Annotated in this window: 51 protein-coding genes (1 of these 51 cut by a window edge); 18 read left to right on the top strand and 33 right to left on the bottom strand. The window is 70.6% G+C overall.

The window, feature by feature from the left end; translation table 11 throughout:
* Positions 1-1,186: the 5' portion of an acetolactate synthase large subunit gene (locus ACFYWJ_RS14035; RefSeq protein ID WP_355282744.1), read on the bottom strand. The gene continues 752 nt to the left of window position 1, outside the view; only the first 1,186 of its 1,938 coding nucleotides appear in the window; its start codon is at positions 1,184-1,186; its stop codon lies off the left edge, out of view.
* Between the two features lie 348 nt (positions 1,187-1,534).
* On the opposite strand from ACFYWJ_RS14035, the gene ACFYWJ_RS14030 reads away from it, so the two are divergent.
* Together ACFYWJ_RS14030 and ilvD are read left to right on the top strand one after the other, a co-directional pair.
* On the top strand, positions 1,535-2,260 hold the full coding sequence (locus ACFYWJ_RS14030; RefSeq protein ID WP_355282741.1) for a PH domain-containing protein: 726 nt from the start codon (positions 1,535-1,537) through the stop codon (positions 2,258-2,260).
* Between the two features lie 297 nt (positions 2,261-2,557).
* On the top strand, positions 2,558-4,399 hold the full coding sequence (ilvD, locus tag ACFYWJ_RS14025) for a dihydroxy-acid dehydratase (RefSeq protein WP_355282738.1): 1,842 nt from the start codon (positions 2,558-2,560) through the stop codon (positions 4,397-4,399).
* A gap of 134 nt (positions 4,400-4,533) precedes the next feature.
* Here the strand turns inward: ilvD and ACFYWJ_RS14020 are convergent, their stop codons facing one another.
* Complete coding sequence (locus ACFYWJ_RS14020; RefSeq protein ID WP_355282735.1) at positions 4,534-6,147, bottom strand: DHA2 family efflux MFS transporter permease subunit; 1,614 nt, start codon at positions 6,145-6,147, stop codon at positions 4,534-4,536.
* 85 nt (positions 6,148-6,232) lie between these two features.
* Between ACFYWJ_RS14020 and ACFYWJ_RS14015 the strand changes: the two genes are divergently transcribed.
* The gene (locus ACFYWJ_RS14015) at positions 6,233-6,730 is read left to right on the top strand and encodes a MarR family transcriptional regulator (protein WP_355282732.1); all 498 of its coding nucleotides are present in this window, start codon (positions 6,233-6,235) and stop codon (positions 6,728-6,730) included.
* On the opposite strand, the gene ACFYWJ_RS14010 is transcribed toward ACFYWJ_RS14015, so the two are convergent.
* Positions 6,723-7,574, bottom strand: a complete 852-nt coding sequence (locus ACFYWJ_RS14010) for a DoxX family protein (protein ID WP_355282729.1) — start codon at positions 7,572-7,574, stop codon at positions 6,723-6,725. The two genes, ACFYWJ_RS14015 and ACFYWJ_RS14010, sit on opposite strands and share 8 nt — an antisense overlap.
* A gap of 90 nt (positions 7,575-7,664) precedes the next feature.
* On the opposite strand from ACFYWJ_RS14010, the gene ACFYWJ_RS14005 reads away from it, so the two are divergent.
* Positions 7,665-8,789: a PQQ-dependent sugar dehydrogenase gene (locus ACFYWJ_RS14005; RefSeq protein ID WP_355282726.1), complete on the top strand. Its 1,125-nt coding sequence runs from the start codon at positions 7,665-7,667 to the stop codon at positions 8,787-8,789.
* A gap of 51 nt (positions 8,790-8,840) precedes the next feature.
* Here ACFYWJ_RS14005 and gatB read toward each other — a convergent pair whose 3' ends face one another.
* From gatB to ACFYWJ_RS13965, 8 genes are all read right to left on the bottom strand, one after another.
* Positions 8,841-10,346, bottom strand: coding sequence for an Asp-tRNA(Asn)/Glu-tRNA(Gln) amidotransferase subunit GatB (gene gatB / locus ACFYWJ_RS14000; RefSeq protein ID WP_355282723.1), 1,506 nt, complete (start codon positions 10,344-10,346; stop codon positions 8,841-8,843).
* Between the two features lie 21 nt (positions 10,347-10,367).
* A complete protein-coding gene (locus tag ACFYWJ_RS13995; protein ID WP_355282719.1) occupies positions 10,368-11,741 on the bottom strand; it encodes an alpha/beta fold hydrolase in 1,374 nt (457 codons plus the stop codon).
* Between the two features lie 47 nt (positions 11,742-11,788).
* The gene (locus ACFYWJ_RS13990; RefSeq protein WP_355282716.1) at positions 11,789-12,823 is read right to left on the bottom strand and encodes an ATP-dependent 6-phosphofructokinase; all 1,035 of its coding nucleotides are present in this window, start codon (positions 12,821-12,823) and stop codon (positions 11,789-11,791) included.
* A gap of 27 nt (positions 12,824-12,850) precedes the next feature.
* Positions 12,851-13,741, bottom strand: coding sequence for a hypothetical protein (locus ACFYWJ_RS13985; RefSeq protein ID WP_355282713.1), 891 nt, complete (start codon positions 13,739-13,741; stop codon positions 12,851-12,853).
* 110 nt (positions 13,742-13,851) lie between these two features.
* Positions 13,852-14,661, bottom strand: coding sequence for a formate dehydrogenase accessory sulfurtransferase FdhD (fdhD, locus tag ACFYWJ_RS13980; RefSeq protein WP_355282710.1), 810 nt, complete (start codon positions 14,659-14,661; stop codon positions 13,852-13,854).
* Between the two features lie 37 nt (positions 14,662-14,698).
* Positions 14,699-15,340: a DUF1345 domain-containing protein gene (locus ACFYWJ_RS13975; protein ID WP_355282707.1), complete on the bottom strand. Its 642-nt coding sequence runs from the start codon at positions 15,338-15,340 to the stop codon at positions 14,699-14,701.
* Between the two features lie 48 nt (positions 15,341-15,388).
* Positions 15,389-16,315 carry a LysR family transcriptional regulator gene (locus ACFYWJ_RS13970; RefSeq protein ID WP_355282868.1) on the bottom strand — a complete coding sequence of 309 codons (927 nt, stop codon included), beginning with the start codon at positions 16,313-16,315 and terminating at the stop codon, positions 15,389-15,391.
* A gap of 1 nt (position 16,316) precedes the next feature.
* Positions 16,317-17,558, bottom strand: coding sequence for an FUSC family protein (locus ACFYWJ_RS13965; protein ID WP_355282705.1), 1,242 nt, complete (start codon positions 17,556-17,558; stop codon positions 16,317-16,319).
* 327 nt (positions 17,559-17,885) lie between these two features.
* Here ACFYWJ_RS13965 and ACFYWJ_RS13960 point away from each other — a divergent pair, with 327 nt between their 5' ends.
* From ACFYWJ_RS13960 to ACFYWJ_RS13950, 3 genes are read left to right on the top strand one after another with little or no spacing between them, the layout of a single operon-like run.
* The gene (locus ACFYWJ_RS13960; RefSeq protein ID WP_355282702.1) at positions 17,886-20,207 is read left to right on the top strand and encodes an FdhF/YdeP family oxidoreductase; all 2,322 of its coding nucleotides are present in this window, start codon (positions 17,886-17,888) and stop codon (positions 20,205-20,207) included.
* Between the two features lie 18 nt (positions 20,208-20,225).
* Complete coding sequence (locus ACFYWJ_RS13955; protein ID WP_355282699.1) at positions 20,226-20,891, top strand: hypothetical protein; 666 nt, start codon at positions 20,226-20,228, stop codon at positions 20,889-20,891.
* A 12-nt stretch (positions 20,892-20,903) separates the two neighbouring features.
* A complete protein-coding gene (locus ACFYWJ_RS13950; RefSeq protein ID WP_355282697.1) occupies positions 20,904-21,413 on the top strand; it encodes an NAD(P)H-dependent oxidoreductase in 510 nt (169 codons plus the stop codon).
* Positions 21,414-21,423: 10 nt separating this feature from the next.
* Here ACFYWJ_RS13950 and ACFYWJ_RS13945 read toward each other — a convergent pair whose 3' ends face one another.
* Genes ACFYWJ_RS13945 through ACFYWJ_RS13935 form a run of 3 tightly spaced genes read right to left on the bottom strand, consistent with a single transcriptional unit; the run spans position 21,424 to position 27,225 of the window.
* Complete coding sequence (locus ACFYWJ_RS13945; protein WP_387163235.1) at positions 21,424-25,173, bottom strand: protein kinase; 3,750 nt, start codon at positions 25,171-25,173, stop codon at positions 21,424-21,426.
* A 43-nt stretch (positions 25,174-25,216) separates the two neighbouring features.
* Positions 25,217-25,906, bottom strand: a complete 690-nt coding sequence (locus ACFYWJ_RS13940; protein WP_355282694.1) for a response regulator transcription factor — start codon at positions 25,904-25,906, stop codon at positions 25,217-25,219.
* Positions 25,903-27,225 (bottom strand): histidine kinase, encoded by a 1,323-nt coding sequence (locus ACFYWJ_RS13935; RefSeq protein WP_355282691.1) that lies wholly within the window; start codon positions 27,223-27,225, stop codon positions 25,903-25,905. Before ACFYWJ_RS13935 ends, ACFYWJ_RS13940 begins: the two co-directional genes overlap by 4 nt.
* A gap of 156 nt (positions 27,226-27,381) precedes the next feature.
* Between ACFYWJ_RS13935 and ACFYWJ_RS13930 the strand changes: the two genes are divergently transcribed.
* From ACFYWJ_RS13930 to ACFYWJ_RS13920, 3 genes are read left to right on the top strand one after another with little or no spacing between them, the layout of a single operon-like run.
* Complete coding sequence (locus ACFYWJ_RS13930) at positions 27,382-27,705, top strand: hypothetical protein (RefSeq protein ID WP_355282688.1); 324 nt, start codon at positions 27,382-27,384, stop codon at positions 27,703-27,705.
* Between the two features lie 35 nt (positions 27,706-27,740).
* Positions 27,741-28,463 carry an ABC transporter ATP-binding protein gene (locus ACFYWJ_RS13925; protein ID WP_355282686.1) on the top strand — a complete coding sequence of 241 codons (723 nt, stop codon included), beginning with the start codon at positions 27,741-27,743 and terminating at the stop codon, positions 28,461-28,463.
* Entirely contained in the window at positions 28,460-30,952 is a 2,493-nt protein-coding gene (locus ACFYWJ_RS13920; protein WP_355282683.1) for an FtsX-like permease family protein, read from the top strand. The genes ACFYWJ_RS13925 and ACFYWJ_RS13920 overlap by 4 nt, the downstream gene beginning before the upstream one ends.
* Before the next feature lie 109 nt (positions 30,953-31,061).
* Here ACFYWJ_RS13920 and ACFYWJ_RS13915 read toward each other — a convergent pair whose 3' ends face one another.
* The gene (locus tag ACFYWJ_RS13915) at positions 31,062-34,409 is read right to left on the bottom strand and encodes a protein kinase (RefSeq protein ID WP_387163241.1); all 3,348 of its coding nucleotides are present in this window, start codon (positions 34,407-34,409) and stop codon (positions 31,062-31,064) included.
* Between the two features lie 196 nt (positions 34,410-34,605).
* Between ACFYWJ_RS13915 and ACFYWJ_RS13910 the strand changes: the two genes are divergently transcribed.
* The gene (locus ACFYWJ_RS13910; RefSeq protein ID WP_355284488.1) at positions 34,606-35,502 is read left to right on the top strand and encodes a hypothetical protein; all 897 of its coding nucleotides are present in this window, start codon (positions 34,606-34,608) and stop codon (positions 35,500-35,502) included.
* A gap of 10 nt (positions 35,503-35,512) precedes the next feature.
* On the opposite strand, the gene ACFYWJ_RS13905 is transcribed toward ACFYWJ_RS13910, so the two are convergent.
* Positions 35,513-36,178 carry a response regulator transcription factor gene (locus ACFYWJ_RS13905; protein WP_355284485.1) on the bottom strand — a complete coding sequence of 222 codons (666 nt, stop codon included), beginning with the start codon at positions 36,176-36,178 and terminating at the stop codon, positions 35,513-35,515.
* Between the two features lie 39 nt (positions 36,179-36,217).
* Positions 36,218-37,381 carry a histidine kinase gene (locus ACFYWJ_RS13900; RefSeq protein ID WP_355284482.1) on the bottom strand — a complete coding sequence of 388 codons (1,164 nt, stop codon included), beginning with the start codon at positions 37,379-37,381 and terminating at the stop codon, positions 36,218-36,220.
* A 165-nt stretch (positions 37,382-37,546) separates the two neighbouring features.
* Here ACFYWJ_RS13900 and ACFYWJ_RS13895 point away from each other — a divergent pair, with 165 nt between their 5' ends.
* On the top strand, positions 37,547-38,320 hold the full coding sequence (locus ACFYWJ_RS13895; protein ID WP_355284479.1) for a hypothetical protein: 774 nt from the start codon (positions 37,547-37,549) through the stop codon (positions 38,318-38,320).
* 40 nt (positions 38,321-38,360) lie between these two features.
* Entirely contained in the window at positions 38,361-38,795 is a 435-nt protein-coding gene (locus ACFYWJ_RS13890) for an SRPBCC domain-containing protein (RefSeq protein ID WP_355284477.1), read from the top strand.
* Positions 38,796-38,850: 55 nt separating this feature from the next.
* On the opposite strand, the gene gatA is transcribed toward ACFYWJ_RS13890, so the two are convergent.
* Positions 38,851-40,338 carry an Asp-tRNA(Asn)/Glu-tRNA(Gln) amidotransferase subunit GatA gene (gene gatA, locus ACFYWJ_RS13885; protein WP_355284475.1) on the bottom strand — a complete coding sequence of 496 codons (1,488 nt, stop codon included), beginning with the start codon at positions 40,336-40,338 and terminating at the stop codon, positions 38,851-38,853.
* Positions 40,335-40,631: an Asp-tRNA(Asn)/Glu-tRNA(Gln) amidotransferase subunit GatC gene (gene gatC / locus ACFYWJ_RS13880; RefSeq protein WP_067493225.1), complete on the bottom strand. Its 297-nt coding sequence runs from the start codon at positions 40,629-40,631 to the stop codon at positions 40,335-40,337. The genes gatA and gatC overlap by 4 nt, the downstream gene beginning before the upstream one ends.
* A gap of 215 nt (positions 40,632-40,846) precedes the next feature.
* Here gatC and ACFYWJ_RS13875 point away from each other — a divergent pair, with 215 nt between their 5' ends.
* Positions 40,847-41,497, top strand: a complete 651-nt coding sequence (locus ACFYWJ_RS13875) for an amino acid-binding protein (protein WP_355284472.1) — start codon at positions 40,847-40,849, stop codon at positions 41,495-41,497.
* Here the strand turns inward: ACFYWJ_RS13875 and ACFYWJ_RS13870 are convergent.
* The 5 genes from ACFYWJ_RS13870 to ACFYWJ_RS13850 form a co-directional block, all read right to left on the bottom strand.
* Positions 41,490-42,011, bottom strand: coding sequence for a GNAT family N-acetyltransferase (locus tag ACFYWJ_RS13870; protein ID WP_355284469.1), 522 nt, complete (start codon positions 42,009-42,011; stop codon positions 41,490-41,492). The two genes, ACFYWJ_RS13875 and ACFYWJ_RS13870, sit on opposite strands and share 8 nt — an antisense overlap.
* A 66-nt stretch (positions 42,012-42,077) precedes the next feature.
* Positions 42,078-42,425, bottom strand: a complete 348-nt coding sequence (locus ACFYWJ_RS13865) for a hypothetical protein (RefSeq protein ID WP_355284467.1) — start codon at positions 42,423-42,425, stop codon at positions 42,078-42,080.
* A 52-nt stretch (positions 42,426-42,477) separates the two neighbouring features.
* Positions 42,478-43,662, bottom strand: a complete 1,185-nt coding sequence (locus tag ACFYWJ_RS13860) for an ATP-binding protein (protein ID WP_355284464.1) — start codon at positions 43,660-43,662, stop codon at positions 42,478-42,480.
* 138 nt (positions 43,663-43,800) lie between these two features.
* Complete coding sequence (locus ACFYWJ_RS13855) at positions 43,801-44,607, bottom strand: ABC transporter permease (protein ID WP_355284462.1); 807 nt, start codon at positions 44,605-44,607, stop codon at positions 43,801-43,803.
* The gene (locus ACFYWJ_RS13850) at positions 44,604-45,542 is read right to left on the bottom strand and encodes an ATP-binding cassette domain-containing protein (protein ID WP_355284459.1); all 939 of its coding nucleotides are present in this window, start codon (positions 45,540-45,542) and stop codon (positions 44,604-44,606) included. Before ACFYWJ_RS13850 ends, ACFYWJ_RS13855 begins: the two co-directional genes overlap by 4 nt.
* Positions 45,543-45,662: 120 nt before the next feature.
* On the opposite strand from ACFYWJ_RS13850, the gene ACFYWJ_RS13845 reads away from it, so the two are divergent.
* Entirely contained in the window at positions 45,663-46,301 is a 639-nt protein-coding gene (locus ACFYWJ_RS13845) for a PadR family transcriptional regulator (protein WP_355284457.1), read from the top strand.
* A 125-nt stretch (positions 46,302-46,426) separates the two neighbouring features.
* Complete coding sequence (locus tag ACFYWJ_RS13840) at positions 46,427-46,777, top strand: hypothetical protein (RefSeq protein ID WP_218721917.1); 351 nt, start codon at positions 46,427-46,429, stop codon at positions 46,775-46,777.
* 45 nt (positions 46,778-46,822) lie between these two features.
* Here ACFYWJ_RS13840 and ligA read toward each other — a convergent pair whose 3' ends face one another.
* From ligA to ACFYWJ_RS13810, 6 genes are all read right to left on the bottom strand, one after another.
* Positions 46,823-48,919 carry an NAD-dependent DNA ligase LigA gene (gene ligA / locus ACFYWJ_RS13835; protein WP_355284494.1) on the bottom strand — a complete coding sequence of 699 codons (2,097 nt, stop codon included), beginning with the start codon at positions 48,917-48,919 and terminating at the stop codon, positions 46,823-46,825.
* Between the two features lie 107 nt (positions 48,920-49,026).
* Positions 49,027-50,103: a methionine synthase gene (locus ACFYWJ_RS13830; protein WP_355284454.1), complete on the bottom strand. Its 1,077-nt coding sequence runs from the start codon at positions 50,101-50,103 to the stop codon at positions 49,027-49,029.
* A gap of 121 nt (positions 50,104-50,224) precedes the next feature.
* Positions 50,225-51,340: a tRNA 2-thiouridine(34) synthase MnmA gene (gene mnmA / locus ACFYWJ_RS13825; RefSeq protein ID WP_355284451.1), complete on the bottom strand. Its 1,116-nt coding sequence runs from the start codon at positions 51,338-51,340 to the stop codon at positions 50,225-50,227.
* Positions 51,340-52,566, bottom strand: a complete 1,227-nt coding sequence (locus ACFYWJ_RS13820; protein ID WP_355284449.1) for a cysteine desulfurase family protein — start codon at positions 52,564-52,566, stop codon at positions 51,340-51,342. Before ACFYWJ_RS13820 ends, mnmA begins: the two co-directional genes overlap by 1 nt.
* Positions 52,567-52,848: 282 nt before the next feature.
* Complete coding sequence (locus tag ACFYWJ_RS13815) at positions 52,849-53,313, bottom strand: SUKH-3 domain-containing protein (RefSeq protein WP_355284447.1); 465 nt, start codon at positions 53,311-53,313, stop codon at positions 52,849-52,851.
* A 45-nt stretch (positions 53,314-53,358) separates the two neighbouring features.
* Positions 53,359-53,646: a hypothetical protein gene (locus ACFYWJ_RS13810; RefSeq protein WP_355284444.1), complete on the bottom strand. Its 288-nt coding sequence runs from the start codon at positions 53,644-53,646 to the stop codon at positions 53,359-53,361.
* A gap of 111 nt (positions 53,647-53,757) precedes the next feature.
* Here ACFYWJ_RS13810 and ACFYWJ_RS13805 point away from each other — a divergent pair, with 111 nt between their 5' ends.
* A complete protein-coding gene (locus ACFYWJ_RS13805; RefSeq protein WP_355284441.1) occupies positions 53,758-54,198 on the top strand; it encodes a hypothetical protein in 441 nt (146 codons plus the stop codon).
* Between the two features lie 107 nt (positions 54,199-54,305).
* Here ACFYWJ_RS13805 and ACFYWJ_RS13800 read toward each other — a convergent pair whose 3' ends face one another.
* Positions 54,306-54,833 (bottom strand): AAA family ATPase, encoded by a 528-nt coding sequence (locus tag ACFYWJ_RS13800; protein ID WP_355284438.1) that lies wholly within the window; start codon positions 54,831-54,833, stop codon positions 54,306-54,308.
* A gap of 45 nt (positions 54,834-54,878) precedes the next feature.
* On the opposite strand from ACFYWJ_RS13800, the gene ACFYWJ_RS13795 reads away from it, so the two are divergent.
* A complete protein-coding gene (locus tag ACFYWJ_RS13795; RefSeq protein ID WP_355284436.1) occupies positions 54,879-55,286 on the top strand; it encodes a PPOX class F420-dependent oxidoreductase in 408 nt (135 codons plus the stop codon).
* 46 nt (positions 55,287-55,332) lie between these two features.
* Here ACFYWJ_RS13795 and ACFYWJ_RS13790 read toward each other — a convergent pair whose 3' ends face one another.
* Both ACFYWJ_RS13790 and ACFYWJ_RS13785 read right to left on the bottom strand, forming a co-directional pair.
* The gene (locus ACFYWJ_RS13790; protein WP_355284433.1) at positions 55,333-55,767 is read right to left on the bottom strand and encodes an ester cyclase; all 435 of its coding nucleotides are present in this window, start codon (positions 55,765-55,767) and stop codon (positions 55,333-55,335) included.
* Positions 55,768-56,003: 236 nt separating this feature from the next.
* Entirely contained in the window at positions 56,004-56,927 is a 924-nt protein-coding gene (locus tag ACFYWJ_RS13785) for a LysR family transcriptional regulator (protein WP_387164782.1), read from the bottom strand.
* Positions 56,928-57,037 lie beyond the last annotated feature (110 nt).

Below are 57,037 nucleotides of genomic sequence, written 5' to 3'. Positions count from 1 at the left end.
CGCGGATGCCGCTGAGGTAGCCCCACCACTCGGTGAGGTCGAGCAGCGGCGCGGCGCCGGACTGCGGATCGGCCTTGAGGGTCTCGATCAGCTCGACGATCACCTCACGCGCGTCGCCGACGATCGGGACGTCGGCGTGGCGGTTCTTGCCGATCTCGGCCGGGTCGATGTCGGCGTGGATGACCCGCGCGTCGGGCGCGAAGGAGTCCAGCTGACCGGTGACGCGGTCGTCGAAGCGGGCGCCGAGGGTGATCAGCAGGTCCGAGCGCTGCAGCGCGGCCACGGCGCCGACGGTGCCGTGCATGCCGGGCATGCCCATGTTCAGGGTGTGACTGTCGGGGAACGCGCCCCGCGCCATCAGGGTGGTGACCACCGGGATGCCGGTCAGCTCGGCCAGCTCCAGCAGCTCGGCCGAGGCGTCGGACTTGATCACACCGCCGCCGACGTACAGCACCGGCGACTTGGACTCCAGGATCATCCTGGCGGCCTCACGCACCTGCTTGCCGTGCGGCTTGGTGACCGGACGGTAGCCGGGCAGCCGCATCTCCGGCGGCCACGAGAAGGTGGTCTGCGCCTGCAGGGCGTCCTTGGTGATGTCGACCAGGACGGCGCCCGGGCGGCCCGAGGCGGCGAGGTAGAACGCCTCGGCCAGGATGCGCGGGATGTCGATCGGGTCCTTGACCAGGAAGTTGTGCTTGGTGATCGGCATGGTGATGCCGGAGATGTCGGCTTCCTGGAACGCGTCGGTGCCGACCAGGCTCGACGGCACCTGACCGGTGATCGCCACGATCGGGACCGAGTCCATCTGGGCGTCGGCCAGCGGGGTCACCAGGTTGGTGGCGCCGGGGCCGGAGGTGGCCATACACACACCGACCTTGCCCGAGGACTGCGCGTAGCCGGTCGCCGCGTGACCGGCGCCCTGCTCGTGGCGCACCAGGACGTGACGGACCTTGGTGGAGTCGAAGAGCGGGTCGTAGACGGGAAGGACCGCGCCACCGGGAATGCCGAATACGGTGTCGACGTCGAGCTCTTCGAGGGACCGGACCACCGACTGGGCGCCGGTGACGCGCTCGGGCGCGACCTGGCGGCGGGTGGGGTTGGTCGCCGGGCTACCAGCGGCAGGCTGGTTCGCCGAAGGCGCTGACCTGCGGGCCGATGGCCCGGGTCGTGCGGTTGGTGCACTCACCGTCTACGTTCCTTACTTTGTCGTTCTGACCCCGGACAACACAGTTGTGCCTGACACGCGGTGTCTTGCGACCCGTCGCGCATCGGGTAATGCCCGAACACAAAAAAGCCCCCGACCAGCGCATGGCTGTTCGAGGGTGGCGCGTCGCAACGCGAGCTGACGTATTCGACTCAGGCAGTCAGGCTCAACGCTGGACGCGCCGGCCGAGTACGAGCAACTCGTTTCGATTCACGTGCACGACGTTAAGCGCGCGTGGACCGAAGAGTCAAACAGACTACTCTCGGCGTCCCATTATGTGGGACGTGAGTGGTTGCGTGGGTCCGTGTACCAGGATGCGAGGATAGGAGGGTGTCATCACCGCATCAGTCCGTGCCACCGGCTAAATCGTCCCACACCGCCGACGAGGGAACCGATACGGGTCGCCCCTCGCGACCCGGCGGTCTGCGCTCGGCGAGCCCGGGCAGGCTCGCGGCCATCGCCGCGGTGGTGCTCGCGTACCTGATCTTCGTCGTCGTCGGCACCGTGCAGGACTGGTCGCTCGGCCTGCGGATCGGCCTGATCGTGCCGACCGCGGTGATCATCTGGCTGCTGGTCCCGCGCAGGCCGAGCACGCCGACGCCGGGCGTGTACGTCATCGGGGTACCGCGGCTGGCCTACATCGGCGTGCTGGTGCTCGCGTTCTGCGTGTTCTTCCCGTTCGTCGGCTGGCCCGCCGGGCTGTGGTGGCTGCTGCTGCTCCCGCTCGTCGCGATCTGGTGGGTCGTCCGGACGCACACCACGGTCTCCGACACCGGGCTGGACCTGAGCTCCATGATCGGCAAGAAGCACCTCGACTGGGCGCAGGTCAAGGGCATCAGCATCCCCAAGCGCGGCGCGGTGAAGGCCCGGCTGGCCGACGACTCCGAGGTGCGGCTGCCCGCGGTGGGCTACGACCGGCTGCGTGAGCTGATCGACGCCTCCGGCGGCCGCCTGCCCGACGTGTTCGCCGCCGCCGAGCAGGCCGAGGCCGAGCGCGTCGCCGCCGAGCGGGCGGCCGAGAAGGCGAAGGCCGAGGAGGCCGACACCGAGGAGTGAGCGTTCGCTCGATCACTGTGGGAATCGGCACGGTGCGGCGCGCGGTTGCACCGGTAAGCTGACGGCACCGGGCACCCCGCGCCGACGGCACCACCGCGGCGACACCCTCCGGAGCGACACTCCCGCCTCGAGCCCGGTTCCATCACCTCCGCACGCACCACCGGCGCGACGCGACCAGCGCGCGCCGGAGTAACGTGCGGGGTTGCCGGACGCACCGCGCACTCGCTCTGTGCCGCGCAGGTCAGCCCCCCTGCGCGCACGCTTGGACGCCCCCAGCGACACTACGAGGACTCCCCCATGCCACCGCTCCGCTCACGCACCACCACCATCGGCCGCAACGCCGCGGGCGCTCGCTCGCTCTGGCGCGCCACCGGAATGACCGACTCCGACTTCGGTAAGCCGATCGTCGCGATCGCGAACTCCTACACGCAGTTCGTGCCCGGTCACGTGCACCTCAAGAACATGGGCGACATCGTCGCCGAGGCCGTCCGCGCCGCCGGTGGCGTGCCGCGTGAGTTCCACACCATCGCCGTCGACGACGGCATCGCCATGGGCCACGGCGGCATGCTGTACTCGCTGCCCTCGCGCGAGATCATCGCCGACTCGGTCGAATACATGGCCAACGCGCACACCGCCGACGCGCTGGTCTGTATCTCCAACTGCGACAAGATCACTCCCGGCATGCTGAACGCCGCGATGCGGCTCAACATCCCGGCGGTGTTCGTCTCGGGCGGCCCGATGGAGGCCGGTAAGGCCGTGGTCGTCGACGGTGTCGCGCACGCGCCGCTGGACCTGGTGCACGCGATCTCGGCGAGCGCGAACCAGGCCGTGTCCGAGGAGGGCCTCGACGAGGTCGAGCGCTCGGCCTGCCCCACCTGCGGTTCGTGTTCGGGCATGTTCACCGCCAACTCGATGAACTGCCTCACCGAGGCGCTGGGCCTGGCCCTGCCGGGCAACGGTTCCACGCTGGCCACGCACTCGGCGCGTCGCGCGCTGTTCGAGCGGGCGGGCACCGTCATCGTCGACATCGCCAACCGCTGGTACCGCGAGGACGACGCCTCGGTGCTGCCGCGGAACGTGGCCAACGTCAAGGCTTTCCGCAACGCGATGGCCCTGGACGTGGCCATGGGCGGTTCCACCAACACCGTGCTGCACACCCTCGCCGCCGCGCAGGAGGGCGAGATCGACTTCGATCTGAGCACCATCGACGAGATCTCGCGCAAGGTGCCCTGCCTGTCGAAGGTCTCGCCGAATTCCGACTACCACATGGAGGACGTGCACCGGGCCGGCGGCATCCCCGCCATCCTGGGTGAGCTGCGCCGCGGCGGCCTGCTCGAGACCGACGTGACCACCGTGCACACCGCCTCTTTCGAGGAGTACCTCGACACCTGGGACATCCGCTCCGGCAAGGCCTCCGACGAGGCGTTCGAGCTGTTCCACGCCGCGCCCGGCGGCGTGCGCACGGTCGAGCCGTTCTCCACCAGCAACCGCTGGTCCTCGCTGGACACCGACGCCGCGGGCGGCTGCATCCGCGACGTCGAGCACGCCTACACCGTCGAGGGCGGGCTGTGCGTGCTGCGCGGCAACATCTCCCCGGACGGCGCGATCCTCAAGACCGCGGGCATCGACGAGGACCTGTTCACCTTCGAGGGCCCGGCCGTGGTGGTCGAGTCCCAGGAGGAGGCGGTCTCGATGATCCTGGGCAAGAAGATCCAGGCCGGTGACGTGATCGTGGTCCGCTACGAGGGCCCCTCCGGCGGCCCCGGCATGCAGGAGATGCTGCACCCGACCGCGTTCCTGAAGGGCGCGGGCCTGGGCAAGGTGTGCGCGCTGATCACCGACGGCCGCTTCTCCGGCGGCACCTCGGGCCTGTCGATCGGCCACATCTCCCCCGAGGCCGCCCAGGGCGGTGTGATCGGCCTGATCGAGAACGGCGACCGCATCCGCATCGACGTGCAGACCCGCGCGCTCGAGGTCCTGGTCTCCGACGAGGTGCTGGCCGAGCGCCGCTCGAAGATGGAAGCCTCCGAGCGCCCATGGCAGCCGGTGGACCGCGTCCGCCCGGTGACCACGGCCCTGCGCGCCTACGCGGCCCTGGCCACCTCCGCCGACAAGGGCGCCGTCCGCAAGGTGCCCTGACCGCCTCCCCGCGATTCATGGCCAGACTCGAGCACGCCGCCGGTCGTCGATGCGACCGGCGGCGTGCTCGTTGGTTGGCTCAGCCGGTTCCCGGTGAGTTACCCATGTTCTCGCGAAATCGAGTGTTCCGGTGCTTACACGAGTGCGGGTTGGGTTGGCGGTGTGGCCGATTCCTCGTCCGTGCGCGACGGGATGAGGGCGGTGGCGATCAGGCCGAGCAGGACGAAGCCTGCGGCCAGGTAGCCGCCGAGGGTGATGCCGTCGGTCATTGCCGTGCGGCCGGCCTCGGCGACCTGCTGCGTCTCCGGGTGGGCGGCGAAGCCTTCGATCGCCGCGCCCGCGCTGCTGGTGACGGCGTGCGCGTACTGCTGTGCCTGAGCCTGGGGCAGGCCCGCGGCGGTGAGGTCGTCGTCGATCTGTGCGCTCAGCGTGGTGAAGAAGACGGTGGTGAGCACCGCGATGCCGAGCGCGGAACCCAGCTGCCGGAAGGCGCTCTGGATGCCGGAAGCCTGGCCGTTGTCGTTCTCGGGGATCTCGGCCAGCACCACATTGGTGACCTGGGCCGTGGCGAAGCCGACGCCGGCGCCGTACACGCACAGGATCAGCGAGATCGCCCACCAGGAACTGTCGGTGGCGGCGAAGAAAGCGAGCGCCGCCAGGCCGACGACCTCGAGCGCGAGGCCGAGCCGGACCATGTTCAGCGGTGACGCCTTGCCCGCCATGCCGAAGCTGGCGCCGCTGGCGATGAAACTGCCGATGGCGATCGGCACCAGCGCCAGCCCGGCCTGCACGGCGCTGTAGCCGAGGGTGAACTGCAGCCACAGCGGCAGGACCGCGACGATGCCGAACTCGCCGAGCCCGATGATCAGCGTGGCGATATTGCCGTTGCGGAACGAGGCCAACCGGAACAGGCTCAGGTCCATCAGCGCCTTGTCGGCGTCGGGACCGCGGCGCAGCAGCACCTGGCGCACCACGAAACCGGCCAGCGCGAGCACACTCAGCACCAGTGCGACCAGCACCGGCGACGGCCCACCACTCCAGGTGAAGCCGCCGATCCCCAGCGGATGCACCGTGCTGATCCAGCCGTAGGTACGGCCTTCGACCAAGCCGAACGCGAGCAGCCCGAGACCGAGTACCGACAGGATCGCGCCGAACACGTCGAGTCGCCCCGCGACCTTCGGGGAGGGCGCGATGCAGGCCAGCACACCGACCACGATCAGCACCGCCAGCGGCACATTGATCCCGAACGCCCAGCGCCACGACACGTGTTCGGCCAGCCAGCCGCCCAGCAGCGGACCGAGCGCGGCGGCGGCGCCGATCGTCGAACCCCACACCGCGAACGCCTGACCCCGCGCTTTGCCGGTGAAGGTGGCGTTGAGCAGGGCCAGTGAGGTCGGCAGGATCATCGCGGCGCCCGCGCCCTGCAGGAACCGGGCGACGATAAGCAGCCCGCCGCCGGGGGCCAGCCCGGCCAGGACGCTGGTCGCGCCGAACACGACCACACCGGCGACGAACACTCTGCGCGCCCCGACGATGTCGGCGATCCGCCCGACCACCAGCAGCAGGGCCGCGAACACGATCGCGTAGGACTCCTGAATCCATTGCGCCTCGGTCGAACCCGTCGCCAGATCTTCGATGATCGACGGGATGATCACGTTCACGATCGTGGTGTCGACCACGATCAGCGCGACACCGAGGGCGATGGCGATCAAGCCGAGCCATCGGCGGATGGACGACTCTTGACTCATCGCATCTCCTATTTCCATGGTGGAATATTTCCATGGTCAAAGTAGATTGCGGGCAATAGGATGTCAACCGATGCGAAAGGAACCCATGACTCCCTCGGACGCCGGTACGCGGTATCAACGGATCCACGAGGGCCTGCGCGCCTACGGCGCGAACTACCGGGAATTCACCCACCGATTCGCGGCATGGCTCGGGTTGCACTCCACCGATGCCGAGGCGCTGATCGAGATCCTCACCGCGGAGGAACGTGGCGGAACTCTCTCACCCGCGCGGCTGAGCGAGCGGATCGCGTTGTCCAACAGCGCGACCACCGCACTGCTGAACCGGCTCGAGAAGGCCGGTCACATCGTCCGCAGCCGCGAGCACGACGACCGGCGCATCGTCACCCTGCGCAGCACCCCCCGCATCCACGACCTGGCCGACGACTTCTTCGGACCGCTCGGAGTGAAGGTGGAGGAGACGGTGATGGGGAGATACTCCCCCGCCGAACTGCGGCGGTTCGAGGAATTCCTGGCCGATGTGCGGATCACCATGACCGCTCACCTGGCCGAACCCGCACCGCCGCAGCCGTCCGGACTCAGTTGAACGGGCCGATGCCCGTCAGCGGGTTGCCGCCGTGGAGGAACAGGTAGCTGGCGATCGCGGCGGCGATGGCGAGCAGGACGACGGTGAAGGAGCCGTAGGCGGGGCGGGTGGCCCAGCCGCGGGCGCGGTCGAAGGACCAGCGGCCGGGGCCGGTGAGGATGATCGCCAGGGCGGCGCCGGCCAGGACCGAGTCGAGCTCGACGCCGGTGGGTGTGCCCGCGTTGTACTGGAAGCCGGCGATCATGCCCTGCTTCCACATCCAGGCGGTGAGGATCGTCGCCAGCACGGCGCCCGCGGCGAGCGGGGTGGCCAGGCCGAGCACGAGCAGGATGCCGCCGCCGAGTTCGCCGGCGATCACCAGGGCGGTCGACAGCGACGGGTAGTCCCAGCCGCCGTTCTCCATCATCGCCTTGGTGCCGTCGAGGCCGGGGCCGTGGAACCAGCCGGTGAGCTTCTGCAGCCCGTGGTAGATGAAGGTGTAGCCGACCACCAGGCGCAGCACGAACAGCCCGAGGTCGAGGGTGCCGCGGCGGGGCTCGCGATTGCGGCGCTGCAGCCGGACCGTGCCCGCCGTGGCGGCGGCCGCGGGCGGGATCGACGCGTAGCCGTAGCCGTCGTCGCCACCGCCGGACGCCTGCGCGGCGCTTGCGCTCGGCACCTCGTCACCGGGGTCGAGGCCGAGGTCCTCGTCGGTGCGCGGAATGTCCTTGTGCAGATCCGGTTTCGGCATCTGCGTGGTGGGCGAATCGTACGGGCTGGTCACCGGGCGACCCGACGACGACGCCGGTGGCCCGGTCGGCGCCGGCCCGTCGGCGTGCGGTGTGTCATTCGACTTGTCGGTCACCGCCTCACCCTATGACGTGCCGACTCGGTGTGCCGGTCTTCCCCGGAACAGGCGTGTCAGCCGCACTCGGCTGCCGGTAACGTCTGTGCCATGAGTTCGGTATTCGCGGGCCGCGTGGCGATCGGGTTGGCACTGGGCACCGTCTTGGTCGCCGGGTGCGCCCGGTTCGACGAGTCGGCGTCGAGCCCGTTCACCACCGAGCCGTCGCTGGGTGGGTCCAATGTGGAGCCGAAGAAGCCGCAGGATTCGCCGTCGCAGGTACCGCGGCCGACCGGACCGTGCATCGATCCCGACCCGAATGTCATCGCCACCTGTATGGATTCGGCCGCCGGGCTGATCCCCGTCGGTGACGGCGCGCTGGTGGCGGAGCGGCGCACCGGCCGCATCCTGCGGGTGACCCCGGTGGACGCGAGCACCCCGCAGGAGCCGCCGGTGGAGGTCGCGAGCGTGCCGGTCGACGGTTCCGGCGACGGCGGCATCTCCGACATCGTGCTCTCGCCCACCTTCGGCGAGGACGGGCTGATGTACGCCTACATCACCACCGGCAGCGACAACCGGGTGGTCCGGCTGTCCAGCAACGGTGGCGCGCCCAAGGAGATCCTGACCGGAATCCCGAAGGGCGCCACCGGGAATCGCGGCGCCATCGAATGGGCGACGCCCACCCAGCTGCTCGTCCTCACCGGCGACGCGGGAAACCCCGGCGCGGCGGCCGATCCCGGCTCGCTCGGCGGCAAGGTGCTGCGCCTCGAGTCGCCGTCCTCGGGCGCCAACAGCCCGCAGGTGGTGGCCTCGGGCCTCGGCACGGCGGGCGACCTGTGCCGCGACGGCAAGAACGGCATGTGGGTCACCGATCGCACGGCCGCCGAGGACCGGCTGCAGCATCTGAGCACCGAGGGCACGCTGACCGTCTCGTGGACCTGGCCGGACCGGCCGGGCGTCGGCGGGTGCACGGCCACCGGTGACGGTGTCGCGGTGGCCCTGTCCGAGGGCAAGGCGCTGGCCGCGATCGCCGCCGACCCCAACACCTATGCCGTCACCACCGCGCCCACCTTGATCGCCCAGGACAAGTACGGCAAGCTGCTCGGCGCCACCGCCGCCTCCGACGGCAGCGTCTGGGTGACCACGATCAACAAGGCCGACGGCACGCCAGGCGAATTCGACGACCGCGTCGTGCGCATCCCACCGCCGCAGGGCGGAGCGGGCGGGCCCGACTAGTACGCCACCGCCCCCACCGGATTCCGGTGGGGGCGGTCGTATGTCACACCGCTACGCGCAGGCGGCCAGGACCAGTTCGCGGACCTTGGCCGCGTCGGCCTGGCCGCGGGTGGCCTTCATGACGTCGCCGACGATCTTGCCCGCCGCCTGGACCTTGCCGGAGCGGATCTTCTCGGCGATGTCGGGGTTGGCGGCCAGCGCCTTCTCGACCTCGACCTGCAGGGCGGAGTCGTCGCTGACCATGCCGAGGCCCTTGGCCTCGACGATCGCGGCGGGCTCGCCCTCGCCCGCGAGGACGAAGTCGACGACCTGCTTGGCGACCTTGTTGTTGACGGTCTTGGCCTCGACCAGCGCGATCACCGCGGCCACCTGCGCGGGCGTGATCGGCAGCTCGGCGAGGGCGACCTCGCGCTCCTTGGCCTTCTCGGTCAGGTAGGCGACCCACCACGACCGCGCCTCGTTCGCGGGGGCGCCCGCCTCGACGGTGGCGATGATCAGGTCGAGGGCGCCCGCGTTGACCAGGTCGCGCATGACCTCGTCGGACAGCCCCCAGTCGGCCTGGATCCGGGCCCGCACCAGCCACGGGTACTCGGGGATGGTGGCGCGCAGTTCCTCGACCCACTCGGCGGCGGGCGCGACCGGCTCGAGGTCCGGCTCCGGGAAGTAGCGGTAGTCCTCGGCGGTCTCCTTGCGGCGACCGGCGGAGGTGGAGCCGTCGGCCTCGTTGAAGTGCCTGGTCTCCTGGACGATCTCGCCGCCGTCGGTGAGCACGGCCGCCTGCCTGCGCATCTCGTAGCGCACCGCGACCTCGACGCTCTTGAGCGAGTTCACGTTCTTGGTCTCGGTGCGGGTACCGAACTCCTTCGCACCCACCGGCATCAGCGACACGTTGGCGTCGCAGCGCAGCGAGCCCTGCTCCATCTTCACGTCGGAGACGTTGAGCGAGCGCAGCACCTCGCGCAGCGCGGTGACGTAGGCGCGGGCCACCTCGGGCGCGCGCTCACCGGCGCCGGTGATCGGCTTGGTGACGATCTCGATCAGCGGCACGCCGGCGCGGTTGAAGTCGAGCAGCGAGTGGCTGGCGCCGTGGATCCGGCCGGTCGCGCCGCCCACGTGCAGCGACTTGCCGGTGTCCTCCTCCATGTGGGCGCGCTCGATGTCGACCCGGAAGGTGGAGCCGTCGTCGAGCACCACGTCGAGGAACCCGTCGGTGGCGATCGGCTCGTCGTACTGGCTGATCTGGTAGTTCTTCGGCTGATCGGGGTAGAAGTAGTTCTTGCGCGCGAACCGGCCCCACGGGGTGATCGAACAGTTCAGCGCGAGACCGATCCGGATGGCCGACTCGACGGCCTTCTCGTTGACCACCGGCAGCGAGCCGGGCAGGCCGAGGCAGACCGGGCACACCTGGGTATTGGGGTCGGCGCCGAACTCGGTGGGGCATCCGCAGAACATCTTGGTCGCCGTGGACAACTCGACGTGGACCTCCATGCCGAGCACCGGCTCGTACCGGGAGATGACATCGGAATAGTCCATCAACTCGACCGTGGGTGCGCTCATAGCTGTCTATCTTAGGAAGCTCTAGCGGGGCGGGACGCGCTGGGTGAGCCAGTCGGTGACATAGGTCAGCACGGCCGGGTCGATGGTGGTCTCGATGGAGGAGTATTCGCTGGGTTTGCCCGTTTCGGTGGGCTGCATCAGGTGGTTGACGCCGGGAAAGGTGTAGACGGTGGCGTCGGGGTCGCCCGCCAGGTTGGCCCGCATCGGCGGCTCGTTCTGCGTGGCGAGCACCTGCTGGTCCTTGTCGCCGAAGAAGGCCAGCACCGGTACCCGCAGCGCTTCCAGCGCGGGCTTCGGGTCGTAGGTGATGAACGAGGCCATGTACGGGGTGTTGAAGGAGTCGAGCGTCTCCTGGGACGCGCGCTGGTCGGGCGGCAGCGAGTCGTTGTGCTGCTGGGCGAAGGTCTTGGCACCCTCGATGTCACCGGCGCGCAGCATCGCCGACCACTGGGTGACGTAGTCGACCTGCGCGTCGATCTCGTTCTGCGGCGCGCCCGCCGAGGCCATGATCACCTTGTTCTGCTCGATCAGCACATCGGCACCGACCACCGAGGGACCGGCCATGAGCACCGCGAACGCGACATTGCTGTCGGGCCGCGCGGCGACCAGCGGGGCGAGATAGCCGCCCTCGCTGTGCCCGAACAGGCCGACCTTCGCCGGGTCGATCTCGGGCCGGGCGCGCAGGAACGCAACGCCGGCGGCCGCGTCGGCCGCGAGGTCGGGATAGGTGGCGTCGTCGAGGTTGCCGCCGGTGCCGCCGACGCCGCGGTCGTCGGTGCGCAGCACGGCGTAGCCGGCGCGGGTGAAGGTGTCGGCCAGCAGGTGGAACGGGCGGTGGCCCATCAGTTCCTCGTCCCGGTCCTGCGCGCCGCTGCCGGTGATCAGCAGCATCGCCGGGAACGGGCCGCTGCCTTCGGGTTCGGTGAGGGTGCCCGCGATGGTGAGGTCACCGTTGCGGTAGGTGACGTCCTCGCTGCGGTACGGGTACGGCGGCTTCGGGTCCTGCGGCCTGGCGACGCTCTCGACCGGCCCGCGGCGCAGCACCAGCGGCACCCGCTGACCGGCCTGGACCCAGTCGCCGGTGATCTGTTCGCCGTCGAGCCTGCCGCGGAAACCCGGGTCGCCCGGTGCGTCGGGGACCGTGAACTCGACCCGGTCCGGCTCGGTGCGCACATCTTTCAGTGCCGCGCCGCGCACGCCCTGCACCGGGATGTCGATGGTGGCCGAGCCGTTCTCGGCGAAGGTCACGCCGATCGCGATCGGCGCGCCCGGCGCCTCGATGTCCCCGTGCCAGGGCCCCTGCACGGCGGGGCCCGCCTCCTCGTCCGAGGAACAGCCCGTCACCAGCGCGGCGACGACGAACAGAACCGAAACGATCACTCGACCGGTACGCATACGGCAACGGTACCGACGCGCACCGAAAAGTCGAGGACCGCGACGGCTCAGCCGAAGAAGGCCTGCGCCTCGCTCAGCCGTTCCGGCGGGACCCGCTTGAGCTGCTTGGTGGCCTCCGACAGCGGAACCAGTCCGATGGCGGTGCCGTGCAGCGCGACCATCTGCCCGAAATGCCCGGCGTGCACGGCTTCCGCGGCGTGCACGCCGAATCGGGTCGCCAGGATGCGGTCGTAGGGTGTCGGGCTGCCGCCGCGCTGCACGTGACCGAGCACGGTCGTGCGGACCTCCTTGCCGATCCGGCGCTCGATCTCGGAGCCGAGCTGCTGGGCGACACCGGTGAACCGCTCGTGGCCGAACTCGTCGATGCCGCCCTCACGCAGCGCGAAGCCGGAATCCGGTGCGGGATGGGCGCCTTCGGCGACCACGCAGATGAAGTGCTTGTCACCGCGCTGGAAACGGCTCTTGATCAGGGCGCACACCTGCGCCACGTCGAAGGGCTCCTCGGGCACCAGGGTCAGGTGCGCGCCCGCGGCGATGCCGGAGTTGAGCGCGATCCAGCCCGCGTGCCTGCCCATCACCTCGACCAGCATGACGCGCTGGTGGGATTCGGCGGTGGTGTGCAGCCGGTCGATGGCCTCGGTGGCGATGGAGAGGGCGGTGTCGTGGCCGAACGTGACGTCGGTGCAGTCGATATCGTTGTCGATGGTCTTGGGGACGCCGACCACCGGCACCCCCTCGTCGGAGAGCCAGCTCGCGGCGGTGAGGGTGCCCTCGCCGCCGATCGGGATGAGCGCTTCGATGCCGTTGTCGTCAAGGGTCCGCTTGATCCGGCCGAGCCCGGCGCGCAGCACGTCCGGATTGGTGCGCGCGGTGCCGAGCATGGTGCCGCCCTTGGTGAGCAGCCGGTCGGTGCGGTCGTCGTTGTGGATGCGGATCTTGCGGTCCTCTAGGAGGCCGCGCCAGCCGTCCTCGAACCCGACGATCGCGTCGCCGTAGCGGCCGTTCGCGGTGCGGACGACAGCCCGGATCACCGCGTTCAGCCCTGGACAGTCTCCGCCTCCGGTCAAGACTCCGATGCGCATGCGTTCATCTTGCCGCACCAGCGCTGTTCAGGCGCAGTGACCTCCGGCGAGCTCGCCGAGATGACCCGAGATCAGGGTCGCCATCTTGTCCAGCATGGTCATGCCGTCGTTGAAGGAGCCCGAATCCGGTTGTGCCGCGAAGGCGATCGCGATCCGGCCGGTGGGCGAGTCGATGAGTCCGAACTGGCGCACGAGGTACTTGCCCGCGAGGTCGGGACCCCAGCCGCCCTTGAATTCGGCGCTGCCGAACGCGCCGAGTCCCCAGCGGTGGCTCGGGATGATCTGCTGCATGAGGCCGACCACGCGCTGGCTCTGCGGCAGGCAGGGCAGGTGCGCAGCGAAACGCACCTGATCGGCCAGCGTCCAATCCGCCTGGCCGTAGACCGACGCGTCGGCCCTGGTGCGGGTGGTCGGCACCGTCGTCGTGATGTCGCCGCCCTCGCGCAGCACGTTCTGCACGGCGGTGGCCGCGGCGGCGCCGGAGCCCAGCGACTGCCACAGGGTGTCGGCGGCGCCGTTGTCGGAGGCGGTGATGGCCGAGGTCGCGACGGTGGCGTAGGAGGCGTTGCTGCGGAGCGCGGCGATGGCCAGCGGCACCTTGATCGTCGACCAGGCCGGACCGGAGGACCAGTTGCCGAAGGTGACCATCTTGTCCCCGCCGACCGGCATGACCGCCAGTCCCACGCTGCCGCGGAAACCCTGCTGCAGGACGTTGAAGTCGCCGGCCAGGCTGCCGGGCACCGCGATCGAGAAGTTGCCGCCCGCGCCGCCCGCGCCGGGGTCGACGGCGGCGGTGCTGGTCGTCGTGCGCGGTGGGGTCGCGGACTTCGATCCGGTGCCGCACCCCGCGGTGAGCAGCACGACGGCCGCGAGCAGCGCGGTGAGCACCACCCGGACGGTGCGCCGATCTTTCGTCATCATGTAAAGCATCTTCGTTTCTAAACTCCCCCCGGGCTTCGATGCCGGGGTAGCAGTCCCGACACCGTACTGGGCAGTATGGCCGAACGCCCACTTCGACCGTGAAACGCTCAGGTCAGACGATGTTCACCCGTGTAGATATTCATCGTCTCGCCGCGCAGGAAGCCCACCAGGGTCAGCTCCGCCTCGGCCGCCAGGTCGACGGCCAGCGAGCTCGGCGCCGACACCGCCGCCAGGATCGGGATCCCCGCCATCACCGCCTTCTGCGCCAGTTCGAAGGACGCGCGGCTGCTCACCACCAGGATCAGCTCGTGCGCCGGAATCCGGTTCTCCCGCAGTGCCCAGCCGAGCACCTTGTCGACGGCGTTGTGCCTGCCGATGTCCTCCCGCACCGCGAGCAGGGTGCCGTCGGTGGTGAACAGGCCCGCCGCGTGCAGGCCGCCGGTGGCGTCGAAGAGCTTCTGCCCGGCGCGCAGCTGCTCGGGCAGGCCGGACAGGACGTCGGTGGACACCGTCGCGGTGTCGTGCGGGATCGGGTAGCGGGTATGCGTGCGCACCTCGTCGAGGGCGGACTTGCCACAGAGACCGCACGCGCCGGTGGTGAGGAAGTTGCGGGTGTGCAGCGGCACCGGCGTGCGCAGGCGCAGGTCGAGCACGTTGTAGGTATTGCGGCCCTCGTCGTCGGTGCCCGCGCAGTAGCGGGCGGTGACGATGTCGTCGGCCGAGCCGATGATGTCCTCGCCGAACAGGAACCCGTGCACCAGGTCGATGTCGTTGCCCGGCGTGCGCATGGTGACGGTGAGCGACTGCCCGTCGACGCGGATCTCGAGCGGTTCCTCCACCGCCAGGGTGTCCGGGCGCTGGATCCGTCCGGTCGGCGACAGCCGGATCGTCTTGCGCCGTGCGGTGACTCTGCTCATCAGGAGGTGCCCATCGGTCGGGTTGCGGTGGGTTCGCTCAGCCGGTCGCGATACCGACCACGAGGTTGATCGTCGTCGCCAGGATGACCGTGCCGAAAGCGTAGGACAGCAGGCAGTGCCGGAGCACGATGGCCCGCACCACCGGACTGGTGACATTGTTGTCGGAGACCTGATAGGTCATCCCGAGGTTGTAGCTGAAATAGAGGAAGTCGCGGTACGAGGGCGGCGCGTCGGAGTTGAAATCGATGCCGCCCGTTGGTGATTCGTAGTAGTGGAAGGCGTACCGCGCCGCGTACATCAGATGCACCGCGGCCCAGGCGGCGAAGACCCCGGCCAGCGCGGTCGCCGCCGCGACATGCCCCTCCTCCGACCGGCCGAGCACCAGGATCGCCACGATGCCGATCAGCCCGCCCGCCGCCGCGGACACCACCGAGATCTCCTCGACGAACGGCTGGAAGTCCTCGCGCCGCACGTTCGCCTCGGCCTGCGCGGCGGTCATCGGCCACAGCACCAGCCAGCCCGCGACGACGAAGGACAGCTCCATCATCGTGATCCCGATCAGGCCGCTCAGGGCGACGCCCCGGCCGAACAGCACCCCGGCGAGCACCCCGACCAGCGCTCCGATCAGGATCGATCGGACCAGCCTGCCGACCGCGGAGATCCCGAGGTGGTTCCTCATACCGAGCGACAGTACCGAACGCGGACCTATTCATAGCCGATGTCGATCTCAGTTCTCGCGCCGCTGCGCCGAGCGCCGCAGGGTGTCGTCGATGCCAGCCGTGCGCGCGGTCTCGATGAGCGCCTTCACCAGGACCGAGCCGGGGTCGACCGCCGGGGTGACGAGCACGATTCCGGCGGTGACGGCCGGGTCTTCCAGGCGCAGGACCCGCACGCCCGCGGGCGGCGGGAAGATCGTGAGCCAGGGCTGTGGCACCACGCAGGCCCAGCGGCCGGTGCTCACGTGCGCGAGCAGCGAGACCACCGAATCGGTCTCCAGCTGCGGCGCCGGGACCAGTCCGGACGGGACCAGCGCGTCGTCGATCAGGTCGCGCCCGCGCATGCCCTTGTGCAGCAGGCACATCGGCATCTCGAGCGCCTCGGCCCAGGTGATCGCGCCTGACCGGCCCGCCAGCAGGTCGGTGCCCGCCAGCAGGACCTGCCGTTCGGCGTAGAGCGGGGTCCGGGTGAGCCCGGCGGTGTCGACGCCGTCGCCGTAGACGATGCCGGCGTCGAGTTCGAAACGCCGGATCCGCGCGACGATGTCGCCCGAGCGCAGGCTGGTCTCGACCCGCGTCCGCACCAGCGGGTGCGCGGTGCAGAACGGGTCGGTCAGCAGGGCGACGGTGCCCGACGCCGCCGGGATCACCCCGATCCGCAGGTCACCGGTGAGGCCGGTCTGCAAAGCGCGCACCTCGTGCTCGAGCGCGTCGCGGTCGGCCAGGATCCGCCTGGCCCACAACACGAGTCGTTCGCCCTCGGGGGTCAGTCCCTCGAACGTCCGCCCGCGCCGGACCAGCGGGACTCCCAGCTCGTGTTCGAGTTTGCGCAGGGCCTCGGACAGGGCGGGCTGGGAGACGTAGCAGGCCGCGGCCGCGCGGGCGAAGTGCCGTTCGCGGGCGAGGGCGACGAAGTACTCGAGTTGGCGGAACAGCAGCTCAGTCGTCCTCGGCGTCGGCGGCCTTGTTGCGGGCCTTGGCGATCTCGAGCGCCCGCTCGGCGGTGGCCTGGTCCGGGTACGGGCCCATCCGGTCGCCGTACCAGCAGGTCTTGCCCTGTTCGGCCTTATGGTGCTTGATGCAGTAGTACCACTGGTTGTCGTCAGCCATGTCGACAGTATGCATCGGTTCGCATGTCATCGGCAGGGAGGTCGGGGGCGTGCCGGGCGCCGGTTCGCGGATCAGCAGGGCCACCGCGACGCCCACCGCCACGCCGATCACCGTGTCGACCGCGCGATCGGTGAGCATGGTCAGCGGATCGGTGGGATCGGCCAATTCGGTCATCGACATGATCAGCGGGGTGAAGAACCCGAGCGCCACCGCGTAGTGGCGGGCCATGAACAATTCGGTCGGGTACAGCAGGGCGATGATCGCCAGCCCCAGCATCGCCGGGCTCGGGCCCGGGATCAGCAGCGGGGCGGTCACCGCGAGACCGAGGAACGTGCCGACCACGCGATGCAGCCCGCGGGTGATCCGACCGCGGGAGTTCGCCGCAGCCAGCGGCACCGCCGCACCCGCCATCGCCCAGTTCGCGTGGCCGACGCCGAGCAGCAGCCCGATGCCGCCCGCGATCGAGATCGCGAGCGCGTAGCGGCCCGCCTGGACCATCGAGACCCGCCCGGCCCGGTGCGGCGCGATCGCCACCGGCAGGACGCAGGTGCCCGCCCGCCACTGCCGCCGGGAGGACTCCAGATACCCGACGACGACGCACAGCGCCGCGGTGACCGCGCTGATCGCCAGCGCCGCGAGCGGATCGGGCTGCGCGCCCGCCACCATCGCGATCGCGCCGAGGGCGAAGATGCCGAAGAACGGGCCCTCCGGCCGCAGGCCGAGCCGGTCGGTGACCGGCGAGACGACCGCGGCGAACACCGCCACCGCGGCGACCAGGACGGCGGGCGAGGCGTCGAGCCGGGCCAGCAGGATGCCGCCGCCCACCGCGCCGACCAGCAGCACCGCCGCCTCGCACTGATGGACCAGCCGCTGCCGCGACGCCTCGGCGAAACCGTACATACCGGTGAAGGATCCGAACACCGCGTAGATGAGCAGGTCGGTGCGGCCCGCGGCGATGAGCAGCAGACCGGGCACGGCGAGGCCGACGAACACCCGGGCGGCGGGCAGATGATCGATGTCGGTGGTGAACCGCCGAATCACCGGCCGCGCCCGGGTCGAGATGGTGCGCAAGGGGTCCTCCGAACGTCGGTCACGGGGCGGTCTCCCCGGCGCCGATGCACCATCCTCACCGCACCCCGCGGCCCGCGTCAAACCACCAAATTGCAGGTGAGAGGCGGTTTTCGGGCCCCTACCTGAGGTGATAAGCGCCGCCTATCGGATGCTCGGAAGTCGGTCTTGGACGCGGGCGGACCAGGGGGCGCACACTCGGACCCACGCGCGACACGCTCGATGTCGGTGGGCCGGTACCGGGCCTACGCCCATCCGTGACCTCGGCGGTAGAGAATCGCAACCGGGCACCGACAGGCTTCGAACACTTCCGATCGAAGGGAACACGTCATGGCTGACGGTCCGTACACCGCGTATGACCCCGACAGCGGCCCCAGCGGCAACGGCGATCGCGACGCGGTGCCCTCGGTGAAGCCCTATCACCACCCGGCCGCGGGCTGGGGCGCGGCGATGAGCGTCAGCAACTTCATGGTGCGCAAGGAGCACGAGTTGCTCAGCGGCACCAGGGCCATCCTCAAGATGAACCACCCCCCGCACGGCTTCGACTGCCCCGGCTGCGCCTGGCCCGACGCGACCGACGGCCTCAAGCTCGATGTGTGCGAGAACGGCATCAAGCACGTCAGCTGGGAGATGACGCACAAACGGTGCACCCCGGAGTTCTTCGCCGCGCACACCGTCAGCGAACTCGCCACCTGGAGCGACTTCGACCTGGAGGACCAGGGCAGGCTCACCCACCCGATGGTCTACGACGCCGCGACCGATCACTACGTCCCGATCAGCTGGCCGGACGCGTTCGAGATGGTCGGCAAGACGCTGCGCGAACTGCCCGACCCGAATCTGGCGTCGTTCTACACCTCCGGCCGGCTCAACAACGAGGCCACCTTCCTCTACCAGCTGATGGTGCGCGAGTACGGCACCAACAACCTGCCCGACTGTTCCAACATGTGTCACGAGGCCAGCGGACGCGCGCTGCAGGCGTCGCTGGGCACCGGCAAGGGCACCTGCGACATCGACGACTGGGACAAGGCCGACGCCCTGTTCGTGATGGGCATCAACGCGGCCTCCAACGCACCGCGCATGCTCACCGCGCTGACCGAGGCGCACAAGCGCGGGGCGCAGATCGTGCACGTCAACCCCCTGGTCGAGGCGGGCGCGCGCAAGGCGATCATCCCGCACGACTTCGTCGACATGGCCACCTTCCACGCCACCAAGACCAGCACCCTGAATCTGCAGGTCCGCATCGGCGGCGACTTCGCCCTGATGCGCGGCATCGCCAAACACGTACTGGAAGAAGCCGAGACCGACCCCAAGGCGCTCGATCGCGAGTTCATCGAGCGCTACACCGACGGGTTCGAGGACTACGTGCGCGAGGTGCAGGACACCACCTGGGCCGAGATCCAGCGCCAATCGGGCTTGAGCGAGAGCGACATCCGCAAGGCCGCGGGCATCTACTGCGACGCCGACCGCACGGTCATGAGCTGGTGCCTCGGCATCACCCAGCACGAGCACGGCGTCGACACGATCCGCGAGATCGTCAATGTCCTGCTCATGCGCGGCAATCTGGGTCGCGAGGGGGCGGGCCCGTCGCCGGTGCGCGGGCACAGCAACGTGCAGGGCAACCGGACGTGCGGCATCGACAACAATCCGAGCGCGGAGTTCCTGGACCGGCTGGCCCAGGTGTGCAAGATCGACCCACCGCGCGCGAACGGCTACGACGTCGTGTCCACGATCCAGGCGATGCAAGCGGGCAAGGTCGAGTTCTTCCTCGGCATGGGCGGCAATTTCGTCGCCGCCGCGCCGGATGCCGCCTACACCTTCGAGGCCTACCGGAAGTGCGGCCTCACCGTCAACGTCAGCACCAAGCTCAATCGCAGCCATGTCGTGCACGGCAGGCGCGCGCTGATCCTGCCCTGCATCGGGCGCACCGAGCGCGACGAGCAGCGCAGCGGTCCGCAGATCACCTCGATGGAGAACGGCATGGCGGTCGTGCACATGTCGCGGGGCATCCGCAAGCCCGCCTCCGAACACCTGATGTCGGAGCCCGCGATCGTGGCGGGCCTGGCCAAAGCCACACTGCCGCAGACCAAGACGCCGTGGGAGTACTACATCGAGGACTACGACCGCATCCGCGAGGTGATGTCGAAGGCGCTGGTCGGCTTCGAGGACTACAACCGCCGGGTGCGGCTGCCGCTGGGCTTCCGCATCCGCCAGCCCGCGCGCGAACTGATCTTCCTGACCCCGTCGGGCAAGGCCGAGTTCTCCAAGGTGACCCTGCCCGACACCATCAACCCGCCCGGCGTGCTCACCCTGGCCACCCAGCGGTCCCACGATCAGTGGAACACCAGCGTCTACTCCGACAGCGACCGCTATCGCGGTGTGAAGAACCTGCGCACGCTGATCTTCATGAACGACGAGGACATGCGCGAACGCGGGCTGAAGGAGTTCGACGAGGTCGACATCACCAGCACCGCCCGCGACGGGTCGACCCGCTCGCTGCACCGGTACAAGGTCGTCCCCTACGACATCCCGCCGGGCTGCGCGGCCGGGTACATGCCGGAGATGAACGTGCTGTGCGCGATCGGCGACTACAGCACCGAGAGCGATCAACCGCTGATGAAGAGCGTGAAAGTCACTGTCACACCATCGAGTTGACCCGCCGAGGAGAACACTGTGAACGCGCATACCCGCAAGACGCTGGCGGCGATCACCGGACATCCGGCGCCCCGCGACCTCGAATGGACCCGGTTCGTCTCCCTGTGGGAGGACCTCGCCGACGCGGTCGAGCAGGAATCGGGTGATCGGCTCGCGGTGCGGATGAACGGGCACCGCGAGGTCTTCCACCGGCCGCACGACGGCCGCGTCGCCATCGGCGACATCGAGCACGCGCGGCAACTGCTGGCCGAACACCCCGAATTGAAGGGCGCCGGATCGCTGTTCGCCGTCGCGATGGACGCCGAGACCGCCCGGATCCTGCACTTCGACCTGGACACCACCGGCGTCAGCGACACCGAGCGCGACGTGCGCAACGCCGACCCCGTCGCCCGGCATCTGCGCACGGTCGAGCGGCACACCGGGCACGACGATCACCAGGTGTATCTGCGCTACTTCGACGATCTCGCCGTCGCGCTGCTCGAGGAGATCGGCACCGCGTCGTTCGTGCTGCTCGGGCACGGCACCGGGAAGTCCGATGTGGCCGAGGATTTCGCGCTGCGGTTGCAGGAGACGAACCACGCGCTGGCCGACCGGATCACCGGCATCGGCGTCCTCGATCTGAGCGCGGCCGACGACGCGGCGATCGAGGCGGCGGCGCAGAAGATCGCCCGGCAGGCCAGGTAGGTGGGGGCGACCATGGCCTATCTGCTCGCGCTCGTCGCCGCACCCGGCGCGGACTCCGCCCCGGCGCAGCTGGCGACCGAAGCCCAGCGGGTCGCGATCCGCAACGACCTCGACGTGGTGACCCTGGCCGAACTCGACACCCTGCCCGGCTACCGGGCCGATCTCGACACCGAGGACGGGCGGCCGCTGATCGCCAACCAGTTGCGCCGCTCGACACTGGAGGCCGACGGCGTGCTGCTGTTCGCCGACGAGGCGACGGCGATGCCCGCGCTGGCCGAGAGCGTGATCGCCTGGCTGACGCACGCGGGGTCGGGCCCGGCGCCGGCGATCGCGGGCAAGCCGGTCGCGGTGATCACGGCCGGGCCCGGTGAGGTGGTCAACCAGGACATGGCGGATCGGTTGCGCGCGGCGGGTGCCGACGTGGTCGCCGACGGTGTGTCGATCACCGGGTCGTGGAGTGATCCGGCCACCATCACCCGGCTCGGTGACACCGTGGTGGCGGTGGCCTCGTCCGCGAGCTGACCCGCAGGGGTCAGTAGACGTAGACCACGGCGTTCTCGCCACCGGTGCAGGTGACGAGCTTGCCCTCAGGCGTGCAGGTCATCGTGTAGGTGCGGCCGGTCACCGGGCTGGCCGCCACCACCGGTCGCGGACCCGGTGCCGTGCCACCGCTGACGTAGGCCGCCCGGACCGCTTCGGCGAAGCCGCAGCTGGTGACCGCGGTCCCGACCGCCGCCTTGCCGAACGCGCCGGCAGCCGCACCGGATTCGCAGGGCTGGGCGCCCGCGGGCAGGGTCACCGGACCGGCCGAGGTGGTCGGTGCGGCGGTGGTCGCCCGCGGCGCGGTGGTCCCGGGGGCACCGCCGGTACTGCCCGGCGCGGCCGAACTCGGCGCGGCGCTGGTGGTCTCCGCCGAATCCGCCGCCGACATCAGCCGCCAGCCGATCGCGCCGCCGATGGCCAGCACCACGACGGCGAGCACGCCGACGAGGATCGGCAGCAACGGCGAGCGCCTGCGCCCCGAATCCCGTTGCTGCCAGGCCGGATCCGGCGCGTAGCCCGGGTCGGGGCCGTACGGATCGTTCGGGTCGCGGTAGGCGTGATCGCCGTAGGAGCCGTGCGGATCGTCGTACTGGGAGTAGGCATCCGGCGCGCCCCCGGCGTAGTGCTGGGTCGCGGCCGCGCGCGCCGGATCGTCGGGCGCCTGGTGCGCGGGGAACGGTGCCGCGCCGCCGCGATACTGCCGGGTCGCCTGGGCCCGCTGCGGATCCTGGTCGTCGAACGGGTCGGCGCCGCCCTGGTAGTGCTGGGTCGGCGCCGACCGCTGCGCCTCGATACCCGCCGGGTCGAACTGCTCGGTCGCGGGGAACAGACCGTCGGGCGAACCGCCGAAGTGCTGGGTGGCCGCTGCTCGCTGCGGGTCGTACTGCTCGGTGGCGGGACCGAACCCGTCGTCCGGGGCGCCACCGAAGTGCTGGGTGGCCGCCGACCGCTGCGGGTCGTATTGCTCGGTGGCCGGACCGAACCCGTCATCCGGAGCGCCCCCGAACGGTTGCGCCGCGGGCGATCGCGTCGGGTCGTACTGCTCGGTGGCCGAACCGAACCCGTCACCCGGAGCGCCGCCGAACGGCTGCTTCGGATCGTAGTGCTCGGTGGCCGGGCCGAAGTGATCCTCCGTGCCCGGACGCTGCGCGGTGGCTGGTCGCGGCTGGTCGTACTGCTCGGTGGCGCGACCGAATCGGTCGTCCGGAGCGCCGCCGAAATGCTGGGTCGCGGCCGAGCGCTGTGCGTCGGACGGGTCGATCGGAGGACCGAACCGGTCGTTCGCACCGCTCACATGCTGGGTCGCCGCGGAGCGCAGCGGATCGGCCGGGTCGTATTGCTCGGTCGGCGGGCCGAACCGATCCGGGGTGCCACCGAACTGTTCGGTCGGGGCTGCGAAGCGGGCGGGCGGATCGGTGTCGTCGGCCGGGCCACCGAACCGGGCCGGGGCGCCGGGCAGGCCGCCCGCGCGCATCGCGTCCGGGCCGAACTGCTCGCCGTCGAACCTCTGCGGCGGCGCGAAACCCGGTGCCGGGGTGGGCCGTCCGTCGTCGAACAGGTCCCGTTCAGGGGCGGCGGGATCGACATCCGCCGGGCCGCCGAACCGGGCGTCCGGGCCGAACTGATCGGCGTCGAACTTTTGTGTCGGCGCGAATCGGGGTGCCGGGGTGGGGCCTGCGTCGTCGAACGATCCTGCGGGGGAAGCGAATCGGGCGTCCGGGTGGTCGAAGCGCTGACCATCGGGGCCGAATCCGCCGGGCGCGCGGCCGTCGCCGAGCGGCCGCGCGGGGTCACCCGGTCGGGCACCGGGATTCGCGTGGCTGTCGTCGAAGAGATCGGCGGACGATTCGAATCGCGGAGGCTGGTCGCCGTACTGCTGGGTCGGCGCGAAACGGGGGTTCGGGTTGGACGGGCCGTGGGTTTCCGGCACGGGACCGTCGCCGCCGAACCGCTGGGTCGGGGCGGCGCGCTGCGGGACCGGGCCCGACGGTGCGTCGAGCCGGGGCGGCGGGGCCGGGCGGTCGGGGTCGGGTGGCACGAAACCGGTGGGGCCGGGGAACGGCGGGGCCGGGACCGGGCCGGAGGTGTCGCCGGGCTGGGCACCGCCGTAGAGGTGCGCGTCCGGGAACGGGCGCATCTTCGGCAGGCCCTGGTCCGGGGTGTAGGCGGGCGGGGGCTCCGGCGCAGGCGGTTCGTCCGCCGACGGGAGCGGGGTGAAATGGGTGTCGGCGACACGGATCTCGGCGGGACCGGTCGGCTGGATCACCGCGGGAATGGAGACCTCGCCGGTGCCCTCGACCGGGATGCGATGGAACCCGGTGGTCTCGGCCGGGCCGGGCGCGACCGCGGGCGGACGGATGATCAGCGTCGGCTGCGCACCGGTCGCGCTGGTCTGGCTGCGCGAGGTCTCGATGCCGCCGGTCGCGGTCACCGCGCCGACGACCCGGAACTCACCGGTCGGCGTCGGCGTGGGCTCCTGGGCGTCCTCTCCCGGCGCGCCGGGGACGGCGCGTCCACCAGCCGTCGATCCGGCAGGCGTTCCGCCGGAAGCCGGACGGCCACCGGTCGCGGCACCACTCGACACGTTTCGTCCTCCAGTCGTCGCACCGTCAGGAGTTCCACCCGGAACTGCGCGTCCCCCGGTGGTGGCCCCGGGAACAGCCCGTCCGCCAGTCGTCGCACCCGCGGGCGCACCGGGAACGACACGTCCACCAGTCGTTGCACCGGGAACAGAGGATCCGCCGGTCGTCTCACCGGCAACCACGCCGCCGGGCGGCACCGGACGAGCACCGGTGGCGGCGGCCGCGGCGCCGAACGCCGCACCGGCCGCGCCGAAGGGCGACTGTCCGCTGCCGACGGGACCGCGAGTACCCGGCGTGTGCAGCGGCGCACCGCCCTGCATCATCGCCGCCGCCAGCCCGTCCCGCGCCGCGACCGCGAGCGCGCCCGCACTGGGGTATCGATCGGCCGGGTCCTTGGCCATGCCGCGAGCGATGACCTCGTCGAGGGTGGTTGGCAGGCCGGGCAGGATCTCGCTGGGGCGGGGCGGCGCCTCGGAGAGATGGGCGCGGATCAGCACGCTCATGCTGGCCGCGGGGAACGGCGAGGCGCCGGTGAGGCATTCGTGCAGCACGCAGGCCAGCGAGTAGACGTCGGCGCGATGCGAGATCGGGCCGACGTCGAAGCGTTCGGGCGCCATATAGATGTAGGAGCCCATGGCCATCCCGGCCTGGGTCACCGCGCTGTCGCCCTCGGTGTGGGCGATGCCGAAGTCGGCGAGGTAGGCGAAGTCGGCGGGCGTCACCAGGATGTTGGCCGGCTTCACATCGCGATGCACCAGGCCACCGGCGTGCGCGGCGTCGAGGGCGGCGGCGATCTGCTCGACGACGGCGACCGCGCGCTCGGGGCTCAGCGGCCCGCCCGTGTGCAGCACGGACCGCAGGTCGGTACCGGGGACCAGGCGCATGTCGATGAACAGCACCCCGTCGATCACGCCCCAGTCGTGGATCGGGATGACGTGCGGTTCGGCCAGCTTGGCCGCCGCCTGGGACTCCCGGCGGAAGCGGACCTGATAGGCGGGGTCCTGGGCGAGCTCGGGCGCCAGCAACTTCAGGGCGACTACCCGGTCCTTGCCGGTGTCGTAGGCCTCGTAGACCTCACCCATTCCGCCCTTGCCCAGCATCGACCGCAACTCGTACGGACCGAACCTGCTCCCCGTCCGTGACCCAGGTGCCTGCACCAGCGTCCGCCTCCCACTTCTCGCATGCCCGAAGACCTGCTCGTCAGAAGGAGGATTCTCCCGGTGTCACCACGCCGTGGTCAAACGCGAACACGATGGCGGCGGCGCGATCGCGCAGGTCGAGCTTGCCGAAAATGTGTCCGACGTGGCTTTTCACGGTGACTTCGGAGATGCCGAGTTCGGCGGCGATCTCGCTGTTGACCCGGCCTCGGCCGATCAATTCGAACACCTCGTACTCGCGCGCGGTGAGTTCGCCGAGCCGTCGATCGGTCCGGGTCCCGCTCGGTTTGACGGTCCGGTAGGCGGTGAGCACCCGGCCGGTGACCGAGGGGTCGAGCCACGCGCCGCCCGCCGCCACCGTGCGCACCGCGCGGATCAGGTCCTCGGCGGGTGAGTCCTTCAACAGGAACCCGGCCGCGCCCGCGCGCAGTGCGCCGGAGAGCAATTGGTCGTCGTCGAAAGTGGTGAGGACGAGCACCGGCGGCGCGTCCGGGCGGGCCCGCAGCAACCGCGTCGCATCGATGCCGCCGACCCGCTTCATCCGCAGGTCCATCAGCACCACGTCGGGACGATCGGCGGCGACGGCGGCCACCACCTCGTCACCGTCGGCGCACTCGCTGACGGTGAAGCCGTCGCGTCGGCGCAGGATCCGGCGCAGTCCACCGCGCACCAGTTCCTGATCGTCGACGACGAGCACCGTCACCGGGTTGTCGATCGGCGCCGCGGCCGTCACATGTCCTCCTGGGGTCGGGGCTTGAGCATGCTGGGCAGCATGGCCGTGATGGTGGCGCACGCGCCGGATTTGAGCGGGAACCGCGCGCGCACCGTCCACCCGTCGCCCGCGGCGCCCGCGCTGATCGAGCCGCCGAGCAGTTCGGTGCGCTTGCGCATGCCGCGCAGTCCCATGCCGATGTCGCGGCGCGGCGGCGGACCGAGCGGCATCGCGTTGGTCACCACCAGAACGGCCGCCTCGGTGGTGACGTCGAGGCACACCGTCGCCGGGGTGCCGGGCGCGTGCTTGGCGACATTGGCCAGCGATTCCTGCCCGATCCGGTACAGCGCGTGCCCGACAGCGCCCTCGATGACGGCCAGGTCGCCGGTGCGGTCGTAGTCGACGGTGAGCCCGGCGCGGCGGAAGTCACCGACGAGTTCGTCGATGTCGGCGGCGCTGGGCTCGGGGGTGAGCTGCGCGGGGCCGGAGTCGAGCATGCCGACCGTGCGCCGGATATCGGCCATGGCCTGGCGGCCGAGCCGTTCGGCGTCGACGAGCGCGTCGACCGCCTCGGTGACGTCGTCGTCGGTCTGCAACGCGCGTCGGGCCGCGGTCAGGTGCAGCAGGGTGATCGAGAGCGAATGCGCGATCACGTCGTGCACCTCGCGGGCGATCCGGCGCCGTTCCTCGTCGGCCGCCTGACCGGCGCGAATGGCCTGGTTCTCGCGCTCCTGATAGAGGAAACGGCGCTGATATTGCAGCAGCACCCCGACGAAGACACCGAGAATCACGCCGAGCACGTACATCGGCAGTCCCTGCAACCGCTCGCCCGAGCCCCACTGCACGTGGCCGGCGAGGTCGAAGGCGACCAGTTCCAGGATCGCCAGCAGGGTGAATCCGACGGTGATGCCGCGCGTCGCGACCGCGGCCACCTCCCCGGCGACGATCACCAGCACGAACGGCGCGAAATCGGCGTCGACCGGCTGCAGCAGGAACAGCCCGGTCGACAGCAGCGCCGACCCCTTCAGCAGCGCCGGATGCGGCTTCACCCCGAAGATCGCGAACAGCGGGATCGGCAGGAAGGCGGTGGCCATCGCGATCAGCGGCAGCGGGCTCGGGAAGTAGGAGTGCCGCTGGATCACGGCCGCGCCGGTGATCACCAGCAGGGCCAGGTCGGCGCCGATGATCACGGCGGGCGGGTAGTCGTAGGGCAGCGACTCGATGCGCTCGCGGCAGATGTCGAGCGCCCGCCGGAACCCGTCGCGCGGGCGGCTCGCGAGCCGCCGCCAGCGACTGCGCAAGCCCGCGGGGTGCGCGGGAAGGGCGTGACTCACCTCCATGAGGCAAGGCTAGCCGCCGGGCCATCGGCTCGTCATCGTCCCGGGAACGGGCCCGGCCTCCTACCGGGGTAGGAGGAGAAGTCGGGTCCCGGGCACGACGATTCCGGTGCGGCGCGACCGTAGCGTTGGCCACATCGCTCACGGAAGGTGAAGCCCATGACCTGGACCGATCAGCATCGACGCACCGAGATCGTGCACACCGTGCTCGCCAGGGCAGCGATCGACCCGAACGACCCCGCCCTGTTCGCCGGTCTCCCCGAGGTGGATCGCCTCTTCGGCGGCCCCGACGGACTGCTGCAAGCCCTGGCCTACCGCTGGAACAACCACCTGCGCGCCAAGCTCGAACAGGCCGAGATCGAGGGACATTCCGCGGTCGAGGCCTATCTGGAACTGGCCGCCGAGCAGCCGGCGCTACGGGCAATTCTCGACGCGCGCGCGACGACCGTGCAGACTACCCGTACCCGCGCCTTCGCGCGCTGACTTCCCGACAACCGAAAACCCCTGGGGGACACGATATGCCGGACAACGATTCGCCGCAGCCGCCGATGCTCGAGTTGACGCGGGTGGTCAAGCAGTATCACGTCGGCGATCAGCAGGTGCGCGCGCTCGACGAGGTGAGCATGCGCATCGAGGCAGGCCAGTTCACCTCGATCATCGGGCCCTCCGGCTCGGGCAAGAGCACCCTGCTCCATCTGCTGGGCGCGCTGGACCGGCCCGACGAGGGCTCGATCCGGTTCCGCGGCACCGAGATCGGCGATCTGAGCGAGGACGCGCAGGCGGCGTTCCGATTGCAGCAGGTCGGTTTCGTCTTCCAGTTCTTCAACCTGCTGCCGACGCTGTCGGCCTGGGAGAACGTGGCCGTACCGAAGTTGCTGGACGGCACCGGATTACGCAAGGCCAAGCCGCGCGCGCTGGAACTGCTCGAGCTGGTCGGTCTCGGCGAACGCGCCCAGCACCGGCCCGCCGAGCTCTCCGGTGGGCAGATGCAGCGCGTCGCGGTGGCGCGCGCGCTGATCATGGATCCGCCGCTGATCCTGGCCGACGAGCCCACCGGCAACCTGGATTCCAAGACGGGCGCGGCGATCCTCGATCTGCTGGGTGAGATCACCGCGCAGGGCAATTCGGTGGTGATGGTGACCCACGACATGGGCGCGGTCGCCCACTGCGACCGGGTGATCACCCTGCACGACGGCCGCATCGACGCCGACGACATCGTCCAGGCGAGGGTGGACGCATGATCGCCGCCTTCTGGGATCGCCTGCGGCTGTTCAACATCGGTGAACTGGTCCGGCATCCCGGTCGCACCTTCATGTCGACGGCGGTGATGTCGGTGTCGGCGGCACTGCTGGTCGCCGTGCTCAGCATCTCCGGCTCGGTCACCGGCTCGGTCGACAAGCTCACCCAGGGTCTGGCCGGGGACGGCGTCCTGGAGGTCACCGGCATCACCGACGCCGGCTTCGAGCAGTCCCTGCTCACCCGGATCGCGGCGACGCCCGGGGTGACCAAGGCGGTGCCGATGCTGCGCAGCACGCTCGGCGCAGGCCCCGACCGGGCGCTGCTGATCGGCGCCGACGCCACCATCACCGCCCTCGGCAGCGACCTGGCCGGGCCGATGTCGAAGTACACCAACAAGCTGCTCACCACGCCGAAGGGTGTGCTGGTCGGCGCCGCGATGGGCCTGAAGGAGGGCGACAGCGTCCCGATCGGCTGGGGCACCGCCACTGTCGCGGGCGTCCTCGACGACGAGGCGAGCAACCGGCTCAACGGTGGCCACCTGGTCGCCGCCCCACTGCCGCTGGCGCAGCTGCTGCTCGACCGGGTCGACAAGCTGGACTCGGTGCAGATCATCGCCGCGCCCGGCACCGATATCGCGAAGCTGCGCGCCGACCTCACCGCGGTGGTCGACGGCCGCGCCGTGGTCGCCGAGCCCAGCCTGCGGACCGCGCAGGCGGGTGGCGCGATCCAGATCATGCGGTACTCCACGCTGATGTCCTCGGCGGCGGCGCTGATGGTCTCGGCGTTCCTGATCTACAACGCGATGAGCATGGCGGTGGCCCAGCGCAGGCCGACGCTGTCGCTGCTGCGCGCGATCGGCAGTCAGCGCGGGCCGATGGTGCGCGACCTGCTCGTCGAGGCGGCGCTGCTCGGGCTCATCGGCGGTGCCATCGGCGCGGCGGTCGGCGCGGCCATGGGCCGGTTCGCGATCGGGCGCCTGCCCGCCGCCATCGTCCAGTCGGTGGAGGCGCGCACCGAGTTCATGGTGCCGAATTACGCGGTGCCCGTGGCCATCGCGGCCTGTGTCGTCGCCACGGTGCTGGCGGCGGCGATCGCGGCCAGGCAGGTGTACAAGGTCGCGCCCGTCGAGGCGCTCGCGCCGGTGGAGGCCACGGTCGGCGCGTCGTCGAGCAAGCCGCTACGCTGGGCCGCCCTGATCGGCGGCCTCGGCTTCGCGGCCGCGGCGGTGACCCTGGCCGCGCTCGATCTCGGCCGGCTCTCGCTCGCCTCGATCTCGACCTCCTTCGCCGCGGCCGTCCTGCTGTGTTTCGCCGCGACCGGACCGATCGTGCGCGCCGCCGCGGGCATCGCGCGCTGGTTCGGTGCCCCCGGCGCGCTCGGCGCCACCACCCTGGAGCGGGCGCCGCGTCGCGTCTGGGCGACCGCGATGACGGTGATGATCGGCGTCGCGGCCGTCGTCGCGCTCGGCGGCGCGTCGGGCAATATGGTCGACTCCGCCACCGACTCGTTCCAGAGCCTCGGCGACGCCGACCTCTACGTGAGTGCCAGTCCGGTGGAACAGTTCCCGACCGGTCCGGTGCTGCCGCCCGAGATCGCCGAGCGGGTGGCCGCCGTGCCGGGCGTCGAGCACGTGCGGCCCGCGCAGATGGCGTTCGCGACGGTCGGCAGTGGGCGGGTCATGCTGCAGGGCTACCCGCCCAGCTACGACGATGCCCGGCTCGGCGCGGTCGACAAGGCCGTGATCGATCAGCTGGGCCGTGGTGAGGGCGTCGTCATCACCAGGGACGTGGCCCGGTCGATGCACCTGGCCGTCGGCGACGAGACCACCATGCCGACGCCGTCGGGTGAGCGGACCGTGCGGGTGCTGCAGGTGATTCCGTACTTCACCGCCGTGTCCGGCGTGGTGATGATGAGCCTGGATCAGATGCGGGAGTGGTATCAGCGGCCCGGTGAGACGATCCTGGCGCTGAAGTTCGCGCCCGGCGCGGACCCGGCAGCGGTGCGGGCCGCTGTCCGTGCGGAGGTGCCGCAGGAGATCCACATCGACAGCGGCGCCGACGCGGTGAACGCCATCTCGTCGAGCGTGCAGCAGGGCGCGGCGATGAGCAACATGATCCTGTGGATCGTCGTCCTGGTGGCGACGGTGGCGCTGCTCAACACGCTGATGCTGTCGGTCCTGGAGCGGCGCCGCGAACTCGGCGTCCTGCGGGCCATGGGCACCAACCGCAAGTTCCTGCTGCGCTCGGTGCTGGCCGAGGCCGCGGGCATCGGATTCATCGGCGCCGCCATCGGACTCGTCGTCGGAGCGGCCGTGCAGTACCTGGCGACCGTGGCGATCGGGCACGCGATGACGATCGACATCGCCTACCGGCCGAGCCCGCTGCTGGTGGTCTACGGCGCCGTCGCCCTCGGGCTGGCGCTGCTCGGGTCCATTCCGCCCGCCTTCCGCGCGGCCCGGATGCCGATCGTGGCGGCGCTGGCGGTCGACTGAGTTCCGTTCCGTCGCGGCGGCATCCGAGGAGGACGCCGCGACGGTGGGCTCTGCGATCAGGCGAGTCGAGTGACGCTGTGGCGGTGCACCTTCCGCTGAATTCGCAGCGTCACAGTGGCACTTCCTCCCACCAGGCGATCACCTCGTCCTGGGCGGTCGGGCGGGGCGCCCCCGCCATGCCGCTGCTGCCCCGGCGGCTCACCGCGATCACGTATTTCGCGCGGGTCGAGTCGTCGGGGAAGCTCACGACCTGGTGGGCGGTCTGGGTACGCACGCTGGCCTGGTCGGGAACCACCCAGCGGCGCAACGAGAACGGCACCCCGTCCTTGTTCCCCTGGTACCGCACCGCCGCGGGCATCGCCTCCACCACCGACCGCGCCTGCGCCGCCGTCGGATACTCCAGCACCAGGTAACTCACCGACCCGGCACTGTTGTCGGTCCGCTCGCACTGCCAGCCCGCGCTGATCGGATTCCACTGCAGCGCGGGCTCTTTCCACTGCAACTCGCTCACCCCGCGCACGGCGACGCACTGCGCGCCCCGATACCCCTCGCCTTCGGCCACCGCCCCCTGCGGAACCAGCGTCGGAAACACCCGCCTGCTCGCCACGAACGCATCCCCCACCACCGCCGCCGCCGAACTCGACGGCCCCTTGGCCGTCCCACCCGCCGCGTCCACGTCCTCGTCCCCGTCGGGCAGCACCACGACCACCAACGCCACCAGCAACCCCACCAGCGCGAACACCAACGCCGCCAGCAACAACCACCCCAACCGATGCACCCGCGACATCCGCCGCCGCACCGGCCGCCGCGGCCCCACCCACGGCCCATGCCCCACCGGCGGCCCCATCGGCGGCCCACCGGGCACACCACCCGCCTGAGGCGAGCCACTCGATACAGCACCCGCCTGCGGTGATGCGCCCGGCACGCCACCCGGTTGCGGCGAGACATCGGGCCCGCCACCGTACTGCGGTAATCCGTCCTCGGGCGGGACGACCTGGTGCTGAGCGCCCCCTTGTCCGGCGGGCGCCCCGTAGGTCGCACCCGTTCCCCCCGCGAGCCCAACCTCGATATCGCTGTAGCGGGGCACGCCACCATCCTGGGCGCCGCCCTGCCCAGCATCCGGTCCTCGCTCGTCACCGGTGGCCACGCCGAGGTGTGGCGATCCCCCCGCCCCAGGCGCCGCATCCGGCTCATCGCCTGTCGAAACCGGCAGTTCCGATCCCGCTTGCGGCGCCCTACAGTCCGGCGCGACGCTGTGCTGCGGCGAACCCTCCGGTCCCAGATCGGATTCGACGGCCATCCCCCGCTCGTCGCCGACCGGCGCGGAATGACCTGTCGCCTTGTGCCGCTCGCCGCCCTGCTGCGCCGAACCTCCGCGCCCGAGATTCGGGTCGATCGCCGCGCCGCGGCCCTTCTCCGGCTCCACGGGGTGATCAGCCGCTCGCGTCGACCCCGTCGCGCCACCTGCCGACTGGCCGTCCGCAGACCCCGATCCGGCACCAGCGGCGGCCGCGGAATCGACTCGAGCGCTGTCTGATTCGTGGATCGGGCTTGCGCTGTTCGCCGAGCGCGCAACCGGCGTCACCTCGGTCAGCGCATTCGCGTTCGCGGTATCCAACTGCCCGGTGTCCGGCATCGGCACCACATCGGTCACGACCGAATCGGTATCCGCAGGTCCCCCGGTCGAGGCGGAACCTTCAGCCCTGCGATTCTTTTCGCTGGACGAACGCTCCCCACCTCCGACGGCGCCACGGCCCGTCGCCGAATTCCCTGACGACTGCGCGGCCGCTCCAGCAACAACCCCGGGCACCGCGGCCGACACACCATCGGCGCTCTCCCCCACCTGCCGAGACCCGCCTTCGTCACCGGCTCTCGCCCGATCGCCCACGAACTGCGTACCACCCGGCGACCCGACTACCGAAGGTGACTGCGCACCAGGCAGATCCGCACCACGCGGTTGTCCTGCGGGCGGCTCCGTCGGTTGGGCGCCGGGCGCCGGTGGCACGGCGGGAACCGGGCCACTCGGCGGCTGGGTCGAGGGCGGTTGAGCGGCAACATGATTCGGGGCCGGAGGCGCGACCGGTGCCTGCGATCCCGGCTGCGCACTCGGCTGCGCACTCGGCATCTGTGGTGCCACGGGTGAAGCAGCGACCGGTGGATGCGGACGGACAGACGCTTGGTCCGCTCCGGGCGGCTGGACGCCGTACTGCGCCACTGGCGGCTGCTGCACCACCGGCGGCTGCGCTCCCGGCGATTGCTGCGCCACGGGCGGCTGAACACCAGGTTGCGCCGCAGGCTGCTGCACCACCGGTGGATGCGCACCCTGTTGCGCTACCGGCGATTGCTGCACCACAGGAGGCTGCACACCAGGCTGCGCCGCAGGAGGCTGGGCGGCCGGACCAGGGTGCGGTGCAGCGTATCCGGCAGGGGGTGGGGCGGGGGCCCGGGGCGGGGCGGGGGTGGGAGGTTGGTGGGGTGGGCGCCACGCGGGGTGGGGGGTGGGCGGTATCGGCTGGGCGGGGGTGGGGCCGTAGCCGGGGGGCTGGGGTGGGTAGGGGCCCGCCGGGGCGGGTGGGTAGAAGGTGGGGGTGTTGGCCGGGGGGCGGGGTAGGGAGGGTGGGGTGTTGGACGTGAGGGCCTGGCGGGCGGCCTTGGCGAACGCGGCGCACGAGTCGAAGCGGGCCGCGGGGTATTTGGCCATGGCGGCGGCGAGGACGGCGTCCAGGGCGGGTGGGAGGCCCTGGCGACGCAGGGCCAGGGGTGGCGGGTTGAGGTAGAGGGTGCCGCGGATGATCTCGTTCGGGTCGGGCGAGTCGAACGGCGCGACGCCGGTGAGCAGCCAGTACAGGGCGCACGCCAGGGAGTACTGGTCGGAGCGGTGGTCGAGTTCGGCGCCGGTCATCTGTTCGGGCGAGGCGTAGGCCAGGGTCGCGGTGAACATGCCCTGCTGGGTGAGGTGGGTGGAATCGGCGCGCAGGCGGGCGATGCCGAAGTCGGTGAGGAACACCCGCTCGCCCTGTCCGCCGCTGGAGCGGGCCAGCAGGATGTTGGCCGGCTTCACGTCCCGGTGCAGCACGCCCCTGCCGTGCGCGTAATCCAGTGCGTCGGCGACCCCTTCGATGATCTGCACGGCCCGTTCGGGCGGCAGCGCCATCGGATCGACGGTCGCCGCGTCGATCCCGTCGACGTACTGCATGCTGATCCACAGCTGCTCGCCCTCGGTCCCCCGGTCGAAGACGGTGACGATGCCAGGGTGGTCGAGCCCGGCCGCCAGATCGGCCTCCCGTTCGAACCGGGCGCGCACCCGTTCGTCGGCGAACAGGTCGCGATTGAGCAGCTTGAGCGCGGTCAGCCGGTCCAGTCGCGGATGCCGTGCCAGGTACACCGTGCCCATGCCGCCCTGGCCGAGCATCCGCTCGATGGTGAACCCGGCGAACACCTCACCGATGTCGAGCACTGCGACCCCCTTCCGGCGCCTGTGGCGGACCAGCATGGCACCCGCGCAGCGGCGTGACCACGTTCATTCGAATTCTCGCCGAAAATCGGTGAAACTTGCTAACGGTCGTCCGGTATTGTCCGGGCGCGCTCGACGAGTAGTTTGCACCGCCGAAGCAGGGCGCCGACGCGCAGTGGGTGGTGGGGAGGATTCGGTGGTGAAGTCGTCCGGAAAGGCGGCTGCCTGTCGCAGGCTGCTGCAGTGTGTGGTGCTGGCCTCGGCCGTGCTGTCCGCCTCGTGTGCCCTGCCGGGCACCCCGACCGCCGTGAGCGCCCCCACGGTCACGGTGAACAGCGAAGACGCCTGGCACCCCGGGCTGTCCATCATGCTGCCCGATTCGCTGGCCGCGGAGTTCACCCAGCTGCAGGCCCAACTGCCGGGCCAGGTCGGCATGGCGCTGATGCCGGTCGGCGGCGGCCGGATGACGATCTACGGCGACTGGACCACCGGCATCGCCTGGTCGACGATCAAGGTCCCGCTGGCCGTCGCCGCGCTGCGCCACGATCAGGACCAGTCCATCTTCGAGATGGTCGAGGCCGCGATCACGGTGTCGGACAACGACGCCGCCGAGGGCCTGTGGGAGTCCCTCGGCGACGGCGAGGAGGCCGCCGAGGCCGTGCAGGAGGTCCTCGACGAGGCGGGCGACATCTCCACCGACAAGGCGAACCTGCGCACCGAACTCGACTACACCTCCTTCGGCGGCACCGAATGGTCGCTGGCCAACCAGGTCCGGTTCGCCTCGCGGCTGCCCTGCCTGCCGCACACCGAGCTGGTCCGGCAGCTGATGGGCGAGATCACGCCCGAACAGGGCTGGGGCCTGGGCCAGCTCGACGGCACCGAGTTCAAGGGCGGCTGGGGCCCCGACGACGACACCGGCGTCTACACCGTGCGCCAGTTCGGGCTGGTGCCGGTCGGCAGCGGCCAGCTGGCGGTCGCCCTTGCCGCGCAAGCGGATTCGGGTACCTTCGACGACACCACCGCCCTGCTGGACCGGATGGCGCTGCTGCTGGCGCGGCACCTGCCGGAGTTGCGCGGCGGCGTCTGCCCGCGCTGAGCGCACCGGCTCAGCCGGGGACGACCAGGCCGGATTCATAGGCCAGCACCACCGCCTGCGCCCGATCGCGCAGCCCGAGCTTCGAGAAGACCTTGGAGACATGGGTTTTCACGGTCTGCTCGGCGACGAACAACGCCTCGGCGATCTCGGTGTTCGACAGTCCCTTGGCGACCAGTTCGAGCACTTCCCGCTCGCGCGGGGTCAGCGAGCCGAGCGCGGGCGCGGCGGGCGGGCGCACGGTGTTGCGCCTGCGGGTGACGTCGGCGATCAGGCGCCGGGTGATCGTCGGCGCCAGCAGCGCCTCACCGTCCGCGACAACCCGGACCGCGCGCACCAGTTCCTCGGCGGGCGCGTCCTTGAGCAGGAACCCGCTCGCGCCCAGGCTCAGCGCCTCGTAGACGTAGTCGTCGATGTCGAAGGTGGTCAGCATCAGCACCCGGACCGGCGGGTCGAACCCGGCGGCCAGGATGGCGCGGGCGGCGTCGAGACCGTTCATCTCCGGCATCCGCACGTCCATCAGCACCACGTCGGGGCGCAACCGCTTGGCCTCGGCCACCGCGACCCGGCCGTCGGGCGCGTCACCGATGACGCTGATGTCGGGCTGGGCGGCCAGCAGCGCGCCGAAACCCTGCCGCACCATCGCCTGGTCGTCGGCGATCAAAACGGTAATAGCCACTCGACCACCCTAATGGGCGCACCGACGATGCGAAGAGGCCTACGGCGTGGGCAGTTTCGCCGACACCTCGAAGCCACCGTCCGGGGTGGGCCCGGCGGCGAGTTCACCACCGACCGCCTCCACCCTGGTCCGCATGCCGTCGATCCCGTGTCCGCCGCCCGCGCCCGGCCCGCCGACAGCCACCGCGGCCGCGTTGCGCACGGTCACCAGGACCACCCCGGGATCGACCGCGACGGCGACGTGCACCGGCGCGCCCGGCGCGTGCCTGGCCGAGTTCGCCATCGACTCCTGCACCACGCGATACACGGTCAGCCCGGTCGTCTCCGGCACCGTCGCCAGGTCACCATGCACGGTCCACTCGACCGGCAGGCCCGCCCGCTGGGCCGAGGCGCACAGCTCGGGCACGTCGGCCGCGCGCGGTTGCGGCGCGTGCTCGGGCAGCTGACCGTCGCTGCGCAGCACCCCGAGCAGGCCGCGGATCTCGTTGAGCGCGGTCCGCGCGGTGGCGCCGATGGACTCGAACTCCGCGCGCGCGGCCGGGTCGAGATCGTCGATCCGGTAGGGCGCTGTCTGCGCCTGCACCACCACCATGGACATGTGGTGGGCGACCACATCGTGCAGGTCACGGGCGATGCGCGCCTTCTCCTCGAGGATCGCCCTGCGCGCGCGTTCGAGTTCGGTGACCTCCTCCTGCCGCTCCAGCTTGCGCCGCGAGGCGACCACGGTGCGCAGCAGGTAGCCGAACAGCGCGAGCGCGCCGAAGCCGACCACCCAGCCCCACAGCGGACCGTCGGCCGAGCCGGGCATGGTGGTGGCGAACAGCATCGACTGCGCCGCCCAGGCCACCACGATGATCGGCACCGCGGCCCGCAGCGCCACCGCGAACAGCAGCACGAACAGCACGATGATGTGCACGACCTGGAACGGCAGGTCGTTGTCCGGCAGCGGCGACATCCCGATCGAGAACAGCAGCGCGGCGCCCGCCGAGATCGCCCAGCCAAGGGCCGGGTTGACCCGCACGAACAGGATCGGGAACACCGCCATGGCCGACAGCAGCGGCGCCAGGGCCGCAGGCACGTCGTGGGTGACGAACAGCGTCGGCCAGGCGATGCTGTACAGGGTCAGCGCGACCGCCACCGTCGCGAGGTCGAACCAGGTTCGCGCGGTGATGCGGCGCGCGGCGGGGCGCAGTTGTCCGGGCATGGCTCGAGCCTACGAACCGTCCGGTGAGCGGACCTCATACCCACGAACGATTTCGGACCCCCTACCCTGGTGTGACCCCGGCGCCGGGTCACCCGCCCGCGCGCCCCGAGAACCGGTCCACAGCGGGATGCCCGCCCCCGGACCCGCTCCTTACCGTCGGAGGCCATGAACACCCCGCTTCGCCCGGTACCCGCCGCTCGCCGTGCCCGTACCGCCGTCTCCGCCGCCTCCGCCTCGTCGACCACCGACACCCCGGCCGAAGCCCCGCACCGTCGCCGCAGCGGGGTCGCCCTGTGCACCGCGGGGCTGGCGATGGCCGCCGCCGTCGTCATGTCGGCGCCCGGCGCCATGGGCACCACGCCCGGTGCCGACACCGAGAACGCGGCCGCCGCCGCGGTGGTGCGCGCGCTCACCGACGACGATCCCGACGCCACCGCGCTGATCCCCCGCGACTTCGGCTACAAGTTCGGCTACGACCCGGCCCAGCAGGACGGGCTGCTGGTCAACCCGAACGGCAGCTGCTCCTCCCCGGTGACGCTGCCCGCCGAGTTCGGCCCCGCCTGCAAGGCCCACGACCTGGGCTACGACATGCTCCGCTACGCCGAACGGGTCGACGAACCACTGGGCCCGTGGGCGCGGCGCTCGGTGGACGCGGCGCTGAACCGGCGCATCCACGCGGCCTGTGAGCTGCGCGACGACGAGTTCTCCCGGGCCCGCTGCGGGGTGATGGCCGATATCGCGTTCACCGCGGTCGACGTGAACTCGCGCAGGCAGGAGTACGGCGCCCCGGTGGTCGAGAACGTCTTCGCGACGACCGACCCGGCCGACCGCCCGAACCTCTGGCCGCTGGCCAGGACGGTGCTCGGCCTGTTCGCGGTGACGGCGGCCTCGGCGGTCATCATCGACGCGCTGCGCAAGCGCCGCAGGCGGCTGGGCTGACCTGGTTGCCGAAAACTAGAACATGTCCTAGTTTTTCCGCATGGCCCTCACTATCGACGAAACGATCGAGATCGACGCCCCCGCCGAGACGGTGTGGCAGGTGCTCACCGATTTCGACCGCTACGGCGAATGGAACACCTTCTGCTACGAGGCGGCGACCACCCTGGAGCCCGGCTCGCCCATCGACATGCAGGTGCAGCTCGGCCCCAACCGCCGCCCGCAGCGCGAGTGGATCCGCACCAACACCCCCGGCGCGGAGTTCAGCTACGCGATGAAGCCGGTGCCGCTGGGTGCCCTGCACAGCCTGCGCTCGCACACCGTGGTCGTGCTCGGCCCGAACCGCACCCGCTACGAGTCGCGGTTCACCCTGGCCGGCTGGCTCAGCCCGGTCGTCGAACTCGCCCTGGGCAAGCATCTGCGCGCCGGTTTCGCCGCGATGACCGCGGGCGTCGGCAAGCGCGCGACCGAGATCTGAAAAACGGGGTGCGCCAGGCCGATCCGGCCCAGCGCACCCCGCTGCGTGGTGGCTGTCAGACGCCCGCGGGCGCGGGCAGCGCGCCACGCGCCGCCTCGTAGGCCGCGCCCACCCGGTACAGGCGGTCGTCGGCCAGCGCGGGCGCCATGATCTGCAGGCCCACCGGCAGGTTGTCCTCGGCCGAGAGCCCCGACGGCACCGACATGCCGCAGTGCCCGGCCAGGTTGGTCGGCAGCGTGCACAGGTCGGACAGGTACATGGCCAGCGGGTCGTCGACCTTCTCGCCCAGCTTCCACGGGGTGAACGGGCTGGTCGGCGAGACCAGCACGTCGACCTGCTCGTAGGCGGCGTCGAAGTCGCGCGCGATCATCGTGCGGACCTTGAGCGCCTGACCGTAGTAGGCGTCGTAGTAGCCGGCCGAGAGCGCGTAGGTGCCGATGATGATGCGGCGCTTCACCTCGGGACCGAACCCGGCCTCGCGGGTCAGCGACATCACCTGGTCGGCGCTGTGGCTGCCGTCGTCACCGACACGCAGGCCGTAGCGCATGGCGTCGAAGCGCGCCAGGTTCGACGACACCTCCGACGGCATCACCAGGTAGTACGAGGACAGCGCGTACTCGAAGTTCGGGCACGACACCTCCACCACCTCGGCGCCGAGTTCCTTCAGCACCGCGACCGCGGCGTCGAAGGAGGCCAGCACGCCGGGCTGGTAACTGTCGGAATGCAATTCGCGCACCACGCCGACCCGCACGCCGCTCAGATCACCGTTGGCGCCGAGCTTGGCCGCCTCGACCACCGGGGCCACCGGAACGTCGCGGGAGGTGGAGTCACGCGGGTCGTACCCGGCGATCACCTCGTGCAGCAGCGCGGTGTCGAGCACCGTGCGACCACACGGACCGCCCTGGTCCAGCGAGGACGCGCAGGCGACCAGGCCGTAGCGCGAGACGGTGCCGTAGGTGGGCTTCACGCCGACCGTCGCGGTGACCGCGGCGGGCTGCCGGATCGAGCCGCCGGTGTCGGTGCCGATCGCCAGCGGCGCCTGGAACGAGGCCAGCGCCGCCGCCGAACCGCCGCCGGAACCACCCGGGATGCGGGTGGTGTCCCAGGGGTTGCGAGTCGGGCCGTAGGCCGAGTTCTCGGTGGAGGAGCCCATCGCGAACTCGTCCATGTTGGTCTTGCCCAGGATCGGGATGCCCGCGGCGCGCAGCCGCGCGGTGACCGTCGCGTCGTAGGGCGACATCCAGCCCTCCAGCACCTTCGAAGCGCAGGTGGTGGGCATGTCGGTGGTGGTGAAAACGTCCTTGAGCGCCAACGGGACTCCCGCCAGCGGCGAGGCGGGCGTCTCGCCCGCGGCCAGCGCGGCGTCGACCACGGCGGCCGCGGCCAGTGCCTCGTCCCCGGCGACGTGCAGGAACGCGTTGAGCTCACCGTCGACCGCGGCGATCCGATCCAGGTGCGCCCGGGTGACCTCGGTGGAGGACACCTCGCCGCCGTGGATCTTGGCCGCCAGCTCGGCCGCCGACAGCGTGGTCAGCTCGCTCATTCGCCCTCTCCCAGAATCTGCGGGACCAGGAAACGCTGCTCTTCCACGGCCGGCGCCTGGTCCAGCGCCTGCTCGGGAGTCAGACCGGGCACGACCACATCGGGCCTGGTCACATTGGTCGTCGGGTTCGGCGACGCGGTGGCGGGGACGTCGGCGGCGACCTCGGAGATGGTCCGCACGTGGCTGAGGATCGAATCCAGCTGACCGGCGAACTGGTCGAGTTCGGCGTCGGTCAACGCCAGCCGGGACAGCCGGGCGAGGTGAGCGACCTCGTCACGGGAGATTGCGGGCACCGCGGGACCCCTTTCGGCATAGGTATGGGAACTAGTTGCTGACAGCCTATCGAGGGCGGCGGACGGTGCCGGACGCACCCGCCTCGCGCGAAAGTTCGCGCATGTCGCGCCCCGGGGCGCATACTTCGACTCGATAGCCCGCGCTCGGGGGTGTAAGTATTGCGTCACCGGGTATTCGTGTCGAACAGCCCCGGCCGCCTAGGAAAGGAACGCACGTGTCATACCTGCTCCGCGTGCAACTTCCGGATCGACCGGGAAGCCTCGGCTCCCTGGCACTCGCCCTCGGCGGGGTCGGCGCGGACATCCTCTCGCTCGACGTGGTCGAGCGTGGCGCCGGATTCGCGATCGACGATCTGGTGGTCGAGGTGCCCACCGGCGCGCTGCCCGACACCCTGATCACCGCCGCGGAGTCCGTCCACGACGTGAGCGTGGACTCGATCCGGCCCTACTCCGGCGTCCTCGACACCCATCGTGAGCTCGAGCTGATCGATCAGGTCGCCAGCGCGCGCGACGATCGTCTGCAGGTCCTCGTCGACGGTGTGCCGCGGGTGCTGCGGGTGGGCTGGTCGACGATCATCGGGATGGGCCCGGCCGGCGCCTACCGGGTCGTCGGCAGCCCGAGTGCGCCTGAGACGCAAGCGGGTTCGGCGCCGTGGATGCCGCTGGAGAAGCCGTCCTGGCTCGACGGCGAAGCCGACTGGGTGCCGCAGATCTGGCGCGACATGGACACCAAACTGGCCGCCGCCCCGCTGGGCAGCACCGGCAAGTCGCTGCTGCTCGGCCGCCCCGGCGGCCCCGACTTCCGCCCGTCGGAAGTGGCGCGGCTGGGCTATCTGGCCGGCATCGTCGCGACCGTGCTCAGCTGAGCGCCAGGCGCATCACATACAGCTGCAGGCCGTCGTTGGTGGACCAATTGCGTTCCGGCACACCGACGAAACCCAGTCGCTCGTAGATGCGGTGCGCGTCGACCATCGTGCCCATGGTGGTCAGCGCCACCGCCGCGTAGCCACCGGCGCGCGCCTCGTCGATCACGGCGCGCACCAACGCCGTTCCCACCCCGAGGCCGCGCGCGTCCTTGGCCACCGCGAGCATCCGGAACTCCAGCTCGCCCGGTAACGCGATCTCGGCGTAGCGGGTGCCCGGCTGCGCGACGGTGAGCGAGCCGGCGACCTTGCCGTCGTGTACGGCGACCAGCACCTGGGCCTCGGCGGCCCGGTGGGTGACGTCGCCCAGCTCCTGGACGTAGCTGTCGTCTTCGTCGACATAGCCGTCGCCCACATACACCTGCACGGTCAGCGCGGAGATGGCGGCGAATTCCTCGGGGCGGGCGGTCCGGATCCGGACGCCGTTCCCCGGGGTCTGATGGTGGTTACCCTGCATCCGGGCATGATCCCACCCCGGCCGTTGTGATCTGAAACTCACCCATGTCTCACCGGGGCGGTGAGCTCACGACCCGAGGTAGGACCGCAGGCCGGGATGCTGGGCCACCCACCGGTCGGGGTTGCGCGGCGGATAGACGACCAGCAGCTGATCGCCGATCGACGGCCACTGCGCGGCGTCCCAGGCGAAGCGCCGGTACACCACCGTCCCTGGCACGGACGGGCCGATCAGGGTGCCGGTGATGGTCACGTAGTGCTCGCCGGTCATCGCGGGCAGCGGGCTGACGCCGGTGATGTAGAGCGAACCCTGTTCCAGGTTCGCGCCGCCGCCGCGGCCGATCCGGTGGGCGGCGACGGCGCCGATCGTCACGACCAGCATCGTCACCATGGCCGCGGCCATCACCACTTCGAGCATGCCGCCCATGGTAGGCCCACCCCGCGCGACCGGCGTCGGCCCCGCGGCCACGTCACAGTGGCGTGAGCTCGCTGACGCCCTGTTCCCGGCGCAGCTGCCAGACCGCGGCGCGGGTGCGCTGCGAGCGGCCGTTGCCCCGGTCGATCAGCGCGCGCTGGGCGGTGGTGTAGATCAGTTGCGCGCCACGCGCGTTGGTCTCCGGGTTCTGGAACAGCTGCACCAGCCGGTCGGTCTCCTCCACCGGCAGGCCCGCGCCGAGATCGTCGACCGCGAGCACCTGGCCGGTGTCGAGCGCCTCGAGCATGGCGGGCAGCACCCGCAGCAGCGCACGGGTCGCGGTGGATTCGTCGGCGAGTTCGAACGGCACGTCGATGCCCTCGTGCACCAGGCTCAGCGCGGCGCCGCGCCGGTCCACCATCCGCCGGTAGAGCGCGTCGCGGGCGGCGCGCAGGGTGCTCAGTTCCCGGTCCAGCAGAATCGGATCGGCGCCGCCGTGGTCGAGTTGCGCTGCCAGCGCGGCGATCTCGGCGTCGAGGTCGCGCAGGTAGTCCGCGTACATCGGATCGTGTTCGGCGACAAGCAGATCCTCGATGCCCAGATCCGCCGTCCGCAACAGCATCAGCAGCCGGGCCGCGTTGTCGGGCGAGCGCGAGATGTGACCGCCCAGATCCCGCGCGAGCTCCTCGACGCCCGCCTCGCCCTGCTGTACCCGCAGGTTCGCGGCGAACCAGCGATACGCGGGCACCAGCGCTTCGGCGTACATCTGCCCCGCCAGGCTCAGCAGCAGCGCGTTCGGCCGCACCAGCGGAACCAGCGCCGCCACGCCGTAGCGGGCCGCCTCGAACATCGGCCCGATCTTGACCTGATCGCCGTTGCGCTCGAACACGATCCGCTTGCGCGAGCGCGGATGGGTGTACAGCCATTCCGCGATCACATCGACATTGTCGAGCCGGAAGCCGTAGGTGTAGGGCACGCCCTCGGCCACGAACCCGGCGACGAACTCGGTCGGCCGATCCGCGAATCCGAGATGCGGCCTGCGCACCGGCCCCGCGTACGGGTCCCATCCGCTCACCGAGTGCAGCACCGCGTCACGCATCTGCGCGAGCGCGTCGACCAGGCTCGTCTTCCCCGACGCCGCCACGCCGTGCACGGCGGTCACCGGCACGGCGACCGGACTGCCGCTCCCTTTGCTCAACCGCAATTGCTGCGCCTCGGCCAGCGATCGGTGATTGGTCACCTGAAAACTACGCAGCAAGGGTCGTCCGCCTCTCCGAGATCCTTCGCAAGACTAGGCGACGGCGCACCCGTGCACGCGGTAGGCGTGCGGCGCCCGGCCGAGCCGGCGCGCCGCGCTCGGCCGCAGCGCGCCGGACGGCTAGCGGCTCAGGTCCCGGAACCGCCGCACCGCCAGCGGGAAGAACACCGCGAGCAGGGCCACCGGCCAGACCACCGCGAGCAGTTCCGCGTTGGTCGCGGCCCAGCTGTCACCGGCCGCGACCGGGTTGCCGAACAGGCCGCGCACCGCCGTCGCCGTCGCCGACATGGGATTCCACTCGACGACCGCGCCCAGCCACGACGGCATCGATTCGGGCGCGGCGATGGCGTTGGAGAGGAAGGCGATCGGCCAGACCAGGATCTGCACCGCCTGCACCAGTTCCGGTGTGCCCGCGACCATCGCCAGGTAGATGCCGATCCACAGCATCGCGAACCGGAGCAGCAACAGCAGCCCGACCGCCCCCAGGAACGCGGCGACGCCGCCGTGCCAGCGCCAGCCGATCGCGTACCCGACCGCGATCAGCACCGTCAGCCCGACCGCCGATTGCAGCATGTCGGCGATACTGCGCCCGACCAGGACCGCGGCCGAGTTCATCGGCATCGAGCGGAACCGGTCGATGACGCCCTTGTCGAGGTCCTGGGTGACCGCGAGCATCGTCGATTCGAGGCCGAAGGCCATGGTCATCGTCAGCATGCCGGGGACCAGGTAGTCCTCGAAGTCACCGTCGACGCCCCGGCCGCCGCCGATCAGGTAGCTGAACATCACCAGCAGCATCACCGGGAAGACCAGACCGACGACCACCTGCACGGGCTGGCGCGCCCAGTGCGCCAGCTCGCGCCGGGTCATCGTCCACGAGTCGGCCACCGCCCAGCTCAGCGCCGACGGTGCCGGTTGCGTCGTGCTCATGCCGCGTTCTCCTTCGTCAGGTGCAGGAAGACCTCGTCGAGCGTCGGGCGCCGGACCGCGATGTCTTCCGGTTCGATCCCGTTCGCCGCCAGAGCCCGGACGGTCTCGGTCAGGGCCGCCATCCGGTCGCCGACGGCGGCGCTGACCATCCGCCGGTCCTCGTCGACCACGGTCTCGCCGGGCAGCAGCGACGCCGTGCGCGCCAGGTCGGCGGTGTGGTGCAGGACCACGTCGATGCGGTCGCCGCCCGTCTCGGACTTCAGCTCGTCGGCCGTGCCCGCCGCGATGACCCGGCCGTGGTCGATCACCGAGATCCGGTCGGCCAGCTGATCGGCCTCCTCCAGGTACTGCGTGGTCAGCAGCACGGTGGTGCCGCCGTCCACCAGGGACCGCACCGAATTCCACACCTCCGTGCGCCCCCGGGGATCGAGCCCGGTCGTCGGCTCGTCCAGGAAGAGCACTTCGGGTTCGGCGATGAGCGAGGCCGCGAGGTCGAGCCGTCGCCGCATGCCGCCGCTGTACTGCTTGACGGCCTTGGTCCCGGTATCCCCGAGCCCGAACCGCGCCAGCAGCTCGTCGGCCCGGACGCCGGCGCGCCGCGCGCCCAGGTGATAGAGGCGCCCGAACATCTCCAGGTTCTGCCGACCGCTGAGTTCCTCGTCGACCGCCGCGCTCTGACCGAGCAGCCCGATCCGCGCGCGCACCCGATCGGCGTCCGCGCGCACATCGAGACCGGCCACTTCGACGCGCCCCGCGTCGGGACGCAGCAGCGTCGACATGATGCGCACCGCCGTGGTCTTGCCCGCGCCGTTCGGGCCGAGGACCGCGTGGACGGTCCCGGCCCGGACCGTGAGGTCGAGCCCGTCGAGCGCCCGTTCGGCTCCGTAGTTCTTCCGTAGTCCTTCGACGACTATCGCCTGGTCGTGGTTGGTCACTACACCCCTCCGCCACTCAGTGGTCAAACTTGACTAGACGGCCACGGTACGACTCCGGTCGCGATTAGTCAAACTTGAATACTGCTACCTTGGTCACCGGTGATCGGAAGGGAGACAGCCATGTCAGCGATCCGCCTGCTGGTCCTGGGCGCGGTCCGGCAGCACGGTCGGGCGCACGGCTATCAGGTGCGCAACGACCTGGAGTTCTGGGGCGCCCACGAGTGGTCCAACGCCAAGCCGGGCTCGATCTATCACGCGCTCAAGCAGATGGCCAAGCAGGGACTGCTCGTCGAGCACGAGGTCGCGCCGAGCACGGTCGGCGGCCCACCGCGGGTCGAGTACGAGATCAACGACAAGGGCACCGCGGAGTACTTCGCGCTGCTCCGCCAGGCCCTGACCTCCTACGACCAGAAGATGGACATGCTCTCGGCGGGAATCGGCTTCATCGTCGACCTCCCCCGCGCCGAGGCCGTCGCCCTGCTCGAACAGCGGATCGCCGGCCTCACCCAGTGGCGCTCCTCGGTCACCGAGTACTACGCCCCCGAGCAGGGACCCGCACAGCTCGGCCACATCGGCGAGATCATGAACATGTGGATCCACTCGGCCGACAGCGAAGCCGCCTGGACCCACGGCCTGATCGCGCGCATCCGCGACGGCGCCTACACCTTCGCCGACGAGGGCGACCCTTTCGTCGGCGTCCTCGCCGACGACGAGCCGAACCCCTTCGCGACCGGCCCGCACCCCGAGGACCCCGCCTAGGACACCGCTCACCCCAGACGGTGTCCGCCGTGGCCGGGCGTGTTCGGCGCGGACGCACTAGCATGCTGGGCACCGCGGCCGCCCGGTCGGCGGAGCTGAGTCGACGACGAGGATGGGTGCGCGGGATGGCTGTTCGGATGATGGTTCGCGGAGTTGTCGTCGCGGCGGTGACCGCGGGCGCCGTGGTGCCGGTGGTGCTGAGCGCGCCGAGCGCGGTGGCCGATCCGTGCCCGAACGGGACCGCCCGGGTGTTCCTCGGGAACGAGACGAATTCCTGTCAGGGCGCCGGGTCGGTGTCCTACACCGACGGGCCGGTGTCGAAGGTGTGCTCGATGTCGGGGACGCATGTGGCCGTCGACATCCAGACCAATATCAAGAAGCGGCCGACCCGCCACGTGGAGATCAGCAACGGGCAGTGCTCGAGCTTCGACATGAAGACCCAGATCGGCAACACCGTCACCGTCACCCCGCACTGAGCGAGGCCGGGATCGGCCCGCCCACGGCGGACCCCGACCGGGCGACTACTCGTCCTCGGTGGCGTCCGGCGCCGGGGTGACCGCGGCGGGTCCGCCCGCCAGCAGTGCCCGGAAGCCGTCCTCGTCGAGGATCGGGACGCCGAGTTCCTCGGCCTTGGCCGCCTTCGAGCCGGGCGCGTCGCCGATCACCACGAACGCCGTCTTCTTCGACACCGAGCCCGCCGCCTTGCCGCCGCGCACCAGGATCGCCTCCTTGGCGCCGTCGCGGGTGAAGGTCTGCAACGAGCCGGTGACGACGATGGACAGGCCCTCGAGCGTGCGCTCGATGGAGTCGTCGCGTTCGTCTTCCATGCGCACGCCCGCCGCGCGCCACTTGTCGACGATGGCGCGATGCCAGTCGACGGTGAACCACTCGACGACGGCCGCCGCGATGGTGGGACCGACGCCGTCGGTGGCCGCGAGCTCTTCGCCGGTCGCCGCTTCGATGCGATCCAGGCTCGCGAATTCGGAGGCCAGCGCGCGAGCGGCGGTCGGTCCGACGTGCCGGATCGACAGGCCGACGAGCACCCGCCACAGCGGAGTGTCCTTGGCGGCGTTCAGGTTCTCCAGCAGGCGCGCGCCGTTGGCCGACAGCGCACCGTCCTGCTTCGTGAACAGCGGGACACCGAGCAGCCCCTGCTCGTCGAGCGCGAACAGGTCGCCCTCGTCGGTGATGGCACCCGAGGTGAGCAGCGCGTTGGCGGCCTCGTAGCCGAGGGCTTCGATGTCGAAGGCGCCGCGGCCGGCCAGGTGGAACACGCGTTCGCGCAGCTGGGCCGGGCAGTGCCGCTGGTTGGGGCAGCGGATGTCGGCGTCGCCCTCCTTGGCAGGCGCCAGTTCGGTGCCGCATTCGGGACAGTGCGTCGGCATCACGAACTCGCGTTCGTCGCCGGTCCGGGCGTCGACGACCGGGCCGAGGACCTCGGGGATCACGTCGCCCGCCTTGCGGATGGTGACGGTGTCGCCGATCAGCACGCCCTTGCGCTTCACCTCGGAGGCGTTGTGCAGGGTGGCCATGGCGACGGTCGAGCCGGCGATGGAGACCGGCGCCATCACCGCGAACGGGGTGACCCGGCCGGTGCGGCCGACGTTCACCTCGATGTTGAGCAGCGTCGTCGTCGCCTCTTCCGGCGGGTACTTGTAGGCGATGGCCCAGCGCGGGGCCCGCGAGGTGGAGCCGAGGCGGCGCTGCAACGCCAGCTCGTCGATCTTGATCACCTGGCCGTCGATCTCGTGCTCGATGTCGTGGCGGTGTTCGCCCCAGTAGGCGACCCGCTCGATGACGGCATCGATGCCCTTGACCAGCCGGGTGTGCTCGGAGACCGGCAGGCCCCAGGCGGTCAGCGCCTGGTAGGCCTCGTGCTGGGACTCCGGGCGGTAGCCCTCGATCCGGCCGAAGCCGTGACAGATCATCCGCAGCCTGCGCTGGGCGGTGATCGCCGGGTTCTTCTGGCGCAGCGAACCGGCGGCGGTATTGCGCGGATTCGCGTACGGCGGTTTGCCTTCGGCGACGATCTGGGCGTTGAGGGTCTCGAAGTCCGCGAGCCGGAAGTAGACCTCGCCGCGCACTTCCAGCAGCTCGGGGATCGGGAAGTCCGCGCTCGGGGTGAGTTCGGCCGGGATGTCTTCGATGGTGCGCGCGTTGAGGGTGACGTCCTCGCCGGTGCGGCCGTCGCCGCGGGTCGCGCCGCGCACCAGTCTGCCGTTCTCGTACACCAGGTTCAGCGCGACGCCGTCGATCTTGACCTCGCACAGGTAGTGCAGGTCCGGCCCGGTCTCGGCCTCCACCCGGCTCGCCCAGGCGCGCAGTTCGTCGTAGTCGAAGACGTTGTCCAGCGACAGCATTCGTTCGAGATGGTCGACGGCGGTGAAGTCGGTGGCGAAGCCGCCGCCGACGAGCTGGGTCGGCGAATCCGGCGTCCGCAGATCCGGGTGGGCGTCCTCGAGCGCCTGCAATCGCCGCAGCAGGGTGTCGAACTCACCGTCGGTGATGATCGGCGCGTCGCGCACGTAGTAGCGGAACTGGTGCTCGCGCACCTCGTCCGCCAGCTGCTGCCACTGCACCCGCTGCTCGGGGCTCGCGCCCACCGGCTCGGCACCCACGGAAACCACGCTGTCGCTGTCACTCACCTGTCGAACACTAGTCGAGCCCACCGACACTTCCGGCCACCGTTACCGCACGTCGCGGGGGCATTCCGGGCTGATCTCCGTCAGTCGAGCGAGATCGACTCCGGCTCCTCGGCGAAGGCGCGGGCGACCTCGCCGGTGAGCGTGATGGCCTTGCGCGCCCAGGGCAGCGGTGCGCCGGCCAGGCCGCAGGCGGGGGTGACCAGGATCTGCTCGGCGAGGACACGGCGCGGGAAACCGAGGCGGTCGATCAGGCGGACGCCGGGTTCGGCGACGGTGCGCCAGGTGGGCGGGGTGGCGGGCGGCGCGGTCGGGGTCAGGCCGAGCGCGATCTTCTTGCCGGAGTCGAGGATCTCGCCGAGGGCGTCCAGGTCGGCGGTGGTGAGCGTGGCCGCGTCGAAGGAGATCGCGGCGGCGGCGCTGCGGCCCAGGGTGGTGAGGGCGGGGCGGGTGGCGCAGGTGTGCAGCAGGACCGGCGCGGGCTGAGCGGTGATCACCGTGTCGAGGATGTGCAGCGCCTCCGGTTCGGGGAGCGCGCGGATGGTGTTGAGAATGCTCGGACCCCGGAGCGAGCCGTCGAGCACAGTGGTGAGCCGGGGTTCGTCGAGCTGGACGACCACCTGGGCCCCTAGCCGCCGGGCGACCTCGGCCGCATGCCGGGCCAGCCCTTCGGCGAGGGACTCCGAAAGATCGCGCACCGCACCGGAATCGGTGAGGATCCGGTGCCCGCCGGGCAGCTCGACCTCGGCGGCGAGAGTCAGCGGGCCCGCGGACTGGATCTTCACCACGCGGCCCGTGCCCGCCAGACCCGCTGTCTCCCAGGCTTCTTCGATGGCGTCGAGGTCTTCGTTCAGCAGGTCCCTGGCCCGGCGTGACACCGCGCCGGGCCGGGCGCCCAACCGGTAGCCGCGGGTGGTGGAATCGAAGCGCAGGTCGACCAGCAGCGCCGAGACCCGCCCGATCATGTCCGCGCCGACACCGCGATCGGGCAGCTCGACCAGGTGCGGGAGATCAGCGAGTTCGCCGATGATCGTCGCGGCCGCCTCGCGCGGATCGGTGCCGGGCCACGAGCCGACACCCGTCGCGGTGCCACCGGCGAGCGGAACGACCGGCTCCGGTGCGGCCGTCTCCTGCGAGTTCTCGCTGCGCCACAATGTCACGCGCTCAACACCTTTCGATTCATCGAACGCCGGTCGCCGCCGGTCACCATCCTGCCCCGCACCACGGCGGCGGCCTCGGTCGGCCCCGCGTGGCTCCCGTCCCGGCGCGGGCACGAGCCGATCAGGCCGAAGCGTCGGCCGCGTCCGCCGGAACCCCGGCGCGGTCGGTGCCGGTGATGGTGCCGCTGCCGACCACGGTGTCCCCGCCCTCGGCATCGGGCAGGTAGAGCACGATCGCCTGGCCCTTGGCGACGCCGGTGAGCGGTTCGCGCAGGCTCGCGACGAACCCGTCGCCCTCGGGGGTGACGACGGCGGGCGCGGTGCCGCCGTGCGCGCGCACCTGCACGACGCACTCGACCGGCCCGTCCGGGCGCACGCCGGAGGTCCAGATGGCGCGATCGGCGGTGACGACGTCGACCTGGAGGTCCTCGATCGAACCGACGCTGACCGTCCCGGAATCGGGGTCGATGCCGGTGACGTAGCGGGGCTTGCCGTCGGCGGCGGTGTGCGTCAGGCCCAGGCCCTTGCGCTGGCCGACGGTGAACCCGTGCACGCCCTCGTGCTCGCCGAGCACGGTGCCGTCGGAGTCGACGAGCGCGCCGGGCCGGATGCCGATCTTGGCGCCGAGGAAGGCCCTGGTGTCGCCGGAGGGGATGAAGCAGATGTCGTGGCTGTCGGGCTTGTTCGCCACGGCCAGGCCCCGCTCGGCGGCTTCCTCGCGGATCCGCGGCTTCGGGGTGTCACCGACCGGGAACATCGCGCGCGACAGCTGCTCGGCGGTGAGGACCGCGAGCACGTAGGACTGGTCCTTGTCGGCGTCGACCGCGCGGCGCAGCACGCCATCGTCGAGCCGGGCGTAGTGGCCGGTGACAACGGCGTCGAAGCCCAGGGCCTGCGCGCGGTCGGCCAGGGCCGAGAACTTGATCTTCTCGTTGCAGCGCAGGCACGGGTTGGGGGTCTCGCCCGCGGCGTAGGCGGCGACGAAGTCGTCGATCACGTCCTCTTTGAAGCGGTCGGCGAAGTCCCACACGTAGAACGGGATGCCCAGCACGTCGGCGGCGCGGCGCGCGTCACCGGCGTCCTCCTTGGAGCAGCAACCGCGCGATCCGGTGCGCAGCGTGCCCGGCGTCGCGGACAGCGCCAGGTGCACCCCGACCACCTCGTGACCGGCGTCCACGGCCCGCGCCGCGGCCACCGCCGAATCGACACCACCACTCATCGCGGCGAGTACTCGCATCAGGCACCTCCTCTAGCGCCGGCCAGGCCCGCGGCCCTGGCCCGTTCGATGACCTGCGGCAGAACGGTCAACAATGTCTCGATATCGGCCCCGGTCGACGTGTGACCCAGCGAGAACCGCAGCGAACTGCGGGCCTGCCAGGGCTCGACGCCCATCGCGATCAGCACATGACTCGGCGAGGCAACGCCCGCGTTGCAGGCCGACCCGGTCGAGCATTCGACGCCCGCCGCGTCGAGCAGCATGAGCAGCGAGTCGCCCTCGCAGCCGGGGAAGGTGAAGTGGGCGTTGCCGGGCAGCCGGCGCTCGCCGCGCGGCCCGTTGAGGACCGCCTCGGGTGCCACCTCCCGCACGCCCGCGATCAGCTGTTCGCGCAGTCCGCGCAGGTGCTCGGCACGGGCGGGCAGCTCGCCGGTCGCGTCGCGCAGCGCCGCGGCCAGGCCGACCGCCGCGGCCACGTCGGAGGTGCCCGAGCGCAGGTCACGCTCGTGTCCGCCACCGTGCACCAGCGGCACACAGGGCACCTGCCTGCCGAGCAGCAGCACGCCGATGCCGTGCGGGCCGCCCGCCTTGTGCCCGGCGACGCTGAGCGCGGCCAGCCCGCTCGCGCCGAAATCGACGGGGACCTGGGTCACCGCCTGGATCGCGTCGCTGTGCATCGGGATGCCGAATTCCCCGGCGACCGCCGCCAGTTCGGTGATCGGCTGGATCGTGCCGACCTCGTTGTTCGCCCACATGACGCTGACCAGCGCGACCTCGTCGGCGTGCGCGGCGAGCACCTCGCGCAGCGCCTGCGGCGACACCACGCCCTCGGCGTCCACCGGCAGCCAGCTGACCTGGGCGCCCTCGTGCTTCTCCAGCCACTCGACCGCGTCGAGCACCGCGTGATGCTCGACCGCGCTGGTGACGATCCTGGTGCGCCGCGGATCGCCCGCCCTGCGCCCCCAGAAGATGCCCTTGAGGGCCAGATTGTCGCTCTCGGTCCCCCCGGAGGTGAAGATCACCTCCGACGGCCGCGCACCCAGCTCGGCCGCGATCGCCTCGCGCGCCTCCTCCAGCGCCCGGCGCGCCGCCCGCCCCGATCCGTGCAGCGACGAGGCATTACCCACCGTCGTCAGCGCAGCCGTCATCGCCTCGACGGCGGCGGGCAGCATCGGAGTGGTGGCCGCGTGGTCGAGGTAGACCGTGTTGGGCGCACCGTTGACCGGACCCGTATAAGCCGACTTCATGACCGACAAAGCCTATACCACCGCTGACCTGGGCATCTTCGGGGTCCACCCCTGCTTTCTACGATTTCTACAATTCACCCAGGTCCCTCAACGCGCGCATCACCTCGCCGTATTCCCCGATCGGCGACGAAGGGGCCGGTGAGCGCGTCCAGTCGGCCGATTCCACCGCCCGCCGAGAGACCGATCGGACGTTGTGAACCTCCCCATCCACAACGGGTCGCGCGGGATCACGCCGACAACCTCGCGGCCGGTCCGTATGCCCCGAGCGCCACAAGCGCCCGATCATCGAATCACCCACTCCCCCAGCACTATCGGCCGAATTCCCTCCTTCATCATCGAGAACAGCGCGCTGACATCGTCCCCGTAGCGATAGACCGACGAATCGAACCCCGCGTAGAACCTTCCATCGCTCCCCGAGTACAGCGTCAGATGAAAGCTGTCCACACCGATCGGGACCAGATCGGCACCGGCCACCTCCGCACATCGCCGGGCCACGTCCGCGTCGCGGGCGGTGCAGACGACGGAGGGATCGAAGGATGTCCAGCTCCGGACCACCTCCCCGGCGATGACCAGGTCCGGACCGTGGTCGATCCGGAGCCCGAGGTACCCCCGCAAGAAGCTCCTCCCCGCCTTGTGACAGGCGAAGCCGACCCGCTCCAGGTCCCCGATGACGGCCTCCGCGTCAGCCCGCACTCCGGCGACCGAACCGAACGATCCCAGAAACTCCCCCAGCTCCGACTCACCCATTCTTCGCACCTCGATCGCCCCGTCTGTACCACCTCATCGGCCGTCCTACAGGCGCGGATCGTGTACGAGCCGGAAGTCGTGCAGCGGCTCGTCCTCCCCACCGGCGGCGGTGAACTCGCGGCCGATGACTTCCCCCGCCGGAATATCGCAGTCGTGGCCGATCACGGTCGCCGACAGGACCAGCGGGGCCGCATACGTGTGCCACGGCGTGACACAGTGCGCGTCGTCGCCCACCGTGAGCAACACCCACAACGGAACCCGGCCGTCCGGCAATACCTGATAGTCGTCTCCGGTGCCGGACGAGTCGAAGTCGATCGAGTAGTCATCGCTCATGGGCTCCATTCCTGCCAGATAATCGGTCACGGTGCACACGTCGGCGTCGAACTGTCACGGGTCACCGAAATCCGGTCAGCGCGAATGTCTCTTCCATGGGATCGTGACGCCATGACAGAGCAGTACATGTCGACAGAATCCGAAGGTCCGCACAGCCTCTGGGCGCAGTGGCGCAAGGGCGCCGCAGTCGTCGTGGTCGGTCTCTACCTGGCCGCGACGGTCCGATTGATCGTGAGCGGGAATTGGAACGACCTCGCGGCGGAGAAACTGTTCGGTCTGACCGGCGTGGTCGCCGCGCTGCTGTGGCTCGTCGCCGTGGCGGCTACCGAGTCGGCGCCAGGCGCGCCGGGCACCACGCAGAAGCGATGGACGACAAGCAGGATCGTGGCCGCGAGCGTTGTCGCCGCCCTTGTAGTCGGCGGAGCTTTTCGGATGATCCTCACCCGCGATCTCGGCGACCCGATCGCTGGGCTGCTCAACCAAACAGCGGTGATCAGCGTGGCGCTGCTGTTCCTTCTCGGCGGGCTTCCCATCCATCGACAGCGGAACTGAACTCCGGACACCGGTTCCCGGGTACCAGTTGTTCGATGTCGAGCCGCGGTCGATGTGGGGCGGCGGCGGTCGGAGTCGACAGAACGGCCGTATCGGGCTGCGCGGCGCTATCGGATCGTGGCGGCTATTGATTCGACTCGATCAGACAGCGGGACGGTCAGCTCGATTATCGGGATATCCGCTAGGAGGTGCAGTGGGTCGGTGTAGGCGAGCTCGAGGAGGATGTCGTTGACCGTGCGGCGGAGGCCGGGCATTTCCGCCGGGGGCAGGAGTCGGTCGGCGTCGGGGGTTATGGGCACGATGATCAGGAGATCCAGTGCGGCCAAGGCGCTTTCGAGTGCAGCGGTATCGGTGGCGGATTCGATGTCGAGGCCCGTCGCCGACAGGTAGGCCAGGAAGTCCAAGGGGGTGCGGTCGAAGACGGAACCGTCGGGTTCGGTGGTCAGGAGGTGGATCGAGCGGGTCAGTTGGGCTCGGTAGTCGGCGCGTGATGGTGGGTATTCGAAGTCGTGGCCGTCTTCCTCGAGGAGGACGTACGGTTCCTCGATCGGGGTGAGTTCGGTGAAGCGGGAACACAGTTCGTGCACCAGTGTCGTCTTGCCGGTTCCGTGTGGGCCGGACACCCCGATACGCATTCCACTCCTTCGATTCGATTCCCTGATGCGGAATAATGCGATCGTATGGGCTTCACGGATGCCGAACTCGACTATCTCCGGTCGCAGCCGCTTGCTCGCCTCGCCACTCGCGCCGCCGACGGGCGACCGGACGTCGTTCCGGTCGCCTTCGAGTTCGACGGCACGTATTTCTGGGTCGGCGGTGGCGCGACCTTCCCCGGTACCCGCAAGGCACGCAATGTCGCTTCTGGCAATGCCGAGGTGGCGCTGGTCGTCGATGACCTGGTCTCCTTCGACCCGTTCATCGCGCGGGGCGTGCGCGTCTACGGTCAGGCCGAACCGCCCGTCGAGCGGACGGGCATCGTGGGTCCGGGTTACTACCTGCGCATCACCCCGACAGAGTCCTGGAGCTGGAATCTGGCCGGTGAGCCCGCCGGTGATCAGTGGTACGACACCCGGCACGCCCGGCACTGACGAACCGGCGGGCGCGGGAACAACGCGCCCGCCCGGTCGGCGACAGTCAGGTTGTCGCGGAGTGCGCCGCCTGGACGACGCCGAGTTGCTGCATCATGCCGAGCGTGTCCCAGCACGCCCAGCTCTCGACGATCTTGCCGTCCCGGAAGCGATTGATCGTAATTCCTTGAACAACTGCCGATTTCCCGGTGGCCTGCATGCCCATCATCTCGCCGTCATTGTGCCCTGTTCCCGTCCATCGGGTGGTGACGAAATCGCCCTCGGCGATCTGTTCGTTGACCAGGAAACGTTGATCCGAGAACGCGGCGAGGTACATCTGCGCGAGTCGTTTGAGGCCGTCGGGGCCGTGGACCTCGGCGAACGGGTTCTGTGGATCGTGGTTGAGGGCGTCGTCGGCGATCACCTCGTCGAACACATCGAGGTCGCGCGCGTTCCACGCGTCGAAGAGGCGCTTGGCCGCCGCCTTGTTCTGCTCTGACATGGCGTTTCCTATCCAGTAGATGCGCCGAACCAGCGATGGGGCTCGTAGTCGCTACGGGAGGCATTCGCCGCGCCCGGCGTTCAGCATGATGTGACGAGCCGACCGCGATGCTGCCGGGGAATCCAGTCGTCACAACCCGATACGAGGACGTGCCATCACGGAGGATGCCCGCCCGAATTTTCCCGGCGAGCATTCGGCCACCCGCCGGCCGGAAATCGTGAAGCCGCACTACGCAATCATTGTGCGCCCATTTCCTCCGCAGGGTAAGGGGCGACCACGGTCTGGACGAAGGCCCGCACAGCGGGAGTCTCGGCCGCCGTGCGCCAGACCAGCGCCCAGGAGACCGGTGGGGCGTCGTGGATCGGCAGATACACGAGGTTGGGCCAGGGGTAGAAGCGGGCGGACTCGGCGACTGCCGCGATCACCGCTTGTCCCGAGCCGACCGCTTTGAGCTGGTCGTCCCAGGTGCTGACGAGCGGTCCGCGGGCGATCGGGCGCCCGGCGGGGGTGTGGAAGGGCTGGAAGACCTCCTCCATGTGCGCCGGGATCGAGGACGTGTGGGCGACGAAGGTGAGGTCGCCGAAGTCTTCCCGGCCGACGGACGCGCGCCGCGCGAAGGGATGCGTGGCGGCGACGACGAGGACCTGGGCGCAGGTGTGCGTGACCGGACCGACGGTGAGGTCGGGTTCCCGCACCGGCAGCCAGACGTGTCCCACGTCGATCTCGCCGGAACGCAGCAGGTCGAGCGGATGGACGGGGTTGATGTCGCGGTGCACGACCCGCACCGCCGGATGCTGCCGCTGGAACGAGTCGAGCAGGTCGCCGAGCATCCAGGCCTGCAGGCCCATGGTGCCCAGCGTCAAGGTCGCCGAGGCGCCGCGGGCGGCGGCGGCCGAGGTCTCGATACCGTCCATGATCTGCCGGTAGCCCGCGCTCAGCTGCGTCAACAGCTCGCGACCGACCGGCGTGAGCGCGACCCGGCGGGTGGTCCGCTCGAACAGTTCGGCACCGATGCGGCGCTCCTGCTTCTTGATCGCCATGCTGACGCGGGCAGGGGTCACATGCAACCGTTCGGCGGTGCGGCCGAAGTGCAGTTCCTCGGCCAGCGTCAGGAAGATCTCGATATCACGCATCTCCACGGCACCACCAAGATCCTTCATCGCCAGGTTGAGAAACCTTCTCGAAACTGTCCTTTTTCCCGGGCGCCGTGTGGTGGAGCCTGGTGTCCATGACCAGTTACGAAACTACCAGTTTCGGTGAAGTGGTGTTA

The organism is Nocardia sp. NPDC003269, from assembly GCF_042888005.1.
GTDB lineage: Bacteria > Actinomycetota > Actinomycetes > Mycobacteriales > Mycobacteriaceae > Nocardia.
Note: the sequence above shows the minus strand (reverse complement) of the source record. Positions and strands in the feature narration are given on the sequence as shown.

Bases quoted from the DNA above. Each gene is read 5' to 3' on its own strand.
- ACFYWJ_RS13845 (WP_355284457.1), top strand. From the start codon at position 45,663: ATGTCAGCGATCCGCCTGCTGGTCCTGGGCGCGGTCCGGCAGCACGGT.
- ACFYWJ_RS13890 (WP_355284477.1), top strand. From the start codon at position 38,361: ATGGCCCTCACTATCGACGAAACGATCGAGATCGACGCCCCCGCCGAG.
- ACFYWJ_RS13870 (WP_355284469.1), bottom strand. From the start codon at position 42,011: ATGCAGGGTAACCACCATCAGACCCCGGGGAACGGCGTCCGGATCCGG.
- gatB (WP_355282723.1), bottom strand. From the start codon at position 10,346: ATGAGCGCACCCACGGTCGAGTTGATGGACTATTCCGATGTCATCTCC.
- ACFYWJ_RS13785 (WP_387164782.1), bottom strand. From the start codon at position 56,927: ATGAAGGATCTTGGTGGTGCCGTGGAGATGCGTGATATCGAGATCTTC.
- ACFYWJ_RS13800 (WP_355284438.1), bottom strand. From the start codon at position 54,833: ATGCGTATCGGGGTGTCCGGCCCACACGGAACCGGCAAGACGACACTG.
- ACFYWJ_RS13925 (WP_355282686.1), top strand. From the start codon at position 27,741: ATGCCGGACAACGATTCGCCGCAGCCGCCGATGCTCGAGTTGACGCGG.
- ACFYWJ_RS13930 (WP_355282688.1), top strand. From the start codon at position 27,382: ATGACCTGGACCGATCAGCATCGACGCACCGAGATCGTGCACACCGTG.
- ACFYWJ_RS13810 (WP_355284444.1), bottom strand. From the start codon at position 53,646: ATGAGCGATGACTACTCGATCGACTTCGACTCGTCCGGCACCGGAGAC.
- ACFYWJ_RS13920 (WP_355282683.1), top strand. From the start codon at position 28,460: ATGATCGCCGCCTTCTGGGATCGCCTGCGGCTGTTCAACATCGGTGAA.
- ACFYWJ_RS13815 (WP_355284447.1), bottom strand. From the start codon at position 53,313: ATGGGTGAGTCGGAGCTGGGGGAGTTTCTGGGATCGTTCGGTTCGGTC.
- ACFYWJ_RS13960 (WP_355282702.1), top strand. From the start codon at position 17,886: ATGGCTGACGGTCCGTACACCGCGTATGACCCCGACAGCGGCCCCAGC.
- ACFYWJ_RS13975 (WP_355282707.1), bottom strand. From the start codon at position 15,340: ATGAGGAACCACCTCGGGATCTCCGCGGTCGGCAGGCTGGTCCGATCG.
- ACFYWJ_RS14015 (WP_355282732.1), top strand. From the start codon at position 6,233: ATGACTCCCTCGGACGCCGGTACGCGGTATCAACGGATCCACGAGGGC.
- ACFYWJ_RS13805 (WP_355284441.1), top strand. From the start codon at position 53,758: ATGACAGAGCAGTACATGTCGACAGAATCCGAAGGTCCGCACAGCCTC.
- ACFYWJ_RS13895 (WP_355284479.1), top strand. From the start codon at position 37,547: ATGAACACCCCGCTTCGCCCGGTACCCGCCGCTCGCCGTGCCCGTACC.
- ACFYWJ_RS13985 (WP_355282713.1), bottom strand. From the start codon at position 13,741: ATGACGAAAGATCGGCGCACCGTCCGGGTGGTGCTCACCGCGCTGCTC.
- ACFYWJ_RS13790 (WP_355284433.1), bottom strand. From the start codon at position 55,767: ATGTCAGAGCAGAACAAGGCGGCGGCCAAGCGCCTCTTCGACGCGTGG.
- ACFYWJ_RS13865 (WP_355284467.1), bottom strand. From the start codon at position 42,425: ATGCTCGAAGTGGTGATGGCCGCGGCCATGGTGACGATGCTGGTCGTG.
- gatA (WP_355284475.1), bottom strand. From the start codon at position 40,338: ATGAGCGAGCTGACCACGCTGTCGGCGGCCGAGCTGGCGGCCAAGATC.
- ACFYWJ_RS13990 (WP_355282716.1), bottom strand. From the start codon at position 12,823: ATGCGCATCGGAGTCTTGACCGGAGGCGGAGACTGTCCAGGGCTGAAC.
- ACFYWJ_RS13995 (WP_355282719.1), bottom strand. From the start codon at position 11,741: ATGCGTACCGGTCGAGTGATCGTTTCGGTTCTGTTCGTCGTCGCCGCG.
- ACFYWJ_RS13935 (WP_355282691.1), bottom strand. From the start codon at position 27,225: ATGGAGGTGAGTCACGCCCTTCCCGCGCACCCCGCGGGCTTGCGCAGT.
- mnmA (WP_355284451.1), bottom strand. From the start codon at position 51,340: ATGCGAGTACTCGCCGCGATGAGTGGTGGTGTCGATTCGGCGGTGGCC.
- ACFYWJ_RS14005 (WP_355282726.1), top strand. From the start codon at position 7,665: ATGAGTTCGGTATTCGCGGGCCGCGTGGCGATCGGGTTGGCACTGGGC.
- ACFYWJ_RS13840 (WP_218721917.1), top strand. From the start codon at position 46,427: ATGGCTGTTCGGATGATGGTTCGCGGAGTTGTCGTCGCGGCGGTGACC.
- ACFYWJ_RS13795 (WP_355284436.1), top strand. From the start codon at position 54,879: ATGGGCTTCACGGATGCCGAACTCGACTATCTCCGGTCGCAGCCGCTT.
- ACFYWJ_RS13820 (WP_355284449.1), bottom strand. From the start codon at position 52,566: ATGAAGTCGGCTTATACGGGTCCGGTCAACGGTGCGCCCAACACGGTC.
- fdhD (WP_355282710.1), bottom strand. From the start codon at position 14,661: ATGAGCAGAGTCACCGCACGGCGCAAGACGATCCGGCTGTCGCCGACC.
- ACFYWJ_RS14020 (WP_355282735.1), bottom strand. From the start codon at position 6,147: ATGAGTCAAGAGTCGTCCATCCGCCGATGGCTCGGCTTGATCGCCATC.
- ACFYWJ_RS13855 (WP_355284462.1), bottom strand. From the start codon at position 44,607: ATGAGCACGACGCAACCGGCACCGTCGGCGCTGAGCTGGGCGGTGGCC.
- ACFYWJ_RS13950 (WP_355282697.1), top strand. From the start codon at position 20,904: ATGGCCTATCTGCTCGCGCTCGTCGCCGCACCCGGCGCGGACTCCGCC.
- ACFYWJ_RS13900 (WP_355284482.1), bottom strand. From the start codon at position 37,381: ATGCCCGGACAACTGCGCCCCGCCGCGCGCCGCATCACCGCGCGAACC.
- ilvD (WP_355282738.1), top strand. From the start codon at position 2,558: ATGCCACCGCTCCGCTCACGCACCACCACCATCGGCCGCAACGCCGCG.